The organism is Nostoc cf. commune SO-36, from assembly GCF_023734775.1.
GTDB classification, from domain to species: domain Bacteria; phylum Cyanobacteriota; class Cyanobacteriia; order Cyanobacteriales; family Nostocaceae; genus Nostoc; species Nostoc commune_A.
This window is the reverse complement of the sequence record NZ_AP025732.1, coordinates 6,594,269-6,651,939: the sequence shown is the minus strand read 5'-3', so window position 1 is coordinate 6,651,939 and position 57,671 is coordinate 6,594,269. Positions and strand designations below refer to the sequence as shown.

The window sequence follows — 57,671 nt, the reverse complement described above, 5'->3', positions numbered from 1 at the left end:
CATTAGTGCTAATGCTGATGCTAGACCCGTGGTTAAGAATGGGGGGAACTCCTTTCCTGCTATTTTTTAGCGCTGTAATGGTGAGTGGTTGGTATGGTGGCTTGAAGTCAGGGCTGTTAGCAACTTCGTTGTCTGCATTACTGAGCAATTACTTCTTTCTCCCTCCAGCTTATGAGCTAAGTTTTGATTTATCAAACTCTGCGCGAATTGGGTTATTTGCATTACAGGGATTGCTCGTCAGTATCTTATGTGAGGCATTAAAGACTGCTAAAAAGCGGGCTGATGAAAATCTACAGAAGCTAAGAGTTGGTGAGGAGCGATTTCGATTAGCGTTAAGTAATTCAGATATCGTGATCTTTCAGCAGGATCGTGATTTGCGATATCAGTGGATTCATAATCTTCAAGGTCTAAATATTGCTGAGGAATTGTTAGGTAAGTCTGATGAATGAATTATTTCCAGCCTTAGTAGCAGAGCAATTGAGCGCAATTAAGCTGAAGGTAATGGAGACTGGTATTGCAACCCGTGAAGAGGTTTATCTAACAATTCGTGGAGAAGACCGTTACTATGATTTGCTAGTTGAACCACTAAGGGATGTAAATAATAGCATTCATGGTATCACCTGTGTAGGTGTAAATATTACAGAGCGCAAGCAAGCAGAAGAAAGATTCCGTTATGTTGCTCAAGTTAGTAGTTTACTCTCTACTTCCCTAGATTATGAACAAACCTTAGAACAGATCGCCAAAATCTCAGTTCCCCAGCTGGCTGATTGGTGTTGCGTTGATATTTTAAATGCAGATGGTTCCATTCGTCGCTTACCTATTGCCCATGCAGACTCATCGAAAGCGGAGTTAGCGCGTAAACTTCAGCAATATGGAATAGATTGCAAGGGTGCAAATGCAATTAATAAAGTATTGCAAACGGGGCAAAGCGAATTAATCTCAGAGGTATCTGACTCGCTATTAGTAACAAGTACTCAAAATCAGGAACACTTAGAGCTTTTTCGGCAATTGGGGATGAAGTCTTTGATGATTGTGCCCTTAATCGCCCAAGGACAAGTTCTCGGCTGCATTAGCTTTGTTATCGCCGAATCAGACCGTCGCTACGATCGCACTGACTTAACTTTAGCAACAGATATTACCCATCGTGCTGCTTTAGCGGTGGAAAATGCCCGACTTTATCGAGATATCCACCAAGCTTTAATCCATTATGCCGAATCTCTATCTCTTTTAGATTCCCTACTCGCAGCTGCTCCTGTTGCCGTATGCTTTTTAGATCGGGAACGGCGATATATCCGAATTAATCAAGTTTTCGCTGATATTAACGGTTTGACCATCGAAGAACATCTAGGACGCAAATTTAGCGAAGTTTTGCCAGCGATGGCTACTGAGTTTGAGATCCACTTACAGCGCGTGTTAGATACTGGAGAACCCCAGCTGAATGTAGAAATTAGCGGTGAGACAAAGGGAAAACTCAAAAGTTACGGCTACTGGCTAGGCAACTATTACCCAGTCAAAAACGCAATGGGTGAAACCGTAGGAATTGGGATTATTTTGGCAGATGTGACAGTAGCAAAGCAAACAGAAGTAGCCTTGCGGGAAAGTGAAGAAAAGTTTCGAGCAATGTTCAATCAGGCAGCTGTGGGCATTGCTCTAGTAGGCTTGGATGGACAATTTCTGCAAATTAATTCGGCTCTGTGCGAAACTACTGGCTATAGCCATGAAGAACTAATTGAAATGAACTTTCAGGAAATTACCCACCCTGACGACTTAGAAGTTGATTGGGAAAATGCTCGGCGAGTTTTGGCACGAGAAATTAGTGGTTATTCCCTAGAGAAACGCTACATCCGCAAAGATGGTTCTATAGTTTGGGTAAATTTAACTTCATCAGCCGTTTGGGATGCTAACGGACAACCAAAGTATGCATTGGGCATTATTGAGGATATTAGTGAACGCAAACGAGTTGAAGCAACCCAAAACTTTTTAGTCGAAGCCAGCACCTTACTAGCTGCGTCTTTAGATTATGAAATTGCCTTAGAAAATGTGGTAAATTTGGCAGTTCCCACCTTGGCTGACTGGTGTATTGTAGATGTTTTCCAGCAAGATTGGTCAAGTAAACAAATTGCGATCGCAATTGCCGACCCCACAAAACTAAATACTTTAGACGAAATCCGACGGCGTTATCGACCCAAAACCAGAGCTAAACAGCTTGTACGCCAGCTAAGGCTAGGAATATCTATCTTTTACTTTGAATTATCTGATTCTCATCTGGTAGAGATGGCTGAAGATAACGAACATCTAAAATTGCTGCAAAGTCTGGGTATTCGTTCTCTAATGGTGATTCCAGTACGTTCTCGTGGGCAATTATTTGGAGCAATCTCCTTTTTTACAGCCGAGTCGGGACGGTACTACCAACAAACAGATTTGGCTTTAGCAGAAGATATTGCTCGTCGGGCGGCCACAGCCATCGACAACGCCAGACTCTATCAAGAACTCAACGGGCAAAACAGGCGGCTGAAAGGTCTGTCAATCGCACGATACTTTTACAAAAAATAACTGCTGCCTTCTCGGAAGCACTAACTCCCCAACAAGTGGCTGATGTAGTTGTAAATCAAGGGATTACCGCCTTGGAAGCTACTGGTGGTTCCGTTGTCTTACTTACTGAAGGAAATACTACCCTAAAAGTTGTGCAAGCAATTGGCTATCCGCAAACGCTCATAAATACTTCGACAAGTTTTCCGATCGCAGCACCTAACCAAATAGCAGAGACAGTCAGAACTGGGCAGCCGATTTTTTAGAAAATTTAGCAGCCATGATTGCTAGATATCCCGACTTAGCAGATATTGTGACTGTTATAGCGAATAATGCCTGGGCTTCCATTCCCTTGATAGTAGAAGGTAAAGTAATTGGGGCTTTGGGATTAAGTTTTACTACTGCCCAAATATTTAACGAAGAAGACCGGGGATTTATGTTGACACTGGGACAGCAGTGTGGTCAAGCGATCGCTCGCGCTCAACTTTACGAAGCGGAAAAAACTGCCAGGGCACAAGCCGAAACAGCCAACCGGATTAAAGATGAATTTCTCGCTGTCCTTTCCCATGAACTGCGAACTCCCTTGAATCCGATTTTAGGGTGGGCAAAGTTACTCAGAACCCGCAAGTTCGACGAAGCCACTAGAATCCGGGCATTGGAAACAATCGAGCGCAATGCCAAGTTACAAACCCAATTGATTGGCGATTTACTTGATGTTTCGCGGATTTTACAAGGTAAGGTCAGGTTAAATCTCTATGCAGTGGATTTGAAAGTAGCGATCGCATCTGCATTAGAAACGGTGCGTTTAGCAGCAGAAGCCAAATCAATTAAAATTCAGACGGTGTTAAGTAATGATATCGGCAAAGTTCTCGGCGATAGCGATCGCTTGCAACAAGTGATGTGGAATCTCCTTTCCAATGCCGTTAAATTTACACCCACAGAAGGACTTGTAGAAGTGCGTTTAGAGCAAGTTGGCTTAAATGCCCAAATCCAGGTAATTGATACAGGTAAAGGAATCAACCCGGAATTTTTGCCCTACGTCTTTGATTACTTCCGGCAAGCAGATGGTAAAACAACCAGAGTATTTGGCGGACTGGGATTAGGACTGGCAATTGTGCGCCATCTAGTAGAACTTCACGGTGGTACAGTTCAGGCAGATAGTCCAGGAGAAGGACAAGGGGCTACCTTTACAGTCAGCATACCTTTGCTGAAAAATTCTGAGCGAATAAGTAGTGGTGAAGTTTCTCAAGCAGAAATCAGTACTGACGACACACTACTTGCGGGAGTGCAAATACTACTTGTAGACGATCAAGCTGATGTGCGAGAGTTTTTTAGCTTTGCGCTAGAACAATATGGCGCAACCGTGACAGCAGTTGAATCAGCAAATGAAGCGCTGAAAACATTAGTGCAATTAAAGCCAGATATTCTCTTAAGCGATATTGGAATGCCCGTGATGGATGGCTATATGTTACTGCGCGAGATCAGAAAATTACCGCCAGACAAAGGCGGGCAAATTCCGGCGATCGCGTTGACAGCTTATGCCGGAGAAATTAATTATAACCAAGCAATGGCAGCCGGATTTCAAAAACACCTACCTAAACCCGTCGATCCGGTGGATTTAGCTACAGCGATCGTTAATCTCATTGGTAACGATTAATCAAACTAGAAATTACATTAAAAATGTTTATCAAAGCAGAATTCAGGAGTCAGGAGCCAGAATGGGCTAAACGCCCCGCTATCGCTAACAGAATTGAATTCTGTGCGAGTGGCGAATGAATAAAGGGCATTTTTGCACCCCCGCTAAATTAAAAATTTAGTGGTCTACAATTAGTGGCGGGTCTGAATCCCCCACTTTCTTGTTCTGACTCCTGAATTCTCACTTCTGGATTCTTCTTCAATCTCTGGCATAAGTTGTGAAAAAAGAAGGGAAATTCCATCTCTGCGCTGTGAGAATTAAATTCCCCTTAAATCTTTATAATACCCCCTAACATCAGATAGTTATCCACAGATGAAATTTAGTTAATTTCCACCAGATGTAACAGATTTATTATGTATAGCAGTGTCTTCGGGCTTTCTCTGCCATTTGCCATCATTGCCTGGTTCGTATTCATTTTTTACACTATTCCAAGCTATTTCACGCGCACCTTCTTCACTCAAAGCATCCTTTTGAGCAGCATTCAATGCTGCAAGGAAAATCTGTTGTGCGTGTTCAGGCAGTTGTTGTTTGATATCTTCAGATAATTCTTCTATTTTGTTATCAGGCATAAACTTACTCCGATTATTTCAACTTAAGCTTATGCTAAAAAATTGGCAATCTAATTTCCTCTTTCTCTAAGTAGAGAAATAAATAATCATACTTTTGGCTGAGTCAAGCAATTTTTAGATTAGCGATGCAATGATATTAATACTCATAGCTAAAATTGTGGTATTGAAAAAGAAGGATAATATACTATGTAACAGAGTCAAGCGCCTCATCTCCCGCGATCTCGTTTCCACATCTGAAACTTGGCTAGTCATGCCAATTACAAAAGAATAATATAAAAATTCCCAATAATCTGGATAGTCATTATTAGGAAAATCTAAACCTCCGGTGATTTCTTCACCATGATTACGACTAATATATTTGTAATAGCTGTGTGCATATTGCACTGCAAACATCGTATGCACTAGTAACCAAGAACCAACAATGGTCATAATTGAAAGTATGAGATGTAAGATAAGCAGAATTTTTGACAACTCTTTTTTATCAGTTAGTAAAAAACCCAATGGCTAAAACACTGGCACAAGCCGCAGCAATCACCAGCATGAATATAGCCAAATGTCCTTCAAATTCATTCTCAGCATAACGACGAATTTTTTCTGGGGTAGCTTTGATCATTTTCCACCACGTTATGGCTAAGAAAAAGTCAGCGCCGGAGTTCCAAGCACAGAGAATGCGAGTAGGTAAGTGCAGCCAAGATGGAAGGATTACTGAAACTAATCCAGCAACTCCGATAGCAATTATCAGCCTGGGTCGGGAGTCAAAGTTTTTAAATAAATTAAGTTGCACAAATATTGCGATCGCAAATTTTAACTAATTCGTAATTCGTAATTTATCGATATAATTTATTGTCTAGTCTAGTTATTAGTCTACGCACGATTAGGAGAACCAAAATATGGCAATCTTAGAACTTGTCAATAAATAGTTTTCACAAGTTTCCATCATAGATATTAGCACATTAGTTTCTCAAACTAGCAACTATTCTGATGTAGTTGCAGACCAAATCAGACAAGCATGCCAAGACTACTTACTAACTCAATTACGAACTACGAATTACGAATTACGAATTACGAATTATTTTAATTTGGTTCTAATCGTCTCTACTCGTTGACGATTAACACCTAAATCGCTCTGACCTAAGCGGGAAGCTGAACGCACTTGGATGACATTAGCATTGCGATCTAGATAGAATTCTACATCATCTACAAATCCCATTAAAGCACTTTAAAATTCTGCATATAAATAATCTTGGCTTTCAGTAATGATTTTGGTTCTTGGTAATGACTGAATGATATTTTTAAGATTAGCGATCGCTGCTTCAGGAGAAGACGTAAAAGTCAGTGGTGCAATTTTGGGGGTTGCATCTGTACTCTGACTAGAAACGCAGTTAGGGGAATTAGGGCAGGGTGCTAATTTACCGTTGCTAATACCTAAATTATTCGGTCGTTTGCCAGCAAAAACCATAATTATGTCTCCCGGTAAGTCAATAAGTATACTCTCACACATTTGTCTTAATCACAGTAATACTTTCCAGCAATCCCATCTTCTGGCAAATGAGAGATTTGTTAAAACATCGGTGATGCGATCGCTCTATGATTCGGTAAGTACCGTCTAGGCGAAAATAAACTATGACGCAAACAATTTCAATCAACGACTCTGGGCGCTTGCAACTCACACCGCTAGAAATCCCATCTCGTCTGCTGTTGGGGCCAGGGCCATCCAACGCCCATCCTACAGTTCTCCAGGCGATGAATACCTCACCTGTTGGGCATCTTGACCCAGCTTTTCTCGCACTCATGGATGAAATTCAGTCGTTGCTGCGCTACGTATGGCAAACAGAAAACCCACTCACGATTGCAGTCAGTGGTACAGGAACAGCCGCAATGGAAGCAACCATCGCCAATGCTGTTGAACCCGGTGATGTAGTTTTGATTGGTGTAGCGGGTTACTTTGGTAATCGTCTTGTAGATATGGCTGGACGTTATGGCGCTGATGTGCGAACTATCACCAAGCCTTGGGGACAAGTCTTTAACCTCGATGAACTGCAAACTGCTTTAAAAACTCATCGTCCAGCTATTTTAGCTTTAGTTCATGCTGAAACCTCCACTGGCGCACGTCAACCATTGGAAGGAGTCGCTGATTTGTGTCGTGAATTTGGCACTTTGCTGCTAGTGGATACAGTCACAAGTTTGGGTGGTGTCCCCTTGTTTTTAGATGCTTGGGGAGTTGACTTAGCTTATAGTTGTAGCCAAAAAGGATTGGGTTGCCCGCCTGGTGCTTCTCCTTTTACCATGAGTGCGCGTGCAGTTGAGAAATTGCAACATCGGCAAACAAAGGTTGCGAACTGGTATTTAGATATGTTGTTACTAGGCAAGTATTGGGGCGCTGAACGCACCTATCACCACACAGCACCTATCAATTTATACTATGCACTGCGAGAAGCACTACGTTTGCTTGCAGAAGAGGGGTTAGCAAATTCCTGGCAACGGCATCAAAAGAACGTAGAATATCTCTGGGAAGGGTTGGAAAATTTAGGATTGAGTATGCACGTTGAGCAAGAGTATAGATTGCCAACGCTTACTACTGTCCGCATTCCAGCAGGGGTAGATGGGAAAGCGATCGCTCGGCAGTTACTCAATGAATATAATATTGAAATTGGCGGTGGACTTGGCGAACTCGCGGGTAAAGTCTGGCGCGTTGGATTGATGGGCTTTAATAGTCGTAAAGAAAGTGTTGACCAACTTTTAGCAGCACTGCGGCAGGTTTTACCGAAGTAACTTTTGCGTAGTTAGGTGCGTTAACAGTCGCGTAACACACCAGAAAAAATTAAATATCTGGTGGAAAAGAATGTAGAGACGCAAAATTCCGCGTCTCTACAAAGATAGGACTTACGCAAAATATCTCTCAAACTCTGATTTCTCCGTGTACTCTGCGCCTCTGTGGTTCGTTATTCCGTAACTCTTGCGTAAGTCCTAAAAGATTTTAGTTATTGTCAGTCGATGCAATGGCATTGCCAGCCCATGCATTAACAATTCAGGAACTTGGGTTAAGATGGCACGACAATACAAAGTGCGGCTCGTTTGCATCTTGTGAAAAACGTCAGAATAATATATGTGTTGAGTATTCCCGCCTGGTTTCACTGCGATAAAAAACCAACAAACAGCAGAGGCAAGAGTATTAGGAGAGACACAATCAAAACGAGGGTTGCCGGCTCGATTTTAATGTGGTTTTTTTGTGGATCGCGCATTTGGCACACTCTTCAACAATAAGTATATTAACTCAGCCTAAAGGATGTTTGTTCCTTTTTCCAAGCCCAATTAGGTTGAAAAATGTAAATTTTTAGCAACTTTATCGCCCTACCAGCTTATTTCTTCCAAGGTAATTTAGTCCCCATTTCAGTCAATGCAGAAAAAATGAGATACAGGACGAGTAACCCAGCACCTACAAAGAAAGCCAGTAAATCGTTATCCATAAATCCTATTTGCTAAAACTTTGCTAATCATAGCGGAATCACCTAATCTTTAGGGTTTTTCTCAGCAATTCTCATTATGAAAATAGTTATCAACATTTTAAGCTTAGGGACGAAAATCTGTGCGCCTCTACTAGTTTGCCAAGTTAATTTTGGAGGTTTGTAGTAAGGACTTTAGTCCTTTAGTTAATACATTTTCTACAAATTTCATAGGTAACTGCTGGTGATGTGACACATCGTCCGTAGACTGATAGTCCGTCAACGATAACAATCGGGACTATGAATGAATCGAAACCAAAGATTCTTAGTGCTTTAGGTTATCTTGTAAGACAACATAGAACAGAACTGGGAATTTCTCAAGAAGAACTAGGATTACGCTCTAACTTAGACCGTACTTATATATCTGGTGTGGAACGCGGAGTCAGAAATCCTTCCCTCACAGCTCTTGTAAGCCTTGCAGGTGGTTTGGGCATAAGTGTTTCCCTTCTTCTTGAAAATCTGGAAATCGAAGCGGATAAGATACAGTGAGCAACAACAAAAATTTAGTAGAGACAATTCAGTCTCAGTTTAGAAAAGACTCAACTCAACTACAAGTCTTTAAACTTTTATCAGATCAAAAATGGCATTGTAGGGAGTGTGAAGGAAAAAATATAGGTTCAAATCAGTATGCTGGTGGTGGAGGTATACAGGGGTTAGAACGCGGAACCAGAAGCCGTCCTGGTTTGGTAATTGAAACAAAAAGAGATTACTGTCCTACTTGCCAGCAGATGCGACTAGGAGATCGATGGATAGGAGAGATAAAATCAGCTAATTCTGCATCTAATATACCAGCGTCTTTAGCCCTAAGAATTCTCCAAGTTTATTCATATACAGATGCAATAGAACAGAGACAAAGAGAGAAGCATGAGTTAGTTATTGATCATAGATTCCCAATGGAACGCTGGGGTGAAAGTGAGCCACCACATCTTGCGTCTATGAGTGAAACAGAAATTAAGAAAAAGTTTCAATTACTTAAGAAAGATTCATTTGGCAATCACAATCTTTTAAAATCCAGAAGTTGCGAACGCTGTATCAAAAATGGCAACCGAGGTACACCTTTTGGAATTCAGTTTTGGTATCAAGGAGGTAAAGATTGGCCTTCTATACATCAACGGGGTGCTGAAGCTGAGGAAGGCTGCATAGGATGTGGCTGGTATAATTTTGATCTTTGGCGCAATGCTCTTAATCAAAAACTAGCCCAGCTTGTTCAGGATGACTAGGATTAACTTTATTTTTAGTATTAAGAGCAATATCACTTAGATAAGGAATAAGTGCGTAGCCAATGCACTCCGCTAAACTTGGCGGTACAGCATTTCCAATTTGCCACATAGCTTTTTTCATAGAACCTTCAAAAATAAATGAATCTGGAAATGTTTGTAATCTTGCCATTTCACGCGCTGAAATAACACGATTTAGATACGGATGAATATGAGTACCACCGTGATTCTCTTTAACGGTCATACTTGGTTTACCAGGATATTGCCGTTTGAAAGCATCAACGTATTTTGTATATAAAGAACCACCTGGAGGAACTTTAGCAATTCGCTCCATATACTCAGGTGAATGCTTAGTCCATTGATGGTTTATCTCTGGTATTGGGGTATATGCTGGTAAATTCGGAAATAGCTGATTCAATAGGTTTATATTCTTCAGGTAACAACTTAGCTTTGGGATAGGGATTTGGCATACCAAATCTGTTAGCTATAAAGATCGCTCTTGGTCGAATTTGTGGCACTCCATAGGCAGCAGATTCAAGAATTGCAACAGATATATTAGGATAACCAATAGATTGAAACGCTTCAATGATTGCTTTTTTTACATCTCCGTTTTGTATAGTCAGAATGCCTGGAACATTTTCCATAACAACGTACCAAGGACGTATTTCTGAGACAACACGCACAAATTCATAAAATAAACGATTGCGGGGATCTTTATGGTCACGTTTTCCTGCTACCGAGAAACCCTGACATGGTGGGCCGCCTATAATAAGATTTACTTCAGGTAAACCGATTTCTTGTAGCCAATTACGGGAATCAAATTGTTCGATATCTCCACAAAAGTGATGACATTGTGGAAAGTTCTTTTTATGGGTAGCAGAAGCAATTGGGTTGATTTCAACGCTAGCTAAGGGTTTAAATCCAGCTTGAACTAGTCCTTGTGTTATGCCTCCTGCTCCACAAAACAGATCCATAAAGGTGTAATTAAATGGTGATTTTGGCACAGAATCAACATCAATGAATATTTTATATGGATCGGAGTTATTTTGATCTAGTTCTCGTTTGATACGTTCATAACGTCCTAATTTTGGTTTTTTTTGCTTTGTTGTAGAGTAGTTTTCCTCGTTAGGAAAAAAAGAAAGTTGGGTTCCTTGCATTTTTTGTTTGAGATTGATATCGGCTTGAGTGTGACATATAGTCCACAATAATATATCAAACATGGCCCAGTTTTTTCCAGAAACCCACACGGTTCTTTGGTACGTGGTTTTGGAAAGCTTGTTTTTGCAGGTAGATACTGGATGCTTAACCTTCGGTTAATTGAATTTGGCAATATCAGTATTTATACTAATTTAGAATATATCAACTTTTTTAAGTTTCATGAGCAAAGTTTATTTGATAACCGGAACGTCAACCGGATTCGGTCGCTCGCTAGCGTCAGCAGTTTTAGAGCGCGGTGACAAAGTTGTGCTGACAGCGCGGAAACCTGAACAAGTAGCAGAATTGGTACAAGCAAATCAAGAAAACGCAATTGCCATTCGGCTGGACGTAACAAATGCCGAAGAGCGGCGTGCTGCTGTCAAAGCTGCTGTCGAACGCTTCGGGCGTATTGATGTTCTCGTTAACAATGCAGGAATTGGTTCTCTTGGTGCATTGGAAGGATTTTCATCTGAGCAAATAAGAAAACAGTTTGAAGTTAACTGCTTTGGCGTAATAGAAATGACGCGCGAAGTCTTGCCCGTAATGCGTGAACAGAAATCGGGTCACATTTTGAATATTACCTCAATTGGCGGTTTGGTTTCAATTGGCGGATTTGCACTTTACTGCGCGACGAAATTTGCGGTTGAAGGTTTTGCTGAAGGCTTGCGCGATGAAGTAAAACCTCTGGGCATTAATGTGACGATTGTCGAGCCGGGCGCGTTTCGCACGAACTTCGCAGGAGATGCCAATATGCAACCCGAAACGGAAATTGATGATTACAAAGGGGTGATTGAGCCACTGAGAGAATATCTTTACGGCGGCAACGGCAAACAGCCAGGCGACCCAAAAAAGGCGGCACTTGCAATCATTCAAGTTGTCGAATCGGAGAATCCACCACTACGGTTGATGCTTGGCTTGGATGCTTACAGCCTGTGGGAGCAAAGACGGACGGTTGAACGCGAAGAATTTCAGCATTGGCGAGAAATCGGAATTAATACTGCTTTTGAAGGCGCAGATGTTACACCAATCGGCGGCTAAAAATCCGAATTCGTTTGTCTTTTAACAAGAGCATGGCCAGATTGAACATCAAACCAGTGAATATCTTCAGGGGGTAATGCTAATGTAATATCCTCGCCATTCCAATTTTGGTCTGTTGGCAACAAAGCACGTACCGTAATCGCTCCGGTTTGTGAACCCTCAATTTTGACACTGACCAAATGGTGCATACCCAAGTTTTCTACTAAAAACACTCGCCCTTGAATAGTTTGGATATCACCTGGTTGAGCAATGCGGACATCTTCTGGGCGGATTCCCAAAACAATCTGCGGTGGTACTGTTGGTATATCTGGGAGAAGTACTTGGAAGTTACCCGCGATCGCATATTGTCCCTTACAAGGTAAAGTTAGTAAATTCATTTGCGGACTACCAACAAATCCAGCCACAAATAGATTAGCTGGATGGTTATAAATGCGATCAGGTGGATCAAGTTGCTGAACATAACCATCGTTGAGCAATGCAACTTTCGTAGAGAGCGTCATCGCTTCGGTTTGGTCGTGGGTGACGTAGACAACTGGCACTTTTTGGGCTGCAAAAATTTGCTTGATATCGGCTCGGACTCTTTCCCGCAATAATGCATCCAGGTTACTTAAAGGTTCATCCAACAGGTAGACATCGGCATTACGCACCAAAGCACGACCAACAGCAACCCGTTGCCGTTGACCTCCAGACATTTGGCCAGGCTTACGGTTCATTAACTCTGCTAATCCTAAAACTTCTGCCACTTCTGCCACTCGCTGTTTAATTTCTGTCGGTGGTACTTTTTTCAGCTTCAGTCCAGAAGCGAGGTTTTCGTACACCGTCATGTGAGGATAGAGTGCATAGCTTTGAAATACCATTGCAATGTTGCGATCGCTTGCTCGTTTATAGGTAACATCCACTTCCCCAATTTTGATTTGACCGCGAGTAGGTTCTTCAAGACCCGCAATCATTCGCAGTACGGTAGATTTGCCACAGCCAGAAGGGCCAAGTAAAGTGAGAAACTCATGGTTATCTACAGTTAAACTAACGTCTTTGACGGGGACGACTTTAGGATTGTAGGTTTTGTTTAAGTTTGTGAGTTCAAGTTTAGCCATTTTTCATTTGTCATTTGTCATTGGTCATTGGTCATTTGTCAGAAATTATTATTCTCCCCTCTGCTTCCCCTTATCCCTTGACAGCACCAGCCGTAAGACCTTGGACAATCCGGCGTTGGAAAAACAAAACTAGTAAAATCAAGGGTAACGTGCCCACGACAGTAGCAGCAGCGATCGGGCCGTAGGGAATTTCATATATTGTCGCACCACCCAATTGAGCCGCAGCAACGGGAATTGTCTTCAACTCTTCACGCGTCATAAACGTGAGAGCGAAAATAAACTCGTTCCAAGCAAAAATAAAGGTGAGGATTCCAGTAGTCACCAAGGCGGGAAGGGTCATAGGTAGCACGATTTGCCACAGTAGTTGAAAAGTGTTGTAGCCATCGACTCTAGCAGAATCTTCCAAATCTTTTGGCAATTGTTGAAAAAAGCTTCTAAGTACTAAAATTGTTAGCGGCAAATTGATCGCAGTATAGGGTATAATCAGCGCCAGATAATTGTTGCCGAGTTTAAGCGCTTGGATAATTTCTAACAATCCTAAGAACAAGAGAATTCCAGGAAATAAGGTAACAATTAGAACGCTAGCGAGGATAGCTTTTTCACCCCAAGGGCGTAACCGTGCGAGGGCATAAGCCGCAGGTGCGCCGATCGCTAAAGATACAGCTGTGGAAGTAATCGACACAAAGGCACTGTTGAAGATGTAGCGCCAAAATGGACGACGAGTAAATAACTCAATGTAGTGATTGAAAGTGAATCGTGTGGGGAAATAGACAGTAGGAACGGCGGCAATATCCTCATTCACCTTAAACGAGGTCAGCAATTGCCATAAAGCTGGGGATAAGCTGAATAGCACTATTAATACAACTATTATGGGCAGCAAGATTTTTTTAAAAGAAAACTTGCTTTCCCCTTTTGGTTTTGGAGTCGTTGGAACTGCTTGTCGAGAACTCATGAGTTATATCATGTCCGATTGATTATGTAATGGTCTATGTATGCACAAATGTAAAAACTCTTTCTTCCCCTGCCCCTGCTAAGGTGTTGACTTTGTGGGAAAATCGCCCAAAAAAGTTCATGCAAATTCTGTGTCCTCATTCGATGTGGAAAATACGATTTTTCTTTTTGAAAGCAGTTAAAAATCTTCTTTGTAGTGCTGTTAGCTTTGGTTAACTGGCAATGCTGTCTGTTTTTCGAGATAGCTGCTAATCTTCGATCTACCTATCGCTACGCTTTCCAAAAATCAGTCGTCGTAAAGGACTTCATCCAGATCCCTCACGTTGTTTGCTGCAATGTCCTCTTCTGCTTGAGCAATGAGACGATCTAATTTTCCTGATGCTAAGTCCATTTCAATCTGCCTATCCCACATCTCATCAAGATATTCTTGAAGCCACTTTGCCAGATTACGAACTTCATTCTCTGGTAATTGTTTGATAGCCAATTCAACTTCTATCCGAGTAGTCATACGACATCTCACTTCTCAAGAGTATCCCTATATTACCTCTGATTATAGTTTGAAGGGTAGGAGCCTACTTTAACTAGCACACTGGGATAGACTGCGAAGCCTTTTGAGTTTTTCTCCTATTCTTACTAATGTGCTGTTGCTAGCAGAAAGAAGACCGTTATTGAAGAAGAATTCAGAAGCCAGAATGGGCTAAACGCCCCGCTACCGCTAACAGGAGTCAGAATCAATGAGTGGGGGATTCAGACCCGCCACTCATTGTAGACCACCAAATTTTCAATTTGGTGGGGGTCTTAAACCCATTTATTCAGACGCGACTCGAAAATACTCGCTAACGCTGCGCTATCGAGTACTCGCTCTAAGCGAAGCCATGCCGCAGGCTTTACGCTGCGCTATCCGCCAGTCGCGCAGAATTCATTCTGTTAGCGGTAGCGGGGCGTTTAGCCCATTCTGGCTCCTGACTCCTGAATTCTGTTTGATAACTTGTTATTGCAATTTTGTCTGAAATATCAAGGTACAAAGTTAACACCCTAGCTCCCTGCCTCCTGCCCCCTACTTCTTAAATGGTTCCTGATGTTTTGGCACGGTATTTGTTCAGTAAGAAACTAGCGATCGCTACCGCAGCAATTAATATTAAAAATGTCACCACTACCAGGGCTGCTCCATAACCAAAATCTAAGTAGCGCATCACCGTAGAATAAATATACAATGACACCACTTCTGTAGCGCCACCAGGGCCACCCCCAGTCATCACAGCAATCAAGTCGAAGATCCCGAAAGCTTGAGCAAACCGAAATAGCACCGCAATTAAGATTTGCGGCAGCAGCAATGGCAGGGTAATATTGCGGAAGCTTTGCCAAGCAGTTGCCCCATCGACTGAGTAAGCCTCATAAAGGTCTTGTGATATCGACTGCAACCCAGCTAGCAACAAGATGCTGATAAATGGCGTTGTTTTCCAAACATCAGCAAAAAACCACTGCTATCATCGCCAGCGTTGGATCTCCTAACCAATTAATGCCAGTCTCAATCAGCCCCAACCGCCGCAGAATATCATTCACAACCCCAAACTGGTCGTTAAAAATCCAAGCCCACGCCAGACCAATCAAAGATGTAGGCAAAGCCCAAGGGATAATGGCGGTTGTACGCACTATGCCCCGCCCAAAAAACGCCTGATTGAGAACTAGGGCAACTCCCAGTCCTAGGAATAGTTCTGAGATTACGGATGCTGTTGTGAACACGGTCGTCGCCCACAAACTCTGCCAGAAACGGCCATCTCCCGCCATCCGCACATAATTGTCCAAACCAGAGAATACAGGTTGTAATTCTGTTCCCAGATTTCTAGTAAATACGCTTAACCAAAATGCTCGTAAAATCGGGTAGGCAAATACAAACAACAGCAGCAGCAATGCTGGTGTTAATAAAATCCATGCTGTCTGTTGTTCTCGACTTCTGAGTGTATTTAAATTTGTCATTTGTCATTTGTCATTTGTTATTTGTCATTTGTCATTTGTCATTTGTCATTTGTCATTGATTATTGGGCATTGAGAATTGGGCATTGGGGATTTTTAACCCTGTTAATGAGCCTTTGAACTCCGTTAATGAGTCTTTGAACTCCGTTAATGAGTCTTTGAACTCCGTTAATGAGCCTTTGAACTCCGTTAATGAGTCTTTGAACTCCGTTAATGAGCCTTTGAACTCCGTTAATGAGCCTTTGAACTCCGTTAATGAGCCTTTGAACTCCGTTAATGAGCCTTTGAACTCCGTTAATGAGCCTTTGAACTCCGTTAATGAGTCTTTGAACTCCGTTAATGAGTATTCGAGGTGGATGAACAAGTCTTTAAGCCAATGCTTTAACTTCTAACTCCCCCTGCCCCCCGCTCCCAGCAGTCGCCGCGTTTCCGCCGCAGCAGCTTGCATTGCTGGTTCCGAATTCATCCGACCAGATAACGCGGCGCTAAGATAACGCTGTAAAATATCTGATGTCTGAGCATATTGGGCGATGGGCGGACGTAAAACTGCATTGTCCACGACTTCCAATAATTGCGGATAGTGGGGGTATTTAGCAACAATCTCTGGGTCTGTAAACAAATCCCGGCGACTTGGTACATAGCCTGCGGTCAAAATAAATCGGCGTTGTGCTTCCCGGCTGGTAAAATACTGAATTGCTTTCCAAGCTTCTTCGGGATGTTTAGAAGATTTAGCAATCCCTAAACCCCAGCCCCCTAAACAAGCCGCTCCCGTCTGCCCAGGAGCGTGAACCATTGGTTTAATCGCTATTTTGCCCCGGATTGGCGAATTTTCTGCCTGGGCTAAAGGCCACGCATAAGGCCAACTGCGTAAAAACGCTACTTGACCATTTTGAAACAAGCGCCGGGTATCTTCTTCCTGGTACGTCGTGACTCCAGGAGGAGAAACGCCTTCCTTAACCGTACTACGCAGAAATTCAATGGCTCGTAATGTTTCTGGTCGATCTAGTCCAACTTCGAGGGTGTCAGGATTAACCCAGAAACCACCAAAGCCTTTGAGGACTTCCGCAAACATCGCCACAAGTCCTTCATATTGGCGACCCTGCCAAACATAGCCCCAATTCACCTGCTTTTTCTTTTGCAAAACTTGGGAAATTCGCATCAAATCATCAAAGGTTTCTGGCGGTTGCAATCCTGCTTGTTTGATTAAATCTTCTCGGTAGTAGAGCATTCCTACATCGGAACGCACTGGAATGCGGTACAGTTTGTCTTGGTAACGTCCCCCTTCTACATCCTGGGATGAAAATGCTGCCAACTCCTGTTTAGAAATGCGATCGCCTAAAGGTAGCAACCATCCAGCAGCAGCAAACTTGGATGTCCAGATCACATCCATATTAATCAGGTCATAAGGGGATTCACCCAAGATAAAAGATGAGGTGTATAGGTCTTCGAGCAAATTTGTGGCATTCGGCCCTTCAACTAGGTTAATGCGAATACCTGGGTTCTCAGCCTCGAAGTCTCTAATTAAACCCTGCCTCCAAGGTTCGGCATCAGGGGCAGTCATTAACAGATTTAGGGTAACTGGTTGTTGTGAGAGTGCTACCCAACTGAACAATATGATGCTCAACAGAGTTGCTAGGAAAACCCCTATATGTAAATAACTCTGTTTTTGGATGAATTTTTGCAACTTGTTTATTGGCTTTCGGTACAACATTATAAATGTAGCGATCGCTAATGGTAATTATTACGAAATAAAAACATTATTTTGCATCAGAATGCTTGAATAATGAACCAAAAAGTCAAGAAACTTAAAATCAAGCTGACTTAAAAATAAGCAAGGTAATTGTAAATCAACGTAACATTTTGCTGACTAAACCCTGAATATACAGTAACCTTTTTCAGAAAAAACTGTTTAATTAGACAGTTAAAGACTACCGCTATAGACGTAAACTAATTTCTTTTTAATCGATTAAGCAACCATCTAAAGGTAGAGTTATTTAGAATTGGGAGCAATGCCTACGCTAAACACTATCTCAGGAAAATAGATAGTTTTATACTAATTATCTAGTATAAATACATAAATATAGCAAAAAGTCCAAAAATGAATGTAGAGACGTAGCATTGCTACGTCTCTACAAGGGTTCTGGATAATGTATATTTAATTTCTAGAGATGTCTAATTAGGCAAATACGCTTGCAAAAGCATTATATGACAATATATATGCTATTTGGTAACTCTAAAAATGCCATAGGTTTGAACCTATGGCGGGCTGACTTATAGCTTATGGCATAGGATGGAAGAGAAGGTCTGGGATAAAGTAATTAAAAACCGCCCAGGTAGAAAAGGCAACTGATACCGAAAGAACAGCAAGAACGGGCGCTAGGGAAAGATACTTAAGGAAATATTCTTTTTGGTTGTTTGATTTCTGCATACAATACTCCTAAAACATTTTAAGACTGCAACTATTTGTTGTTGCATTTTTCGAGACATTAAAGATTTTGTGATACGTTAACACCTATCACTTTAGGAGCATCCCAAATGTGCAAAAACTTTGATCGCCCTCATCCCCTAACCCCTTCTCCCATCTTTGGGAGAAGGGGAACTAGAATTATGTCTCCCCTCTCCCATCTTTGGGAGAGGGGCTGGGGGTGAGGGAAAAGATTTAAGCAAAATTGGGATGCTCCCATCACTTTGGAGGGAATGACAATGCCATCATAAGCAGCTAAGAGACATTCTTATCTGAAGTATCGCTTTTCATTCCTTTTTCAAGTATTGGCAAGATACTTAAACAATAATTCCACTATCCCAATCTACTTGCTTTTAATTTTAATAAAGCTCTCAAAAAAATATTTTTAAGAGCTTTGAAAGTTTAAGCATGAGGTAGTGCGTAATTAAAATTTAACTTTGCTAATTAGTTTTATCGTCTATCTAAAGAAACAACAGGATATTAAGCTAATTTGTTATTTAGAACACGTAAATTGCGTGTGAACAACATGAATTGGGTGCAAATTGCCAATTGTGGCGATCGCATTAAAATATATCCTCGAATAAGTTTGCCATAAAGCAAAAACCAGTGGGTGTAACTTGCAATTGACGCATACACCCGTGAGATTGTAGAAGTTTATATTAGCGATCGCAGTGCAGCATCAACACAAGCACCAGCTTTTAAGAACGAATTAACATCGGGTCATAAATTTGGCACTCTTGAACACCATACTTGCTCAGAATCAAGCTAGCCTGCTCAAGATCATTGTCTGTGCCACTAACGATAAGTATGTAATTGCCTTGCTCAATTTGCTCGTTGTAAAAGCGTACCCAATCATCTGCTATTCCTAGCCTCATAGCGTCAAAGCGGTCACTTAAAGTAACATCTGTTGAGCCAAATAGTTGAGGAAAGTCTTTACTAATTAAGGAAATCTGGCTTACTGGAAAATCTGCGGCACGCATATCGTTAATTGCCGCTTCAGCATTATCTATGTGATTAAAATAATTAATAGCATACTTGGTCATCATCCCGCTTTTATTAGGAATGGTAGTAGCAGAAGCCGTCGTGGTCAAATAATTTGTAGTTTCATGTTCACTGCTGAAATGTTCGTAAATGCCAAACTCTTCAATACCCCAACGCTGTAGAATTGCTTGTACTTTATCAATTTCTAAAGATGTACAATCCACGATTATTAAATAGTGTCCATTCTCTACTCGCTCGTTATATGTTTTAGCTTGCTCTGATGACATTCCCCAACCAACTAATGCACCAGCAAAAGTCCCAGTAGCAGCACCAATACTTGCTCCGACAAGGGTTGTAACCAAAGCAGTTGCTGCTGCCCCAGCCAGCATTATTGGCCCGACTCCAGGGATTGCTAAAGTTCCAAGACCTACTAATAAACCAGTCAAACCGCCAACAGCACCCCCTGAAAGTCCTCCTACTGTTGCACCTTCGTCAGCTTTATCATCAGTAGGCTCTTTAATTTCATCATCAGCAATCTCATGATTGCGGTCTACATTCTGTACAACTACAGATACTTTCTCCATCGCCAAACCAGAATCTCTCAATTCATGTAGTGCCTGTTCTGCATCTCGACGATGAGTAAATACGCCTACAACGCGTTGACTTTGATTTAAAACCATGATTACTCCTTGGTGGCAGAAAAAATAATCACCGACAAATTTAGTATTTAAGCACTGTAATCTTAAATACAAGTTTGTTTAACTGAAAAATATCTTAAGTAATAAAATACATTTACAAACGCTGTAATCGCTACCTCCTTAAGGCTCAACCGTTCCCCATCCACAGATGCGATCACCACAGCAATGATTCGCTAAGTTACGCGGTAGTTGTTGCATCACCCGCTCCGATTTTGGCTCTCTCCTAGAGTTCTTCATAAGATACGGGCGATCGCTAACCTTGAAATGTCGTAGCGATCGCGCCAGAGCTATAAGTATTCTTTTTCTGCTCAAAATTATTATCCATAACAAAATTTTTAATTTAGGACTTACGCCAAATATCTCTCAAACTTTGATTTCTCCGTGTACTCTGCGCCTCTGTGGTTCGTTATTCCGTAACTCTTGCGTAAGTCCTATAATTCAAAAAAGGTTAATTATTTACCACCTTGAAAACGCTCATGTCCAATGTGAACTTGCCACTCCACAACTCTAGCAGAGTCTGCTAACATACCATCCCGCACACGCGGACTACTGTTAACAATGGCTTGAGCCGCTTGCTCATTCTCCGCCTGAATCACCCACAGCCCCGTTCCATCATGGGGAAAAAACGGGCCGCAGCACAACAGTATTCCCTTCTCTTGTTGCTCATGAAACCAAGCCAGTTGATCTTGGTCGTGTTCTGGGTGAGCCTTTTTATACTCATAATACGCGGGAACGGTTGCTACGACAACGGCAAAGAGTTTAGACATATAATTATTTTTTGAGATGAACAAAAATGATGGTAATAGATATCCATAAAAGTAATATAAAATGGCCTAACTACCACGGTAGGATTAAAATGTGAGTGTTAAATCGCAGATATTAGAAATGGCGATCGCTTTGCAGCTTCTACAGAACATCGCCCTGGCTTTGGTTTTTTTTGTGAAGATGTAGCATTTTGAGTAAGCCTCTGCTTCAAAAGCCCCCAAACCTGGAAGTTTTGTTAGTTGCTAGGGTTAATCAATTTCTGTCACTAGCCATTGCCACTCGGTGACTACAGAGTTGGGAATATTGAGAACCAATGGCTTCCCACTATACGTAGGCACATGAAGTTTGAGCGCATCGGTGGTTGGCAATTTGGGTAAAATATCAGTTAAGTTATATTCACCTACATTTGGGGCGGGTGCAGTTAAAGCGTAGACATCTGATGCCAAAAGCAATTTAGCAAGTTTTGTCTCAATCAACAATGGTTGGGGATGAGCAATTTCAACGACACCAGGAAACCCCACCACGCGTAACCTTAATTCTTTGACAGGATTGTTGTAATTTTGTTTAAACAATAGCACCTGCCAAGCATACCCAAATTCATCTTTGATAGATACTTGCGAGTGGTAGCGCAATGTACCAGGGGACTCATGATGTTGACGTAGCAGTGCGTGTGCTTCTTCTACACCCCATCCATATATGTTTGCAGTTCCCAACACATATATAGTCAATGCTAGAAAGACTACCAGGGTGCAACGCCAGATAAATTGTCTAAATCGATACATATTAATTTTATATGAGTTCACATATCAGTCTGCGATCGCTGCAATTAGCACCGCCATGTTGGGTAATCACTTGTGCAGCATTACTGACTGATGATTAATTTACCCTAGTTTGTGCCTATTCCTCTTGCCATTATTGCTGCCAATAACGGAATTAGGGTAAAGCCAACCAGTTCAATTCTAATTAGCCAGATTAGACGATTTAGTTTTAGTAATTCCAGCTTGGGTGCTTGCTCTTGTTGGAGACTTTTCAACCAACCAATGAAAGAAAAAGTGGGATAGAGAGATAGCAAACCTACCACAATAAAAACCACAACTTTGGCGTAGAAAACTGGGTTGCTTAAATAATAATCTGTGCCTTTACCAAAGTAGATAACACGTAAAACACCTGTGGTAAGAATAATAGTTGCTGATATGCCATACACTGCATCAGCTATGACAATTTTCCAAGCTTCATTTAAACTCAATTCTTTTTTTAAACTGAATGCTTCTAACACCAGAGCGCCAAAGCACAACATAAAGCTTAAATAATGTAAATACGCGACTATGGCACTTCCCCACATATTATTTTTAGTTTTTGCTAATTTACTATTTTGATATTGGTTTTGAGGCAAAGATTTTCACCATCAAACCCAAACTAGCATTAAGACAGCTAGCCAAAAAGTGACCAATAATTCAGATTTTCATTGACTAGGAACCCACAATCATTAACAGGGGATGCAGTAGCAACCCCTGTTAATGATTCTAGCTTCGACTCGCAAGAACTAGCTGGTATCGGCTTTGTTGTAGTCTTTATTTTAAAGTTTGATGGTTGTAGATGAACATAGGAATAATCCAGCCTTACAGTAACGGGTTTTTAGAAGTTGTACCAGAGAGCGATTATTGGCAGATTGTAGCTATACACATCAATGGCCAAGCCTATTGCCCTACACCTCGGCTTTATCATTCAGAAAAAGTGGCATTGGCAAAAGCTACACAAATTTATGATTGGCTAGCTGACAACGAACACCAAATTAGTGATGGGGCTTGCTACTACTCTGAATTGAAACTCATCTTATGGCAGCAATCAAAAGTTCCTTAACTAAACTTGTATTAATAGCTGCTTAGAGTAATCCTGTAGTCCCTACCTCCAGTGTGGGGATTTTATTTTGTTGATAGGATGCCAGGCATCACCCCTTTAGCCCGATCAATTCCCTTCAAGAATTTTATGGAGGCGGTTGATTTGAAACCTGTCCAAATCCCTGCGGGATGCTGCGCGTTCGCGTCAGCGTCCAACATGATACGTAGGGGTGCAAGGCTTTGCACCCCTACAAATATACAAAATTTGGGATAATTTATTTTTTACAACTCTCTAAGGATAATCTTCTTGATCATGTCGAAAGCCCCTGTTAATGAGTTTGAGGTTGTCTGCCGTTGCTCATTGCGATGTTTAAGACAGACTACCCCTACGCACCAAGGTTGACACAACAAGTAGCGAACTTGCTACATCTACAATACTTCCTATATTTGCTTGTACGCTTTAACCCAAGGTTGGGTCGGAATCAAGTTCCCACTGATGTTTGAGCAATTCTTGGTAAGTCGTTTCCCGAATTATCATCTGCTTATAAAGCATGAGCAAAAACTCTTGAGCTTGTTCACGAGACATCTGCTGCACTTGGTCAGCAAAAGTTCTAAGGCTAAATTCTTGTTCTAAAGATAATGTAATAGGTTGATTCATCACAGGTTAATCGCCCAACTAGGCGAAAACTAAAAGGTCAAGGTTGGCAATATCGAGAAGAAGCGTTCATACCTAGCTGCTGTAGTAACTTATCGAGGTATTAGGCCCCTACTTGGCGGTGCTACAGCAAAATGTGAGCTTCTGTTAATTATTATAACAAAATATTTACAAAGCTGAGAAGATGGTCAATTAATGATTTATGATGTTTAGCCCATTGACACTTCAGATATAGTGGTGACGTTCATAAGTTCGCCCCAGCCAAATGTGAGATCGCTAATTGACTACCCCCAGGAATCCGCTTGCGGTAAACCGTACTGAAAACCTGAGTTAAAAAACATCGCTGGGGACGCTCCGCGTTACACGTAAGCGTCCTACAGGGTACGTATGGGCACAAGGTCTTGCGCCCCTACAAATCTACAAATAATTTGGGATAACTTATTTTTTGCAAGCCCCTAAAGTTTCTTAGTTTGGGGTTTTTAAAAGCATTTTTGGCATCTGCTTGCCGTAGGCGATCGCCTGATTTGGCGTCTCACCTGATAAATTCCTTAGTAAAGTACTCGTATTTTCCACAAAATTGCTGTATCCTGTTTATCCTGTCCAATTTTTCAGCACCAACTGCATCACAATTTTTCACTATCAGCCCCATACTTTCTCTTTTTTACCCAATCCCTTTTGACAGCTTTTATGGATATGAAACTCATTAAAAAATCTCAAAACCTTACCCTGAGACAGATGAAAGAAATTGAAGCAGCAGAAGATGAACTTCTTCAAGCTGAGAGTGCTGAGAGTGTTGATTTTTCACCTACTGTCGTTGAGGAACTACCAATAATCATTTCAGATTCAAGAGAACCTGACTATATTCCATTCGTTGATAATCCTCAAGTACACTCTGTTGGCAACTCTGGCTGGCAGATTTCTGATATTTGGAGAGATATTAGGGTAGATGATTTTTGTGGGTGATAGGGGCTTGGCTTTGTAAATTTGAATTTGGGAACCAATGGTATGGTTCCCATTTGATCTTTTATAAGTCGAAGCTGCGCGAATGGCACTGCGAAGAAAAGCGATCGCCCAACTTAAGGCTGCTGCTTAAAACCAGAAATTGTTTACGATCCCCAAATTTAGCATTAGCCTTTGAAAATGATGTCGTACAGTGACAGCAGAACTTCTACCACAATCAAAATCACCACATACCACTCTACTCGCTGACTACTGCTATGCTGCATGAACTCCAGCACGGTTTGTGCGGTTTGGGAAATTAGCTCTAGTTTACGTTCTAGGGCATGGTGACGCTCACGGATTTCGTATTCATCCTCTAAGCGCAGATATAAGTTTTCTAGCTGTGGGGATTCCCAAAGTAACTCCGGCTTATCGATAATTTCTACTCGGCCCACAATCTTGTGTTGAACTAATAGGGTAGTCCCAAGTTGGCGTAGTAATTCCCGGCTCTGGGGTCTACTTCTATTTTCACGCTGGAGACTAGCTGCAAACGGTTCAATTTGATCGAATACAGTTGCTAGGCTGGTTTCATAATGCGACAGTACAACACTCTTGGCGAGAATATCAGCCACTATCTGCAAGCGTTCTACACTAAATTCATGTAGTAAAATTTTTCCTTCTTTAACTCGCTCACTCTCGACAAAATTGAGATGAATTTCCACCTCTTCTGTTTCCGGGTCGGTAAAAGAGTCATTAACCTGAGAGGATAGTTTGGTCAAGAAGTCTACTTTTTCTACAGGCTCAACGTTAAACAGGACAACTGCACCATACGCCAGCAGCACTGCACAGCCGTTTTCACCTACTGTAACGATTACTGGCATAGTTGCCAAGCAAACGTAATTCTCCAATGTCTGTAACTTAATATTCTTACCAATGAATAGGGCTTGCGCTCTAAATCTATCTATGTGATTGAAAAGGAGTTTTTGCATTGTCGCTTTAGAGCTATGTTCTGCCTACTGAACTGCGGAAGTAGCGATCGCAACTTATGCCTGTTCTCGGAACTCACTACAATCTCAGCTTACCAATAATATCTATCCAGCACTACTACCAGGGACTTCCAAATCAAAAATATCCAATTGCTGTGGTGGCAGTTCTTGAGCGGGGTAGCAGGGAAAGAACAATCTGCAATCTGATATTTTGCCTTGCCTCCCCAGTCCCCAGTTTTATTACCTCAGAGGCTCAACTACGACAATATTAACCTTGCAACCATATCAACAAGTAGAAACGCCATATATCCTTGGATACTATATAAATAGCCCTCTATGGTATAGAAATGTATAGAATCTTGTAAAGATATAAAATATAGTTGTTAAATGCACACATTTCTAGCTTCTTCCTCAATGCAGCTGTCTGTACCACCAAATCACTTTCAGCCTATGAAGATTGTCGCACTGGGGGACAGCTTAATTTATGGATTCGGCGATCCTGAAAAAGGAGGCTGGATCGAGCAACTACGGCGATGGTGGATGTTGCCGGATAGTGCCGGTCATATTCTTTATAATTTAGGGGTAAGAGGCGATCGCACGCAACAAGTAGCGCAAAGGCTAGAAGTTGAATTTCGCCACCGGGGTGAACTCCGAAATCGTGTTCCCGACTTGATTATTTTATCCGTAGGCGTGAATGACTCAGCCCGGTTAGCGCGTCCTGATGGTCGAAGTTACACAGATTTTAGCTTATTTGAAAAAGAAATTGCTTCTCTGCTAGATTTGGCACAGCAACTCTGTCCTGTGTTATTTGTAGGCATGGTGCCAGTAGATGAAGCCAAGATGCCATTTTTAGATTGTTTTTACTATAATCATGCCGACCAATACCGCTACAAAGAAGCAACTCGAATTGCTTGCACCAAAAGGCAGATTCCCTATTTAGATATTTTTGAGCAATGGATGGAACGCGGCGAAAATTGGCGGCTAAAACGCTTAAGTGAAGATGGTCTTCATCCCAATACACTAGGTTATCAAGCTTTATTAGACGATGTAATCAATTGGGATGCTATACCTTTAGTGGGCTTTGCCAACGCAGCTTACCATTCTTAATTACTCCTAACTCAGCACTGTTATGACACCAACTTTATTTGGTCGCTGGCAAACTCGATTATTATTACTTGCAACTGTCGGTATACTCGTATCTTTGCCTTTTGCAATGGGTTGGATTAGCCCTGGTGCAAGCTCGGTTTATTTCTGGATACTTAGTTATATTGCCATCTTTGGCTTAGGCTGGGATGTGCTTTATGACTATCTCCAGAAATACCGTTGGGATAGAGATTGGCCAGCAATTTATCAACTCTTAGCTGGTATATGGGAATTGGTGTTTGTGTTTTGTGGAGTCAAACTATTTGGCTTTTTACCAATACCTTTACCAAAAGAGGAACTTTCCCCAGGAGCTTTTTTGTTGCACTATAGCATTGTGTGGCTAGCAGTTTTTATTACTTCCCAAAGCCTGATGCGAATTATCTTCCTCCGTTGGCGTTTCCGGGGTGGAGAATGGTTATGAAAAGGAGTCAGAAGTCAGAATTCAGGAGTCAGAATACCCCATGTCTGTTCGCTTTTAGCGTCTCCAAGAGTTGTCAGGGGTTTCAAGCAAGGAATACTTTTTTCTCCTCCACGACTGAAGTCGGGGACTGTCTTACCATGATTCCTCCACCAGTCGCACAGAATTCAATTCTGTTAGCGAATAGCTAAGGTTTAGCCCATTCTGGCTCCTGACTCCTGAATTCTTCTTCGGTAAGGGACTTCCAACTAAAAAAATATCCAGAGTAGCGATCGCTAATTCTCGTATACACACTATATTGATTATGTCAAGCAAACCTGCGCTTTTATTAATCAGCAAATAGGCGAACTTGAGCCAAAAACCCATACACAATCGCGGAATTTTCGACAACCCTGATGAACACCACGGAAAATATGGAATAACATTTGGGTGTGCTTCAACAAATTGTGTACAAAAGTTGAAAATGACGATATGGCAACATCTAATATCCTCAAAGAACCTCTGCTTTTGCGTCTAAGTCGCTTGTTTGGTGGGCTGCGTGGCGATTTTACCGGAGGGCTAACAGCAGCAGTGGTAGCATTGCCTTTGGCTTTAGCCTTTGCGGTAGCCAGTGGTGTAGAACCAAAAGCGGGACTTTACACCGCGATTGTGGCGGGAATTGTTGCGGCAATTTTTGGTGGTTCATCAGTACAGATTACAGGGCCAACAGGAGCAATGGCTGTAGTTTTGGTGGGAATTGTCGCCAAATACGGCCTTGAGAAAGTTTGGATTGCTGGGGTGATGGCTGGAATTATCCAGATTGCCTTGGGGGTTGCCAAACTTGGACAGTTAGTAAAATTTATTCCCTATACCGGTAACAGCAGGGTTTACTAACGGTATTGCCGTAATTATTTTTTGTGGTCAGTTAAATAATTTCTTTGGTTTAAAATTACCACGTAGCGAACATTTTTTACCGGGACTGTGGCAAAGTCTAACTCATGTAGAAGCTTTAAACTGGGCAGCAGTTGCCTTAGCAGTGGTGGTAATTGCCACTAATCTTTTGTGGGCCAGGATTAATACGACAATACCAGGTTCTTTAGTGGGGCTGGTATTAGCAACAGCGATCGCTTCTTCTTTCCATCTAAATGTACCCACAATTGGTACTATTCCTCAATCTTTACCGATGCCTCAAGGTATTCCCCACTGGAATGATTTTAACGTGATTCGAGAACTAATTAATCCAGCTTTGGCATTAGCTGCACTGGGGAGTATTGAATCGTTGCTATCGGCGGTTGTCGCTGATGGGATGACAGTCAGCGAGAAACATAATAGCGATCGCGAATTAATTGGTCAAGGCTTGGCTAATATGATTGTGCCATTTTTTGGGGGCATACCCGCCACAGGTGCGATCGCTCGCACTGCTGTGAATGTCCGTTCTGGCGGTAAAACCCGACTATCTGGGGTAATTCATGGCGTTGCCTTAGGCATAATCGTTTTAACTTTAGCGCCCTTAGCAGCACAGATTCCTTTAGCAGCACTTGCTGGCATTTTGATGGTGGTTAGTCTGCGAATGGTTGAGTGGGAAGCCATTGGTTTATTAATGCGTGCTACCTACTCCGACTTTGCTGTAATGATTCTCACTTGGCTAGTGACAATCTTGTTTGATTTAGTTCTCGCCGTCGAAGTAGGATTGATTGCAGCTGGAGCCTTGTTCATCAAACGGATGAGCGATTTAAGCTTAGTTAAAATACCTGAAACCGAAGTATTTCCCCCTGGTATTCCTCTAGAATTAGGTAAAGAGATTGCCGTTTATCGGGTAGATGGCCCCGTATTTTTTGGCGCTGCTGAAAGGTTTGCTACCTTCCTCCGCGATGAACCGGAAGTGAAGTATTTAATTCTGCGGTTGCGGTTTGTGCCAAATATGGACACAACTGGGTTAGTAGCTTTAGAAGATATTTATCATGACTTGGAACGGCACAATTGCCGCTTAATTCTCACAGGTTTACAACCCGAAGTCAAACAATTATTAGAACGAACAGGATTGTTAAAAACAATTGGCTTATCAAATTGTTTTGAAACAACCACAGAGGCAATTTGCTCTATCTCTCCTCAGATTGCATGTTCTCAACCTGTAGCGGCTGATTTGAAAACTAAAAAGTTGATGGAATTAAATAACTGATAATATTTTGCGGCGTTGCATATTTGCGGGATGATTTTACTATTTTTGTAGGATGGGCCGAAAAGCCCGTCCCTTGTATTTCCGGGCGGGCAGGATGCCCACCCCACAAGAATCATCCCTTAATTCAGCAACGCCTATTATCTGCTAAAAGCTTTTTTAGATTGGCTTTAACTTTAAGCTGATAGCAATGTACGGTTACAGCTAGCTGTGCTAATCTACCCGTGTAGCTTATGCAATCGAGAATCGCTACAAGTGATTTTCTGTTGGTATTTGAGATATACTTGGCGGCTAGCGTTCAACATCAGTTAATATGGACTAATTGCGCTCTGGCTTCAGGTTTAAAATTTACAGTAATGTTTGATGCTTAACTTGTAATTATGCTAACCAGTGTTGACCGTTTATTATTTGTCCGGCGAGTCCCCATTTTTAAGGAATTGCGGGACGATTTCGTTGTGCGGCTCACTTCAGTAATGAACGAATTGTCATTTCCAGCTAATTACACCATCTTTCGGCAGGGAGAAGAAGGGCGATCGCTCTATATTGTAGTGTCAGGTCGAGTTAAAGTTCACATTGGGAATAAACAGCTAGCTGAGGTAGAACAGGGAAAATACTTTGGTGAGATGGCAGTATTTGATACTCAACCTCGTTCTGCTAGTGCAACGACTCTAGAACCTTGTGAATTTTTAGAACTGACGCAAGAGCAACTTTATGATGCGATCGAAGAAACTCCCGAAATTGCGGTGAATATCATTCGTGAGTTATCTCGGCTGATTCGCAGATTAAATGACGATATGAATGTAACCTCATTGCGAAGTTAAAAATCAATTCAATTTTTCACTAAATCGATATCAAAAACTCATTCACATCCAAAAATTGAAAATCAGAATGAACCCACAGAAATTCACGGCGTTTGTTCTGTACCCGCACTAAACCACCAAAAACTAGGATCTTTTGCTTTCAGAAAGGCGTGTAATTCTCGCAAAATCGAGCCTTGAGCGCGGATTGCATCGCCTTCAAGAAAGAGGTGTCGCTCTTGGACTTTCCAGTCAAAACCATATCGCTGCCTTTCAAAGTAGACTCGATGCTTTTTTGTCCCAAATCGAGTTGTTCTTCAAAAACTTTGTAGGTAGTGTCATCCAGTATAAATTTAGTTGCCGAACCTGCCACAGGTAAGACTAGGCTAAGGATTCCGGTAACAGTTTGAGATAGGGGGCTGCTTTGATGAACCACTCACGAGACAAGTCTAATTCATAGACTCCCTTTTTATTGTCACCGTGATTTAAAGCTGGAAGTGGCTTACGAGAGTGTTCGCACCAGAGAGTAAGTTGAAACTTGGCACTCGTCCATTGGGGGAGATCAAAAAATTTCCGATCAATGGGCTTAAAGCTGAACAGGCGTGGCCCGTCTTTTGCTTCATCGGTGAGCATCTGCATCATTTCTGCAAACTGCTGATCGACTTGGCTTAAAATGGAGCGTTGCTGATGAGATAATACCTCAAAGCGTGCTTGATCTAGGCGATCGTACTTATTCAAATCTTGGCGGATAACGTTTAACTCGTCTTTCACAATGTATCGGAATTGCTCAATGCCAATTTCTTGGGATGGGGGTTGAGCAATCGACGCGTTATTCAGCAATTGATCGATGTTTTGAAATTCATCACACCCGGAAATGTGACACTGAACCTCATGATTATTCCTCTTTTTGTTCTTAATTAGTTTTTGTACATCAAATAGTGCGTTTCCAGGGGCATTCATACCGCAAGGTGCAATGCAGGGAACCATGACGTTACAGCGCAACCCTTCCCAGAAATTCTCTACTAGCCATTTAATCTCTTCTGTGAGATAAGACAGGAAGCGTTCTGGATAAGCTGCTCGCACTGTGATTTTTACATCAGTGCCAACATACTCCAGCAATGCCCGACCGTTGTAATCGTTGTCAAGCATTAAGCCCCGTTGCCAGTGGATGCTGTCATTGTAATTCGCCCGTCCCAGTGAGTATTTGTGCAACCGGACAATCAACTGGTAAAATAATCCTTCTGCTACTGCAAACTGTCCGCGACCATCCACAATGCGGCAGATTTGCACCTGTTGTCTGTCTCCCGCTTCCGGTTGTTCTCCCCAATTAGTAGCGAATTTCTCTGGGCGTGTGTCGGGAACAAGTTGAGCGATGAGGCTGGTATTGCTAGTTTCTGACCGCTCGAATACCACTTTGTAGGATAGATCAAAGCGTTCCATCAGCCGCAGAAAGATTGGATGCAATTCTGAGGGGTAGCCTTCTTCGCCTGCAAATGGCGGATGGCTCCACAACTGACTGAGATGCTCAAATTCCACCAAACCGTTGCGTTTGCGTGTCGTTTCATCATCTAGCACAAAGCTGATCGCTTTTGCCAGCCAGTCGGGTTTGAGGATGACGATATTGCGTAGTGTTGAGTCGTTATGATAATGGATGAAATGCCCTAGTATATGGGAGATGCGAAGGAAAAGTTCTGCTTGCTCCTCATCGATTCCCTCTTTAGCGCAGATGGCAATGACATTATTGTAGGGGAGATAGGCTTCTTTACTTGTCTGTAAGGTTTCTCGCACCCGTTGCCACTTTGCGGGAACTGATCGCCCCATTTCGGGAAGAGATGCAGCGATACCAGCAATAGCATTTTTTAATTCTACAATCCCGGTGCAATGCGTCGTATCTTGGTTGGGTTTGCTGTCTACATGGAAGAAGTCGATTACCGTATCTTTGCCGAATTGAGTTGAGAATTTCTTGTCTGTCAATGTCTGGTTGTCGCTGTCCGGGGCCGCCGTGGGTTGCAACTACTAACACCTTTGCATCTGGTTCTCGATTTTTGATCAGCGTAATCCACTCTTTGACAAAGCCCTGCTGGGGGCCTTCCCGTGGTTTCCAGATAACGAGATACACGGCTGGCGCACTGAAAAATAACTGGTGCGTCGGTCGATAAACCCTTTGTCCGCCAAAATCCCAACCATTGAGTGATATCTCTGTGCCACTATTGGGATCGGTGACGATTACAGGTTTAATTTCAATTCCGTGAGTTGTGGGGCGACCATCTACCCATTCATCCCCCCGCAATGCACCCAACAGACAACTTTTCCCCACCTCACCCTCGCCAACTAGAATCAGTTTGGCTTCATTCAGAGTTATCTGTTCTTCTGCCTGTGCCCGCAGGTATTGCAAAACAGCTTTTGTGCCTTGTTCGTAAGCGGCCGCAAGGTCAGGGTTAAGAGGGTTGTTGCGGAGGGAAAGCAGTTCCAACCGAGTCAGGGATGCGATCGCTTCTGGCAGTTCGGTCAGTTGGTTGTTGTTGAGGTAAAGTCCTTGCAAGCGAGTCAGGGATGCGATTGCTTCTGGCAGTTCGGTCAGTTGGTTGTCGGAGAGGTAAAGCCCTTGCAACCGAGTCAGAGATGCGATCGCTTTTAGCAGTTCGGTCAGTTGGTTGCTGCGGAGGTCAAGCTGTTGCAACCCAGTTAGGGATGCGACAGCTTCTGGCAGTTCGGTCAGTTGGTTGCTGCGGAGGTCAAGCTGTTGCAACCCAGTTAGGGATGCGATCGCTTCTGGCAGTTGGCTCAGTTGGTTGTTGTCGAGGTTGAGCCGTTGCAACCCAGTCAGGGATGCGATCGCTTCTGGCAGTTGGCTCAGTTGGTTGTTCGAGAGGTTAAGCCGTTGCAACCCAGTCAGAGATGCGATTGCTTCTGGCAGTTGGCTCAGTTGGTTGTTGTCAAGGTAAAGCCGTTGCAACCCAGTCAGGGATGCGATCGCTTCTGGCAGTTGGCTCAGTTGGTTGTTCGAGAGGTAAAGCAGTTGCAACCCAGTCAGGGATGCGATCGCTTTTGGAATTTGGGTCAGTTGGTTGTTGCGGAGGTCAAGCACTTCCAATTGAGTCAAGGATGCGATCGCATCTGGCAGTTCGGTCAGTTGGTTGTTGTAGAGGTTAAGCTGTTGCAACCCAGTCAGGGATGCGATCGCTTCTGGTATCTCAGTGAGTTGGTTGTTGTAGAGGTTAAGCTGTTGCAACCCAGTCAGGGATGCGATCGCTTCTGGTATCTCAGTGAGTTCTATATTGCTGAGATCAAGTTTTATTGCTCCCTCTTGCCGTGCCTTTTCAATACGCTGCTCTGCTTGCCGATAACCCTCATCTCTTGCCATGAGCAAATCCTTTCTCTCACTACCAAAATCGGAGTAATAGCCAGACTTTTTCTGAGTAACAGCCTATACAGGTGGTTTAGCCAGAAAACCTCAGCCTAACACTCTAATTAAACAGCAAGCAACGCCAAGGGTGAAAATAGAGCAAGCAAATCTCATACAGGGGTTTCCATGTTTCTACTCTATGAAACCTGCGAGCTGCACTGCAACAACAATGGCGTTAAGGAATCGAGCTACTGCGATCGCTCCTGCAAGTACACCCGTAGGGGCACGGCATGCCGTGCCCCTACTCATACTGCGATCGCTCCTGCAAGTTAGTCGAGATGAGCAACTAAAATACTCAGCGTAGATCCCCCTAAATCCCCCTTAAAAAGCTACGGTGTACACACAAGTCTCTTGACTTGCATCTTAGTTGTATCAACCTGCACCTTTGTTGTATCGACTTGCATCTTAGTTGTATCAACCTGCATCTTAGTTGTATCAACCTGCACCTTTGTTGTATCGACTTGCATCTTAGTTGTATCAACCTGCATCTTAGTTGTATCAACCTGCACCTTTATTGCATCAACCTGCAAAAATTAACCCACCCTACGTTACACAGCAACTTTAAAAGACTTGTGTGTACACGGTAGCCTTTTTAAGGGGGGATAGGGGGGATCAAAAGGTACTGAAAATCACAGCTAACCACTTTTCAAACAACCTCTAAGACTTGTGTATACACCGTAGCCTAAAAGGAGAGAGGTCAGAGTGTATTGCATAAACGAGAAACGCTATATTTATTTTATTTTGGTTAAAATTTTAACCACATCAGATGATGTTGACAATTAAATAGCTTGCTGGTTTAGCGGAATTATAATTACAAATTCTGTCCCCTGTCCAGGAGCAGAAATACATTGTAATGTTCCCTGATGTTTTTGAGTGATAATCTGATAACTAATAGATAAACCTAAGCCAGTACCTTTACCAACTGGCTTAGTAGTAAAGAATGGTTCAAATAATTGTTTTTGTAACTTTTCTGGAATGCCTATTCCATTATCACCAATGCAAATAACTACCTGATTTTCGCTAGTAAGTTTAGTATGAATCCGTATCTGAGGAGTAAGAAGCGCTTTTTCCTTTGCTCCCCATGCACCATTTTCCACTGCCTCTTCTAAAGCATCGATCGCGTTTGCCAGAAGATTCATAAATACTTGATTCAGTTGTCCAGCATAACATTCTACTAATGGCAGATCGCCGTACTCTTTAATAATTTCAATTGTTTGATAGTTAGATTTAGGTTTGAGGCGATGTTCTAGAATCATCAACGTATTATTTATACCCTCATGGATATTCACAGCTTTCATTTCTGCTTCGTCTAACCGAGAAAAGTTTCGCAGAGATAAGACAATTTCTGTGATTCGTTCTGCACCAACTTTCATAGAAGTTAGCAAGTTGGGCAAATCTGCAATCAGAAAATCTAAGTCGATCGCTTCTGTTTCTTTTTGAATTTCCGTTACTGGATTAGGATAGTTTTGCTGGTACAATTGCAGCAATCTGAGTAAATCTTGAATATATTGATTGGCATAAGTGATATTGCCAGAAATAAAATTGACTGGGTTGTTGATTTCGTGCGCTACACCTGCTACCAACTGCCCCAAACTAGACATTTTTTCACTATGCACTAGTTGAGATGCTAACTGCTTTGCTTCTTGGCGCAATTGTGCTTCTGAATATCGCAATATCTGCTCTGCTTGTTTGCGCTGGGTAATATCGTGGAGAATGACGACATACTCTTGAAAATCTTGATGGGGTCGGTCTGAAATCGAAACTTCTAAGATTTTGTTTTTCCCATTGCCGAGTATAGTTTGTTCGCTACGCTTTTTCCACTGCTGTGAATACTCATAAACTAATGCAGGTAGCCATTTTTTCAGGTGATTTCCCCGCAACTCAGATGGGGTGACACCAAAGAATGATTCAGTGGCTGGGTTAGCTTGTCGAATAATGCCTTGCTCATCTACGACTAAAATGCCATCTTGAGCGACAGTAAACAAGTGTTCGGCAGCTTCTCTTGCTTCTGCGATCGCAACTACTTGGGGTAAACTTGTCCAACAAGCGATCGCTACTCCCACAAATGCGACACTCATCAACAGCACTACAAATATATTTTCACCCCCCGCAGTTGCCACTTTATTCAGTTTGACACCAAATAACCAGCCAACTCCCACGGCGCTGCACAGTAAAAAAATCAGAATGCTCACCTGAATAATTACTGAGTCTTTGATGATTATTACAGGGCGCTTGCGATGTCGCCGCATCCACCAACTGAGATGAAACGGGGGGAAATTTACACGGCGAATTACTGCATCAATTGCCATAACACCAATGGGAAATAATAACCCAATTAGCAAGTTGAGCCAACCCCAGGCTAGTCCACCCACTACCAGCACTACAACTTCTAACAGCAGAATGCCCAGAGATAAGCGAGGGAACAAAACTTCTGAGCGATCGCGCCCAAGCCAAAGCCCCAAATGCAGTAACATAAAGGAGACAAACCAACCGATGTTACCAACAGCCACGATTCGCGCTACATCTCCCCAAATTAAATAGATTAAGCAAAACACCAGTGTCAACATCAATGCTGGAGTAAACACACCCCGACGGGATACAACAGAAAATACTGGTGAGATGTGGTTATCTAAAGCTAGTTGATACAAAATTCGCGGGCAATTAGAAACGACTGTTGCCGAACCAAGTAGACAAGCAGCTACTAGTAAAAAGAAACACTTACACTAGCGAATCTTCCCCAAAATGGCTGGGAAGCTGCCACAAGATTTAAGAAAGCATTATCTTTAAGGTCTGGATTTGTTGCTAACCGCATTACTACCCAAGATCCCCCGATAAAGATGGGTGGCATCATCCAAGCTGCAACGTCTAGAAAGCGTAGCGTCTTGGTGGGGTGGCAACTATCGGCGACGAAAGAAGAAGCCGTTTCACAGCTATAGGTTGCATAAGTGACGAAAAAGAACCACTTTGCCCAATCCACAAAGCTCAAAGATGACCAACTGCTCGGAAAAAACCCAGGACTAACGGGAGAAAAAGCTAACCAACTAAGACCTTGGACACAAAAGGTAATTAGCAGTCCCAAGGCTGGAATTACAAAAAACAAATGTAAAATACTTAGGGCGCGAGTACCGCTAAACGCCACGATAAAAGGCAACAGTGTAAAGCCGATATCCAGAAAGATGTCTGGACAGGTAACACCCAGCGCCTGCAAATTCACTTTAATCAAATCTCTGAGTACGATTGTATTAACTGACAGGTAGGAAACCCAGGTGAGGAGGTAGCCAATGGCTGCATAGCGAGCTAGTCCTGGGTAGTTTTGCAGTAACTTGGTAGCATAGTTAGGTGTTCCTCCGGCCACATTTATGAAATGCATACCCAAGCGTTTTACCTGATAGTTAAGCAGCATTCCAAAAATCACCGCAGGTATCCAAACAAAAATAGCTTGGACACCGAGAGCAGCATGAATTGCTGGAACCAATGCTGTCCAAGAAATATGAGCTGTTAAACCAAAGCCCCAACTTTCAACAGCACTCAGGCTTCTAGTCAAGCGAGGGTAAGAAGATTGGCCCAAAGTGGAATGATTAGGATGGAGCATGATTAGCCGGTTTGGATGGGATATTGTAATTAAGCTTATTAGTTAGAGTTCCCATCTTTTAAATGTTGTGAACAAAGACTTTTTGCTCGGTATCATATTTAGATATTTGGTATACGAACTGAAAGATTCTCTTCAAGTAAGTAGGTCTGATTAAACATGAAATTTGATAATATTTCACCTGTCAAAATCGACAAGTTCAGTTAATTAACGTTTTGTTCTTTTGCCAGAAGTGGTATATTGGCACTTGACCCGACCGAGTACAAACTATGCATCAGCCCACAATACAGCGAAGTCGAGGTGTTGTACTCAGTACTACAAGATAGGAAGGGGTAGCATGGAAAGTGGGCAAATGAACAAAAATTTTGGACAAGGTGGTGCTTTTTCACTGTTTAAAGGCGTACCTCTAAAGCTGATTTTAGTAGCGTTGTTTCTGCTACAAATCTCGCTAGCTGTGGGATTGACTGGATACTTGTCAATTGACAATGGACAAAAAGCAGTCAATGAAGTAACCAGCAAGTTGCGTCGTGAAATTGGTAATCGAGTAGAGCAAAATTTACAAACTTATTTATCAACTCCGCGTCAAGTACTAGGCAGTAACCAAAATATTATTGATCTGGGGTTGCTGAAGATAGAAAATCTGGCAACCTGGGAGTCATACTTAATAGAGCAGTTAAAGATTTTTCCCGATGCGTTGATTTTAACGGCAAGTAATGAACAGCAAGAACACTTAGCGGCAGAGAAGCTTAACGATCGCGAATTCTTACTCAGAAAAGCCGGAAAGTCAACTGGTTACGACCTCTACACGTACAAAATTGACTCTCAAGGTCAACGTACTCAACTACCAGAGGTGATTAAAAACTATGATGCGCGATCGCGTCCTGATTATCAAACAGCAGTTACCGCCAAAAAGTTCAGCTTTAGTCAGATATTTACACCCCTCACTGAACCAACGCTGCTCATTGGTGCATCTCAACCCATTTATAACTCACAAGGTCAGTTACTCGGAGTCAACAGCACTTTAACTCATTTATCACAAATTGGAGATTTGCTGCAAAACATCAAAGTTGGCAAGTCTGGACAGATATTTATTATCGAGCGATCGGGGCTATTAGTTGCAAGTTCCACAACCGAAGAACCATTCCGCTTACAAAATGGTAAACCCATTCGGTTAGCAGCTACCCAAAGCAGGAATTATTTTACTCAAGCAACCGCTAAATATTTAACGACTAAATTTAATAACTTTGACCAGATTAAAAGTTTACAGCAACTAGATTTCTCAGTTGATGGCAAACGACAATTTTTAGAAATTAGACCGTTACAAAGCGAATCAAATGTCAACTGGTTGATTGTGGTAGCTGTTCCCGAAGCAGATTTGATTGGACAGATTAACCGCAACGCTCAAACTACAATTTTTCTCTGTCTGGGAGTATTAGGTTTAGCTATTTTATTGGGGATTATTACTGCTAATTGGTTAACTCAGCCAATTTTGTATATCAGCAATGTGATAAAAGATTTAGCCAATTTTAATTGCAAAGACTCAATAGTGAAAGTACAAGGCATTAAAGAACTAGAAGTGCTGGGTGAATCTTTTAATGAGATGGCGCAAGAGTTACAGAAAAACTTTACTGCACTAACTAACAAAAATGAAGAATTAGAACTACAAGTTAAGCAGCGAACTCAAGAACGCATGAACAGTGAGCAAAAACTACAAAAGCATCATCAAGTACTAGTAAAACTGGCAAATCATAAAGCAATTTCAGAAGGAAGTTTAGAAACAGCATTCAAAGTTATCACCGAAAAAGCAGCAAATGCTTTAGAAGTAGAGCGAGTAAGTGTCTGGTTATTCAATAGCGACCGCACCAAACTACAATGTATAAATCTCTATGAACGTAGTAACCAGATACATTCGGCAGGTTTAGAACGCAACCTTGCAGATTATTTAATCTACTTCAAAACCCTGGCAGCTTCGAGTACTATTATCGTCACCGACACTCGTACCGATCTCCGAGTACAAGAATTATGGGATGAATTACTAGCACCAAAGAATATTGTATCTCTAATTGATACTTCTATTTGGGTTGGGGATAAAGTCGTGGGAACGGTATTGTATGAGCAAATTGATGCTCCCCGAACATGGGAACTGAGTGAGCAAAACTTTGTTAGCTCAATTGCAGAATTCGTCGCCTTGACTTTAGAAATCTGCGAGTGCAAACGTGCAGAATCTGCTCTGCGTGAGGCTAAAGAAGCTGTTGAAGTGGCCAATCGTGCCAAAAGTACCTTTTTAGAAAACATCAGCCACGATCTGAGAAATCCTTTAAGCTCTATTCTAGAAATGACACAAGGACTTCAAAGTGAAGTGTATGGCCCTGTGAATGAAGAACAGCGCCAGTCCTCTAAATACGCTCGAAATCTAGCGGTAAGAACTTACTAGAATTAATTAACCAGATTCTTGACTTTACCGATACCGAATCTAGCAAGATAAAACTGCAACTAGCTACTACTTCAATTCAGGAATTATGTGATTCCAGCCTAAGTTTTGTCAAACATCTAGCGTTCGAGAAAAATATCCGGTTGAGGGCACAAATACCAGAAAAACTCGAACCTATCCAAATTGATGAAGTCCGCATTCGCCAAGTATTCATTAACTTGTTGACTAACGCTATCAAGTTTACTAAAGAAGGAGGCGAAGTCTGGATTGAAGTCCAACCAAGTTCCACAAATGAATATATCTTTTTCAGCGTAGTAGATACGGGTATTGGTATGCTTTCCGATGACCTTTTCAAATTATTTCAACCTTTTGTGCAGGTTGAAAATTCTTCTACCCATCGTTCTCCAGGCACTGGTTTGGGATTAGTAATGGTGCAAAAAATTGTCGAGTTGCATGGTGGTACTGTCCATGCCGAAAGTCAGTTAGGCAAAGGCAGTCGATTTACAGTCAAACTTCCTTGGAAAAAAGTGAGGGAATGAGTAATGAGTAATGAGTAATGAGTAATGAGTAATCCCGGATTTCTCACTTGTGATAAATCCGGGTTTTGCTCACCATTGGAAATATCGTCTTTCATAGTCAAACATATTTGTCTAATACAAATGTAGTTGCATTGTACTGCTATAAAGGACAATTATTTTGTCAAGTTTGGTAAAAGCTTGGAGAACAGCGATTTTTGATAGAGGACAGATAATTTGTCGAACACCTGAAAGTGGACAACTAATTTGGCAATCATTCTCTGCTAGACTGAGCCTCAAACGACAAAACCCTTATTATGCAAGGGTTTTAAGATAAGTATTTAAAAAAAAATTATTTTGTCAAGTGGTCAAATAATTTGGCAATCGACATCTGTTGTCGATTTACGACTCCTCCAGTATTTCCAAAAGCGATCGCTCCATAACTTCATTGACAAATTTATTGCCTTGCAAGTTGAGGTGAATGTGGTCGTGAAATAAACCTTGTGGGTTAATGGTTGAATTGAATATCGGCAAAAAAGTCTACATAAGTAATTTGCTGTGCTTTCGTAAAATCGCTCAAGCGCTGACGTGCTTTAATTTCGTAATCGCGGGGGCCTGGTTCGCCAATTTCTCGGAGCAAGGGAGTCATGACTAACAAAAGTTGGCTGTTGGTTTGACGAGTCAGGGCTTGAATTTTAGCGATCGCCTCCAGATTAATCCCCACGCGATCGCCTGGTTCATTTTGCACTGCTTGTATTTCGGGTATTGGCTTTTGCTTAAGGATATAACGCTGCCACACTTCCACTAACGCCAGAGGAGGTTTACGATCTGGGTAATTGCGATCGCGTCCTACTGGTAAAGAAGTGGGAGCAGTAGCAAACAAATCATCAGTATTAATTATTAACACCACTGCTTGCGCGTTGAAATCGCCAAACTTCTTTAAATAAGCTAATTCGTTCCTTGGCCCCCAAGAGTTAGCGGAAGCATTCAGCACTTCCACCTCCTGATAATTACTATTACTTGATGATGCCAGAGAACGCCTCATCAAACTAGATATTGTATTTGTTTGATCTGTCCACCAGCCACCATTAGCGATAGAATCACCTAACAATAAAACTCGCAGTCCTGAAGGTGCAGGCATCTTTTCTGGCGAACTACCTCGCATAGAATATTCATTAATTTCAATGCGATTACCAAAACGACGGGTACGCTGGTTAGGAGCCAATAAATAACCAATTTCCTCATCGCCAATATAAATCAGAGGATTACCAAAACCAAACAGCGATCGCAGTCCAATTTCAACTACCAAAAACAATCCCACAACCACCGCCGAAATTACGATCAGTACCATCTTCACCTACTCACACCCTTTTATACTGAGTTACTGTTCAACGATAGTAACTGATACATTGGGCTTTGGGCATGGGGCATTGGGCATTGGGAGTTAAAGGGACTTCCAGAAAATAAACTATTCCATTAACAATTAGGTTACAAGCTCAGAAGGGTCAAGAAAGTTCAACCTCAAAAAAAATTCCACAGACTGATGCAATTTTTGAGCAATTAGACATAGTAAACAAAGCCGCAGATGAAGATAAGAGTGTTTTACGTCTAATTTTATTCTTGACGTGGATCTGACTGGGGTGGATGCCAACCCGCTTCTACCCAAAAGCGACGAGCAACTTGAATCGAAGGCTCATCCCGACGTTCATCATTGAAGTCAAAGCGATAGCTAGTAGCTCTCCCTGTAGAAGTTGTACCTACAATTTTTGTCCCGTCTTTTGTCCAGATAAAATGCTCAGACCATTGTTGCTGACGGGGATGAAATAGAGGGACTTGTTTTTGAGTGTTGGGATCAGTACCTACTGTAAAATTATAGTGACGCTCATTACAGCGATGACAAGAAGACAGCCAAATTATCCAATTCATCAGAGCCACCCAAAGACTGCGGCATGATATGGTCAATGGTAAAACGGTCTGAACTCAAGTATTCTGGAGAGTGACAGTATTCGCAGAGATATTCAGCTCGTTTTCTTACAAGTCTTCGAGTTTGTTCGGACACCATTTACTTTTGGCTGCTAGTTGAGCGTTAATCAAGGTAAATATTCGCTCAAGTTCGGAAATGCCTACATATTCAGCTTCTTCTTCAGGAGTGAGCGCATCAGCTTTTTTCTTCTGCAACAGTTCTTCAAAGCGAGACTGTAGCTCATCGGTAAATTTAAAAAGATAAATATCACCGAATTCGCTCATCCTGATACCAGAAGATATTAAGGATGAGGGTTGAACCATCAATTGAGTAGTCATTGTGTGTTCACAGTGCCTTTGGTTCTATTGTGCCTCAATTAATCAATGATTATAACGGTGTGGAGGAGTGCAATCGAGTAATTTTCAGATAATTCTACGTATAATAACTTTTACCTATGTTATCGATAACGAGCATACTAGATATTCAGGGAAAAACGAGCCACACGCACTGACTACGGTTGCTGAGTTAAGCGGCGAAGATTGTTTAGAGTAAGTTGGAGATTTGGCAAAAGTTTAGCTTAGGCTGTAGTGGATGTAGAGGACATTCTGAGTGGCTAGGAGATGTCATAATTAAATTATCAGGTGCTTTAAAATCCACTGCAAGTCCCAACAATATCGCTTATATCAGTCAGCAAAAGGAGTAAAGATAAATGGATATTGAAGTACAAGATAGTGATGTAATTGAAAAAGATGAAGATACTGTTGAAGAAGATAGAAGTGATAATGGGGGGTTGTATCCTTATGACCCAACCACAGCAGATATTGACATTAGAGAAGACCCCCAAACAGTTTTCGAGTTAATGAGAAAATATAATAATAATAAGCTGATAATTGATCCTGATTTTCAACGTAATCTAGTTTGGACACCACAAAAGAAAAGTAAATTTATTGAATCAGTAATCCTTAACTTTCCATTACCCCCTTTGTATGTTAATCAAACTGTAGAAGGTAAGTATATTATTGTAGACGGGTTACAAAGAACATCGACCTTACACGAATTTGTTAATGATGGATTTAACTTAACAGGCTTAGAAGCTTTAACAGATTTAAATGGATATAATTTTTCAGAACTTAAAGAGTTGCCAGGTGACTATCAAACAAGAATAGAAGATAAAAAACTTTATATATACATTATTAGACCTTCTGTACCAGCCAAAGTTGTTTACGATATTTTTAATAGAATTAATACGGGTGGAACAAATCTTGAGCGTCAAGAAGTCCGAAATTGCATTTTTTCGGGAAAATCGACTAGACTCCTCAAAGAGTTATCAGAAAAAGACTATTTCAAAAGAGCTATTGATTATGGAATATCCCCTAGAAGGATGAAAGATAGAGAAGTTATTTTGCGCTACTTAGCATTTAAAATTTTTGATTATGAAACAGAATATCCAGGTGAATTAAGCGATTTCGTGGAAAAGGCGATGAAAGAAATTAATCTGATGAAAGATGATAAGATAGAACTTTTAAAAAATGATTTTTTGAGAGTTATGAATTTAAGTTTTGAATTTTTTGGACGAAGAAACTTCCGTTTACCAGCAGCAGAAAGGAGAGGAAGAATAAATATTGCTATTTTTGAATCTGTTTCTTATTTTTTCTCAATTAACAGTAATAATTTTTTACAAAACCATAAAATGAATATTCAGCACAACTTTGATAAGTTACTACAAAATCCAGAATATATTGATGCTATAAGATATGCTACGAGTAGTAAAGCTAAAGTAATTACTAGATTTAAACTTGCACAAGAAGTTTTAGGGAATATTTAATGATTACACAAATAGAATTAAAAAATTTTAAAGTTTTTAAAGAAAAAACATCTTTCCTATTAGGTCAAATAACACTGTTAACAGGAATAAATGGATGTGGTAAGTCTACGCTTCTTCAGTCTTTGCTATTAATGAGGCAATCTATTGAGCATAATGATAGTGCGTCTCAAGTTGTATTAAATGGTAGTTGTGTAAACTTAGGTAGCTTTACAGATATTAAAAACACTAGTATTTCCAGAAATGAATCAATCAAATTTATCTACCATTATGAAGATAAACATATTCTGAATCCTAATCAAGAAGATAATCTCAAACTTCACGGGTATGCAGAATATGATTTTGAGGAAAATTTTGAAGATGATATGGTAGCTCAGATAAGCAATATTACTTTTTCTGATCAAGGGATCATAAATTTTAATAGAAAAAAATCTGATTATGGATTTGAAGGAGTATACAAAAAGATTAAAGATTCAAATATTTTGAATCTAAATAGATTTGATTTTGATGAAGGAAACCAAGGTGAATTACCAGGGCTAGTACCGGAACGAACAGGATCTTGTCGTCTTCTTAATTTATTACCTTTCTATGGTGAGGGATATGATTTTAAAACCCCAGAAAAATACAGCCTCAGATTGGATGTATATTCGTTGCATAAATCTCTGTACTTTTACAAGATACATTACATTTCAGCAGACCGTTTAGGCCCGCAAGAATTTTATCCTAAAGCTACTTTGAACAAATTTCCAAATGTAGGAGCAAAAGGAGAATTTACAGTTAACTTACTCTATAAAAAGAGAGATGATTTAATCAATGAAAAGTTATGTCTAGGTCAAGATGCCAAGACTTTATATACTCAAACAGAAGAATGGCTTAATGAAATTTTCAATGGAGCAAAGGTCGAAATTCCTAGTTCTGACAGTAATATACTCGAACTTTTATTTAATACGAGTAATTCAAAAGAGCGTTTTAAACCAGCTAATGTTGGGTTTGGATACCATTGTATTTTGCCAATTGTTGTTTCAGGATTGATTGCTCAACCAGGTGAAATATTAATCGTAGAAAATCCAGAAGCACATTTGCATCCAAGAGCGCAATCCCGATTAGCTCAATTTTTAGCTAGAGTTAGCAGTTGTGGTGTACAAGTTTTTATTGAATCACACAGCGACCACATCTTGAATGCTCTGCGGATAGCTGTTCTTGATACAATTGTCACTCCAGACGATTTAAGGATATTATATTTTCAGCAAAATCCAGAGCAGCCAGTAGTGCAAATCCCCGTCCAGCCAAACGGAGGAATTGAAGAATGGCCAGAAGGATTTTTTGACCAAATGGATAAAGATTTCTCTCGGCTTTTTGGAATGTAAGTAATGGAAATATTTATTAACGAAGTATCCCTAGAAGGACAGTTTATAACAGAGGCAGAATTCCGGGATGCTATAAAAATTTTTAATTCGATTTTTGAATTAATTAATCAAAAAATTAAAGATAAAGAACTTTATAAAGAAGATAGCAAGATATATGCTAATTATGAAGCAATCAAAGGATTTAGTTTCAATGCTAGTCTTAACCAGCTGAAAGATAAATCCTTAAGAACTGCTTTTATTAATGTCGTATTCAATAAGTCAAATCCCAAAGAATGGCGTAGAGAGAAGTTGCATTCTTCAGAAGACTTATTTGATTGCTTAACTATTGACAATGATTATAAAAATGTTTGTGATACTTCTTTGGCAGAAGTAGCTGAACGAAAAAGTCAAAATAGTAATAAAGAATATCTGTTAGTTAATTTTATTAATTCTAGTTTTCAAATCACTCACCCAGATATTGTTAACTGTTGTTTAATTACAGTCATTAAAAATAATATTGAAGACAATGAGATATGTATAGATGGTGTTGATAGTAAACCAGCACTGGAATATTGGTTAGAAAATAAATTAAATCTAAGCTTACTAGAATATTCTTTAGATGTTACTGAACCTCCAAGAGATGAACAAACAATTTTACGAGATACGATAAGATTTAGAAAAACCTCATTTAGGTATGATGGAAGATTTGTTTACTGTGAATTAACGACATCACGGTATTGGTATCTAGACAATTTACATGAGGGTAAAGCTGCTCACTTAGAAGTTTTTGATAAAAGAGGATTTCATATTGGAGAAGCTGACTTGCAAGGTAATATTGATACTGCTAAAAAAGATAAAGACAAAACTATTGATTTATGCTGATAAATACTTGCTCCTCAGCTATTCACTTTAATATCACTACATAGCTTCTAAGTACCTATGCAAAATTAATTGTATATTCTTTTCCAAATTCTCGAATGACTTTTTCAACATAGTTAACTAAATTCTGCAAACTAGAGTAAGCATCTATTTCTATCCATTCATATTTCATAAATCGCCAGAGAATTTCTATTAAGTTCAGTTGTGGAGAATAGGATGGTAACAAAAATATTTCTAAATTTTTCTGCTTCCATTTGCTGATTTTATCCTGGATTTTTTTGCTTCTATGAACTGATGCCTTATCCATAACCACCACCGTTTTTATGTAGATATTTTCTGCAAATTTATCAAGACAGGATATAACTACTTCACTTGTAATTCTGCCTTCAAATATATAGGCATCTAATTCTTGATGAATATTCATTAAACCAAGTACATTTAGTCTACGGCTTCGACTACTGTTGATGGTAATATTTTCTCCTTTTTCTTGCCATCCATAAGGTACGTAAGGCGTTAAACAAAACCCGCTTTCATCTAAATATATTAAATCAATTTCACCACGTTTTTCTTGTTCTTTTAGTTTGGTAAGTACTAACTATTTTTCCTTGTATTATAAGGGGTCTAGTTCTCCGGCTAATCCCCTTTTAAATCTTCTCCAGGTCATGGTCAAACTTTTTAATATCCGTTTTACTGTATCTTTACTAACTATTATTCCCCATTCTTCCCTAATTTTTGCCAATACTTTTTTTAAATCTTTTGGGAAGAGTTTTACCCATTCTTTTATTTTTTGCTTTTGTTCTTCATTAAAAGTTGGTTTCCTCCCCCTTCCTTTTTGATTATATAATCCTAATAATCTTTTATCTTCCCAATCGTTCATCCAGTTATATACAGTAACTCTGTTTACTTGAAAAAGTTCTATCAATTCAGGAATTGTTTTGCCTTGATAGCTTAATAAAATACAATGCGCTCTTTGCCGCCTGATCTAACTTGTCATCGTTGCTGGCGACATAGGCAAACACCCGCGCATCAATTTCAATACCTAAACGCGCTTCTTCCTGATGCCACAAACGAATCAAATCCAGCAGTAGTTTATCGGTTTCCGGGGTACTTCCAGGACGCAAAACTCGTGCGTTAATTGCAGTCATCACCGGATGCGTTACCAAAATTCCCTCAGAGGACAGGACTTTGCGGAGGCGATCGCTCGCTTGCTTGTTTTAATTCACTATGTCTTTCGGCTAACCGCACATCAGCCATTGCATCAGCAACGAATGGCACTAAGAAAAGCCGAAACTCTTGTGGATTAAGCAGTTTGCAACTGCTTTCGTAATTCGTGCCGGGGTTTGGTCATTAAGGGATAAGCTTTCGGGCGACGTTTACGGACTCGTGGTTCACTTCTGCCGGGGCGATCGCTCACAGCTTTGTGAGCAATAACTTTTAGCAAAGTGCGATAAATTTGGTGGCGTTTTTGAGAAGTTGCTGCTAATAATTTGGGAATAAAGTTACTCGTAAATTAACGGGGAAAACTATATGTTGGCAACGACGTTCTGATGACAACAGCCGTTTTACTGAGGAGCGGAATGATGGGAAACTATCACGTTCCGTTTTGGAGAGCAGTGGAGGGGGTAACTCCTTCACTGACTTTAATTATTGCTACTATTGGGGCGAATCTTGTAAACTCGCCCAGAGGCTCGAACTGTTTGTGCTGTAAACTCAGTGTAGATAGTTCAGGGCTACTAAAAGCCTACACTGTACGCGAAGCGTCAGTATAGGTAGTTTACTTACTCTGCTGAAGAGAGATAGTGAAAAGAAATGTAGAGACGTAGCACAACTACGTCTCTCTACTAGAGTTCTGGATAACGCATATTTAATTTCATCAGATATCTAAAGTCTGACAGTTTATGTTTAAGCTTACGTCTAGGGAGTTTGTTAAGGCTTTACCTACTCAGCTAGAGTTAAGTTGATATATAAAAGAGCAATTTTCAAATGACCATTTACTTTTATAAGGTTTGGCAGCCTTATGGCTGTTTTTCTAACTTTTCTCTCCACGGAATCCACATCGAGGGTACTTACTGGCCAACGGTTGAGCATTATTATCAAGCACAAAAGTTTGTAGACAGTGCAGATGCGGCAATTATACCCCTTATTCATGCCGCTCCTACCCCAGAAGAGGCTGCAAGTTTGGGAAGATGTAGCACTCGCCAACTCCGTCGAGACTGGAATTTAGTCAAAACTCAAATTATGCGAGAAGCTGTACTCAAAAAGTTTCTCACTCATGCTGATATTAGAGAAGTTCTCCTGATGACGGGTGATGAGATTTTAGTTGAAAACTCCCCAACCGATTCTTTTTGGGGCTGTGGTGCTAATAAAGCAGGTCTTAACCATCTCGGTAAAACCCTCATGAGTGTGCGTGAAGAAATCCGTAATTTACTATCTTTAGCGGTAATTTACGAATAATTTAATCAAAATAGTTACATTCAACATAAAGTTAACAATTAAACGGGGAATAGTAAAATTCCCCAGTCAAAAATATTTAAAAAAATTACTAATAATTTAGTTATTGATTTGCAGAAATCTTAATTTATTAAATTAATGAGCAAAAATAGGAAAAAATATTATTAATTTAACGAAATTATTAAAGCCCTAATTTAAGTAAAATTACTGGAATAGTTTAATGATTGAGAATATAAAATTAAAACTAGATGTCAATGATTAAAATTTCTTTAACTTTAGACTTGAGATGAGACTTGAAAAGCCTTTAATAATATAGCAGTTTGATATCTGCTTAAATCCACTTTAGAAGAACTACGGGGATGAAGCATAATATCTGACACTTTTCAAATATCCTCTAATCCATTTCCAAAAATATTTGCAATAGATGTACGGCCCTGGCAACGCATTTTTAGCAAGAATTCCTTGAAATTGGATGAAAATCAAGGCATTGTAAATTGAAAATTATGATCGTGGGCAATTTTATATAAAAAATTATACTTCAGTCATGGTGTATATAGGCAATGGCACTTACCGAAAACCAAATGGGTTGCAGCAAAACTTAGACCGAAAAAGTTTACTGCACCGGATGATTAAAAAAGATTAGGCGACTCGCTCGACCTTCAAGAGATATTAACGACTACCGTTAGCGAAGTGCGTGTATTTTTGGGTGCAGATCGGGTAAAGTGTGTATCGCTTTGATGCTGATGGTAATGGTGAAGTCATTTGCTGAATCTATTGATGAACAACGTCTGCCATCCTTATTAGGGCTGCGCTTCCCAGTTCATGATATTCCAGAAGCCGCCAGAGATATGTTTTTGTTAGCTGGGCAACGTTCGATTGTGGATGTGGCAAACGAGAAGATCGGGCTATCGCCTCTACATTCAAAAGAAACTGGCAAGCGTCTAAAAACTAATATCTATTATCGACAAGTAGACCCATGCCATATTCAATACCTAAAGGCAATGGGTGTGCAGTCTTCATTGGTAGTGCCAATTTTACATTACGACCCACATGAACAATCAGCAAAGCCTAAATTGTGGGGATTGTTGGTATCTCACCAAACTGAACCGCGAGAGATTTTGAAGCGAGAAGTGAATGTATTACAGCAAGTTGCTGACCAGGTAGCGATCGCGACTCGCTCAAAGTAATCTACTCACTACAGTCCGCGCCAAGCAAGAGCGAGAAGCGACTATTAACCGAGTCACCACACTATTGCATAAACTGCCGACAATCCAATTGCAGGGAGCGCTAGAAGAAGTTATTACTGCCTTTGCTGGCGTGGGTGGCAGACTTTACGTTGAACAGACTGGGGAACTATACACTGGGGCAACCAACCGACACTCCCTTATGAATTAGATAACAGTATTATTGAACAGCATCCCTTATGGAAAAGCTGGATGACTGAGTGTCAACAAGGTAATATTGGACAACCTCTGACCTCTATAAAGAACCACATTTGCGAGTTTTGGCTGTAGCGTTCCGTTCTACTCAAATTCGTGGACTCATGGTAATTCCCCTACATTACCGCGAAGAATTTATCGGTGTATTAACTATTTTTCGCTCTGAATTTGAAACAAAAATCTTGTGGGCGGGACGATGCGAACAAAATCGGCGACAATTGTTACCCCAGCTTTCCTTTGATGTATGGCAAGAGCAAAAAAAAGGGCAAGCACCTGAGTGGAAACCGGAAGATATCTTATTGGCGCAAGCCTTGTACGAGCATTTCTCAATGGCAATTCAGCAGCAGCAAATGTATAGACAGGTACAAGCCATGAATGCCAACCTAGAACTGCGGGTGCAAGAGCAAACTGCTGAACTCGAAAAATCATTACTATTTACCAAAGTACTCAAGCAAGTTACAGAGCATATCCGCCGCACATTAGACTTGCAGACAACCCTGCAATCTATTGTTCGGGAAGTCCGCCCCCTGCTAAATTCAGACCGAGTGCTGATTTTTGAGTTGAAGAGTAAATCGGTGATTGTAGAAGAGATGAATGGCAATTGGCAGTCAGTTTTGGGAGTGAATGCACCACCAGAATGCTTTCCGGATGAGTATACGCGTCCATATTTTCAGGGCAGAGTCAGGGCAATTAATAACATTGCAACGGCTTCTTTAAGCGATTGTCATCGAGAGTTTTTGCAGAGCCTGCAAGTGCAAGCAAACTTAATAGTTCCGATTAATATAGGTTTGGAACTATGGGGCTTAATAATTGCTCATGAGTGTGAAGCTCCTAGAAATTGGCAGGATGCAGAGATTAATTTATTGCAACAGTTAGGAGTTCAGGCGGCGATCGCTATTCAACAAGCACAACTCTACGAACAAACCTGTAATGCCGAAATCGAAGCCAGAAATCAAGCTGCTCAGTTAGAGCATGCCCTACATCAACTCCAAGAAACACAGACAAGATTGATTCAGACCGAAAAAATGTCTGGCTTAGGACAGTTAGTAGCAGGTGTTGCCCACGAAATCAATAACCCCATTAACTTTATCTACGGTAATCTGTGCCATGCCAGCGACTACACCGAACAACTCCTAGAAATTTTACGTCTCTATCAATTACACTATCCCCATCCTCATAGTGAAATTAGCGCCGCCATCGAAGCGATCGATTTTGAATTTTTGGTAGAAGACCTCCCAAAAATCATGATATCAATGCAAGTAGGAAGCGATCGCATCCGCTCAATAGTCTTGTCGTTACGCAATTTTTCTCGCTTGGATGAGGCTGAAAACAAGCGTGTTGATGTACATGAAGGCATTGACAATACTTTACTAATTTTGCAACATCGCCTCAAAGGAAATGCTGAATTTCCCCGCATTGAGGTAATCAAAGACTATGGCAACATCCCACGGGTAGAATGTTATGCCGGTCAAATGAATCAGGTATTTATGAATATTTTCAGCAATGCCATAGATGCTCTGGAAATGGGGATTGAAGAAGAAGCAAGGGAGCAGGCTTGGCGTGAGCGTAGCCGAATGGGAGCAGAGTTTTCCCCTCTGCCCCATGCACCCCGCCCCTCTGCCTCTTTTCAATGCCCAATCCCCACTATTCACATTTCCACTAAAGTCTCAGCAGACAACTCTTATCTGTTGATTCGTATTAGTGACAATGGGCCTGGAATGACTGAAGAGGTTAGAAAGCGAATTTTTGACCCGTTTTACACTACCAAACCTGTGGGCAAAGGTACAGGATTAGGGCTAGCAATCAGCTATCAAATTATTGTTGAAAAACATGGGGGAATAATGGAGTGCATTTCCGAACCTGGGAAAGGTACAGAGTTCTGGATTGAGATTCCCATCAAGCCTCCAGAAAAAATAGTTCAATAAAAGTAAGTTTGCACAACTGTGCTACTTGGGTTAAAAATCATCAAAAAGTAAAGTTTGGTTGCAAAAAAAATCCCTTGCATCCACAAGTGATAATTTAATAATTGAAGCTATAAAAGCAAGCTTCCCTGGCAGATATAACAACTGCGTTTGGAATGTAGTAAGAGGTAAAAGACGCTGTTTAACTTACATCTGTCTCGTGAAAACACAGCAACACCCAACGCGAAAACTGCTATTTCCTCAAATATGGAAGGTTAGAGGGCGCTGTAACTGATTTTCATACTTGTTTACAGAAGTGATGAAAGTTACTACATCCCTAATTAGGATGAAGAAGGAGAGGAGATAGTTCAGCGAGTAGAGGTTTGGGTGTTGTTGTGTTTAGAGATAAGTCTTCAAAAAAGACTGCTCTTGGTCTTAAATTATACTAAGCTAAATATTGAAAAACAATTAAAATAGCGCCTTATGTCAATTATTGCGCTGAGAGCGTGGTATCTACAGGATTACGAGCCGATTCCAGAACTGGAAAAACGTCCGCCAGACATTCGCTTAAGCAAAAAAAGCCTGCTGAGATCGGCATTGCGAGCAGACTTTTTGGAAGAAAGCGAGGAAGTTAAGAAATCAATTTGGTTTGGGCGTTATCTAGAAGGGGAAAATATTGAATTTTATATTGAAGGCAGTGGTGGCTATTGTGTCGCTAACATTGACTTAATCAGTCATGAAATTTATTTTACCAAGCAGGCGCTGTTGGCTCAGTTAGAACCAACGATTTTTTTGTCTTATCAAACTGAGTATGCCGCAGCGACTTATGTTCTCAGGGAAGAATTGCGAAAAAGTTTGGAAAATTTAAACTTGCGATCGCGTCTTCCTTTAACATTAGTAGAATCCTCTCGTCCTAGCGGCGCTACTGTACGAATTAACCGCACAATTATGCGAAAAATTCGTAGGAGTTTGTTATTTATAGCCGACACCACGCCCATTGCTAGTATTGATGGTAAAGAAACTCCGCAATTAATTCCTAGTCCGAATGTTTGCATTGAGATTGGCTATGCCATCCAAAGTAAACGGTCTGAACAAATTCTCTTAGCGCAAATGCAACGTCCAGACATTGAAGGTCAATTCCCTTTTGACTTACCTACACAGCAAATTTTGCAATTCCAAGACACCACAGAACTAAATAAAATCCTGACAGGAACCCTTGAAAACCAGCTAGCACGATTCAAATTGTTTTTTTGAACGAAATAAGATTACTTTCCAAAATATTGAACCATAACGCTTCTCAATCCTTCGCAAGAAACAAGATTCCCCGCTTATTTAAGAGGATGTTTAAAAGGTGGTAGCTGAGGTATGGAAAACTTAAGATATTGCCAAATCCTCTTCAAAAAGGAGGAATTGAAAAGGATTATACCCTCCCCTTTTGTAAGGCTTGTTCGGGAAAATCTCGATACAACGGTAGACTTGACAAACATCCTCTAGGAAGTTGGCCATCTGTGGCGTTCTCAAAGATAACCTAGTGAATATTAAAATAATATCTAAAGATTTTTGATATTAGTTCTCTAGATAGATCAGAAGTTTTATAGACAAACTTTAATATAGAAAAGTCAATGAAAAAACAAACCACGTTCTCACGAAGGAAGGAGAAATATTATGGGTAACATTATTGCTTGGTTGGTTTTAGGTTTAATTGCAGGTGCGCTAGCTAAGTTATTTTATCCAGGAACCCAAGGCGGCGGTATTCTCTCCACGATTATATTAGGAATCCTGGGAGCAGTATTCGGGGGTTATTTGGGCCAATTATTGCTTGGAAGTAGTGCCGCAGCAGGCGCATCCGTAGGAGCTTTATCCTTTGGAAGCATTTTGTTTGCTGTAATTGGCGCTATGATACTGATTTTCATTTGGGGTTTAGTCACCCGTCGAGCCGCGTAATTACCTCACACTCTTGGGAATCACTTCTAGGTGCAGTAAACTGATAAAATGACATTAGAAAAAGAGCGAAGAACTATAGGAGTTTTCGCTAAGTGTTCCGATGCACAAGTGGTACTTCAGGATCTAAAAGCTTCTAATTTTCCAATGCACAAAGTTTCTGTAATTGCACGGAATGCAGAAGAACAAAGTAATATTGCTAGTGTTGAAGTTAAAGAATACACTGGCAATATATCCTCAGAAGATGCTGTTGGAGCCGTTAAGAATGCTGATTTAGGCGCTTTTACTGGCTTATTGACCAATTTAGCCCTTTGGGTAATCCCCGGTATAGGCCAAGTCATTCTAGCCGGGGTAGAAGCAACAGCGATCGCTACCACTTTAGCAAGTAGTTTGCCTACTTTGCTGCTAAATTTGGGAATTTCTGAAAGGCAAGTACAAGGTTACAGCGATCTCGTCTGTAAAGGTTACTATCTAGTGATAGTAACTGGCATAGACACAGAAATTCGCCTTGTTAAAAAGATTATTAATGGCCGTAATATTCACCAGTGGGATGTTTATGAGCCATACTCGACTCCAAATAGTCGTTACAAACACGCACTTGGTATTTTTTATTCATGCCAAGATGCAAAAAGAGCGCTTGCTGAACTTACAACCGCGGGCTTTCCAATGAGCCAAGTATCGATGATTGCTAAAAATACAAGCAATCTAAGTGATATTTTTGAGGTCGATATTAGTGGGTTTCAAGATAACTACACTAATTTAGGAATCTCTGATGAGCTAGCCAGATATTATAAGCATCATCTAAATCTTGATCGTTACTTAGTAGTTTTAAAAGGCACTGATATCTACATAGCAGGTGCAAGAGCTATTTTAGAGAGTAACAAGATTCAACATTTTAGTATTTATAGCCCATCTGAACTTGATACCGCTATAAGCGATCGCCAGATTACTACAAGTTTTTAGTTAAACCTCAAGTTCATGTTAATTTGACCTTACATTTACCATTTGTATAATTGTGTCTTAATAAAAAATACAATCCTTGTTTTGAACAATAAATCGCTCAAAACAAGGATTTTCAGGGCTAAAATCATTACTACAAACTTTAATTGATTTACGCCAACTGATTTAATTAGATAGGCATGATTAAATATAAGATGTCATTGCGAATGTTTCAGTCGCAATGACAAAACATATATATTATATTTATTTAGAATAATGTTACATTTATAAAAATATATAAAATACAACTGGTAATATCTGGCGTGTGAAAAAACTAGACAGTTGCCAGATTGATTTTGGATAGTTAAAACATAATCATAATAATCTCACAAACAGAAATAATTTGAATACCTGCCTGGAATAATGTTGAACCGTTTGAAGATTGGAAGCAAGATTGGAATAAGTTTTGCCCTGAGTTTGGCAACTCTGGCCACTATTGGTCTAATCTCCTACCAAAGCACCAATGATTTAATTGAAACTTCCCGCAAAGAAAACCATACCTATCAGGTGTTAAGTGAGCTTGAAGAACTCAACTTGCAACTGACAAATGCTGAGACTGGACAACACGGTTACATTATTACTGGAGAACAGCGCTATTTAGAACCTTATAACGCCGCCATTCAAGTACTAAATCAAAAATTTAGGGAACTTCAGAGGTTAACAGAAGATAACCCCAATCAACAAAATCAACTTGATATTTTGCAGCCACTGCTAAGACAGAGAATGGCTGTAATGAAAGATGTCATCAAGCTACGCGAAACCCAAAACTTGGAACTTGCTCAGAAAGCTATCCTGACAGATCAGGGTAAGCAATTGATGGATAAGATCCAGAAAATTATCCAGGCGATGAAAGCTGAGGAGAATATACTTCTGCAACAGCGTTCTAAGAAAGCACAAGCAGCTGCTCGGCAAACGATCGCTACAATTGTCTATAGTATTCCCTTATTTTCTTTGATCTTAGCTTTGATCGGATTCGCTCTTACCAGACATATCTCAGTACCCCTGAAGCAAGTTTCTGATTTAGCAGAAAAAATGGCGGATGGAGATTTATCGGTGAGTTTACCAGATAGCGATCGCCAAGATGAAATTGGTGTGTTGACGCGCACTTTCAACCAGATGATCGTTAATCTGCGAAACACAACTAAAAAAAATGACGAGCAAAACTGGCTAAAGTCTAACTTGGCTGAATTTAGCCAGATGCTTCAAGGGCAGCGAAATCTAGAAAGTGTATCTAGCCTGATCTTGTCCAATTTAGCACCACTGGTTGGGGCATCGCAGGGCGTTTTTTATGTGATGGAGTCTATAGACAACCAGCCGACGCTGAAGTTGTTCAATAGTTATGCTTATAAAGAACGGAAAAACGTAGCAAATCAGTTTCGGTTGGGTGAGGGACTGGTAGGGCAATGCGCCCTAGAAAAAAAAAGAATCCTCCTTACAAAAGTTCCTAATGATTATATCCACATCAGTTCCGGCTTGGGAGAAGCGCCACCGCTCAATATTATTGTCTTGCCTGTACTGTTTGAGACAGAGGTGAATGCCGTAATTGAACTTGCCTCTTTTGCGCCTTTCAGCCCTCTGCATCTGACATTTTTAGAGCAATTGAGTGAAATTCTCGGTGTATTTTTAAATAACATCGCCTCACAATTCCAAACTCAGCAACTACTTGAAGAGTCTGTCGCTTTAACAGCAGAACTACAACAAAGTAATCAACGCCTAGAAGAACAGGCGAACGAGTTGGAGGAATCACAATTTCTTGTCAAGCAGTCTAACGAAGAATTACAACAACTCAATGAGGAGCTAGAAGAAAAGGCAGAATTGTTAGAAATCCAAAATCAGGAAGTTGCTCGCAAAAATCAAGAAGTTGAGCGGGCAAGGCAGTCTTTTGAAGAAAAAGCCGAACAACTGGCTTTGTCTTCTAAATATAAATCAGAATTTCTGGCAAATATGTCCCACGAGCTACGGACTCCGCTAAATAGCCTGTTAATTTTAGCGAGGTTGCTAGCAGATAATTCTCTAAACAATTTGACCGACAAACAAGTAGAGTACAGCCGGACTATTTACTCAGCCGGGACTGATTTGCTGGAGTTGATTAATGACATTCTAGATTTGGCTAAAATTGAGTCGGGTACGATGTTGCTTGATATCGAGCAAATTGATTTTGCAGATTTGGAGACATCTCTAGAGCAGACTTTTCGGCAACTTGCCCACAATAAAGAACTCAGTTTCGTTATTGAACGTGATGAGAAGTTGCCCCCAACAATTTATAACGACTCCAAACGTCTGCAACAAGTGCTGAAAAATCTCTTAGCTAACGCCTTTAAATTTACAGAACAGGGAGGCGTGAAGTTAAAAATTAATATAGCATCTGAAGCAGCCGAAGCTGATAATCCGATGATTGCTTTTGCCGTCAGCGATACAGGTATTGGCATTCCTGTCGAAAAACAGAAGATTATTTTCGAGGCATTTCAACAGGCAGATGGCACAACTAGCCGCAAGTACGGGGGGACTGGTTTGGGCTTGTCCATCAGCCGGGAATTGGCTCAACTGTTAGGAGGGAGAATTGAACTAGTCAGCCAACCAGGACAGGGAAGCACCTTCATCCTGTACTTGCCCAGGCGACAGGAAAAGAATAGTAAAAATATTCTCCCCAAGGCATCCCTTGAGCCAACCACCTCCATCCGCACAGCATCGACCATAAAAGAAGTGCCGATGGTGGAAAATACAAATGTGATAGATACTTCACACAGTGGGAAAATACTCACTATCTCCCCGATCGAAATTCCAGATGATCGAGAAATAATTCAACCAGGCGATCGCATTTTACTAATTATCGAGGATGACGATAAATTCGCCCGTATTTTACTAGATATGGCTCGTGAGCAAGGCTTTAAAACCATCGTCGCCTTACATAGTAAACAAGGTCTAGCACTCGCACAACAGTTTAAACCCGATGCGATTATGTTAGATATCCATATACCAGAGATGGATGGTTGGACAGTGCTGGATCGTTTGAAGCATAAGCCAGATACCAGACATATACCAGTACACATCCTTTCTGTTGATGAAAGACAGCAACGGGGATTAAACTTAGGAGCGATTACCTATCTACAAAAACCCGTTTCTCCAGAAGCACTAACTCAGGTATTAACTGAAATTAAAGGCTTTATTGAGCGTCAGGTAAAAAATCTTCTCATCGTAGAAGATGATCCCGTACAAGCCCAAAGTATTATCGAACTTATCGGTAACGGCGATGTCCAGAGTACAGCAGTGGGTACGGGAGCAGAAGCCTTGTCGATTTTGCGATCGCATCACTTTGATTGTATGGTGTTGGATCTCGGTCTACCCGATATGAGCGGATTTACACTAATTGAACAGATAAAGC

Annotated in this window: 55 protein-coding genes and 6 pseudogenes (2 of these 61 running past the window's edge); 28 read left to right on the top strand and 33 right to left on the bottom strand. The window is 41.0% G+C overall.

The window, feature by feature from the left end; genetic code table 11:
- Positions 1-4,186: pseudogene (locus ANSO36C_RS29965) on the top strand (PAS domain S-box protein); it begins 64 nt to the left of the window's first position.
- A 362-nt stretch (positions 4,187-4,548) separates the two neighbouring features.
- On the opposite strand, the gene ANSO36C_RS29960 reads toward ANSO36C_RS29965, so the two are convergent.
- From ANSO36C_RS29960 to ANSO36C_RS29945, 4 genes and pseudogenes are all read right to left on the bottom strand, one after another.
- The gene (locus tag ANSO36C_RS29960; RefSeq protein WP_251957721.1) at positions 4,549-4,794 is read right to left on the bottom strand and encodes a ChaB family protein; all 246 of its coding nucleotides are present in this window, start codon (positions 4,792-4,794) and stop codon (positions 4,549-4,551) included.
- A 114-nt stretch (positions 4,795-4,908) separates the two neighbouring features.
- Positions 4,909-5,265: a DUF1345 domain-containing protein gene (locus ANSO36C_RS29955; RefSeq protein WP_251957720.1), complete on the bottom strand. Its 357-nt coding sequence runs from the start codon at positions 5,263-5,265 to the stop codon at positions 4,909-4,911.
- A 10-nt stretch (positions 5,266-5,275) separates the two neighbouring features.
- A complete protein-coding gene (locus ANSO36C_RS29950; protein WP_251957719.1) occupies positions 5,276-5,578 on the bottom strand; it encodes a DUF1345 domain-containing protein in 303 nt (100 codons plus the stop codon).
- Between the two features lie 285 nt (positions 5,579-5,863).
- Positions 5,864-6,253: pseudogene (locus ANSO36C_RS29945) on the bottom strand (DUF1499 domain-containing protein).
- 164 nt (positions 6,254-6,417) lie between these two features.
- Between ANSO36C_RS29945 and ANSO36C_RS29940 the strand changes: the two are divergent.
- From ANSO36C_RS29940 to ANSO36C_RS29930, 3 genes are all read left to right on the top strand, one after another.
- Complete coding sequence (locus tag ANSO36C_RS29940; RefSeq protein ID WP_251957718.1) at positions 6,418-7,566, top strand: alanine--glyoxylate aminotransferase family protein; 1,149 nt, start codon at positions 6,418-6,420, stop codon at positions 7,564-7,566.
- Positions 7,567-8,537: 971 nt separating this feature from the next.
- Positions 8,538-8,786, top strand: a complete 249-nt coding sequence (locus ANSO36C_RS29935; protein ID WP_251957717.1) for a helix-turn-helix domain-containing protein — start codon at positions 8,538-8,540, stop codon at positions 8,784-8,786.
- Positions 8,783-9,517 carry a restriction endonuclease gene (locus ANSO36C_RS29930; protein ID WP_251957716.1) on the top strand — a complete coding sequence of 245 codons (735 nt, stop codon included), beginning with the start codon at positions 8,783-8,785 and terminating at the stop codon, positions 9,515-9,517. The genes ANSO36C_RS29935 and ANSO36C_RS29930 overlap by 4 nt, the downstream gene beginning before the upstream one ends.
- Here the strand turns inward: ANSO36C_RS29930 and ANSO36C_RS29925 are convergent.
- Together ANSO36C_RS29925 and ANSO36C_RS29920 are read right to left on the bottom strand one after the other, a co-directional pair.
- A complete protein-coding gene (locus tag ANSO36C_RS29925; RefSeq protein ID WP_251957715.1) occupies positions 9,480-9,848 on the bottom strand; it encodes a DNA cytosine methyltransferase in 369 nt (122 codons plus the stop codon). The genes ANSO36C_RS29930 and ANSO36C_RS29925 overlap by 38 nt on opposite strands.
- A 16-nt stretch (positions 9,849-9,864) precedes the next feature.
- A complete protein-coding gene (locus ANSO36C_RS29920; protein ID WP_251957714.1) occupies positions 9,865-10,761 on the bottom strand; it encodes a DNA cytosine methyltransferase in 897 nt (298 codons plus the stop codon).
- A gap of 130 nt (positions 10,762-10,891) precedes the next feature.
- Here ANSO36C_RS29920 and ANSO36C_RS29915 point away from each other — a divergent pair, with 130 nt between their 5' ends.
- Positions 10,892-11,749: an oxidoreductase gene (locus ANSO36C_RS29915; RefSeq protein WP_251957713.1), complete on the top strand. Its 858-nt coding sequence runs from the start codon at positions 10,892-10,894 to the stop codon at positions 11,747-11,749.
- On the opposite strand, the gene ANSO36C_RS29910 is transcribed toward ANSO36C_RS29915, so the two are convergent.
- The 11 genes and pseudogenes from ANSO36C_RS29910 to ANSO36C_RS29860 form a co-directional block, all read right to left on the bottom strand.
- Positions 11,746-12,843, bottom strand: a complete 1,098-nt coding sequence (locus tag ANSO36C_RS29910; RefSeq protein WP_251957712.1) for an ABC transporter ATP-binding protein — start codon at positions 12,841-12,843, stop codon at positions 11,746-11,748. The two genes, ANSO36C_RS29915 and ANSO36C_RS29910, sit on opposite strands and share 4 nt — an antisense overlap.
- 70 nt (positions 12,844-12,913) lie before the next feature.
- A complete protein-coding gene (locus ANSO36C_RS29905; protein WP_251957711.1) occupies positions 12,914-13,795 on the bottom strand; it encodes a carbohydrate ABC transporter permease in 882 nt (293 codons plus the stop codon).
- A gap of 285 nt (positions 13,796-14,080) precedes the next feature.
- The gene (locus ANSO36C_RS29900; protein ID WP_251957710.1) at positions 14,081-14,302 is read right to left on the bottom strand and encodes a hypothetical protein; all 222 of its coding nucleotides are present in this window, start codon (positions 14,300-14,302) and stop codon (positions 14,081-14,083) included.
- A 556-nt stretch (positions 14,303-14,858) separates the two neighbouring features.
- Positions 14,859-15,771, bottom strand: a pseudogene (locus ANSO36C_RS29895) (carbohydrate ABC transporter permease).
- Positions 15,772-16,156: 385 nt separating this feature from the next.
- Positions 16,157-17,479, bottom strand: coding sequence for an ABC transporter substrate-binding protein (locus ANSO36C_RS29890; RefSeq protein WP_251957709.1), 1,323 nt, complete (start codon positions 17,477-17,479; stop codon positions 16,157-16,159).
- Between the two features lie 567 nt (positions 17,480-18,046).
- A complete protein-coding gene (locus tag ANSO36C_RS29885) occupies positions 18,047-18,196 on the bottom strand; it encodes a PsaJ protein (RefSeq protein WP_251957708.1) in 150 nt (49 codons plus the stop codon).
- A gap of 734 nt (positions 18,197-18,930) precedes the next feature.
- Positions 18,931-19,893 (bottom strand): general stress protein, encoded by a 963-nt coding sequence (locus ANSO36C_RS29880; RefSeq protein WP_251957707.1) that lies wholly within the window; start codon positions 19,891-19,893, stop codon positions 18,931-18,933.
- Between the two features lie 138 nt (positions 19,894-20,031).
- On the bottom strand, positions 20,032-20,223 hold the full coding sequence (locus ANSO36C_RS29875) for a hypothetical protein (protein ID WP_251957706.1): 192 nt from the start codon (positions 20,221-20,223) through the stop codon (positions 20,032-20,034).
- A 140-nt stretch (positions 20,224-20,363) separates the two neighbouring features.
- The gene (locus tag ANSO36C_RS29870; RefSeq protein ID WP_251957705.1) at positions 20,364-20,678 is read right to left on the bottom strand and encodes a YciI family protein; all 315 of its coding nucleotides are present in this window, start codon (positions 20,676-20,678) and stop codon (positions 20,364-20,366) included.
- Between the two features lie 246 nt (positions 20,679-20,924).
- Positions 20,925-21,458: a DUF3122 domain-containing protein gene (locus ANSO36C_RS29865; protein ID WP_251957704.1), complete on the bottom strand. Its 534-nt coding sequence runs from the start codon at positions 21,456-21,458 to the stop codon at positions 20,925-20,927.
- 104 nt (positions 21,459-21,562) lie between these two features.
- Positions 21,563-22,069, bottom strand: coding sequence for a DUF2214 family protein (locus ANSO36C_RS29860; protein ID WP_251957703.1), 507 nt, complete (start codon positions 22,067-22,069; stop codon positions 21,563-21,565).
- Between the two features lie 72 nt (positions 22,070-22,141).
- Here ANSO36C_RS29860 and ANSO36C_RS34030 point away from each other — a divergent pair, with 72 nt between their 5' ends.
- Both ANSO36C_RS34030 and ANSO36C_RS29855 read left to right on the top strand, forming a co-directional pair.
- Positions 22,142-22,276: a hypothetical protein gene (locus ANSO36C_RS34030; protein ID WP_267145346.1), complete on the top strand. Its 135-nt coding sequence runs from the start codon at positions 22,142-22,144 to the stop codon at positions 22,274-22,276.
- Positions 22,273-22,536 (top strand): hypothetical protein, encoded by a 264-nt coding sequence (locus ANSO36C_RS29855; protein WP_251957702.1) that lies wholly within the window; start codon positions 22,273-22,275, stop codon positions 22,534-22,536. The genes ANSO36C_RS34030 and ANSO36C_RS29855 overlap by 4 nt, the downstream gene beginning before the upstream one ends.
- 438 nt (positions 22,537-22,974) lie before the next feature.
- On the opposite strand, the gene ANSO36C_RS29850 is transcribed toward ANSO36C_RS29855, so the two are convergent.
- A complete protein-coding gene (locus tag ANSO36C_RS29850) occupies positions 22,975-23,172 on the bottom strand; it encodes an NblA/ycf18 family protein (RefSeq protein WP_251957701.1) in 198 nt (65 codons plus the stop codon).
- A 690-nt stretch (positions 23,173-23,862) separates the two neighbouring features.
- On the opposite strand from ANSO36C_RS29850, the gene ANSO36C_RS29845 reads away from it, so the two are divergent.
- Positions 23,863-24,132 carry a hypothetical protein gene (locus ANSO36C_RS29845; protein WP_251957700.1) on the top strand — a complete coding sequence of 90 codons (270 nt, stop codon included), beginning with the start codon at positions 23,863-23,865 and terminating at the stop codon, positions 24,130-24,132.
- 164 nt (positions 24,133-24,296) lie between these two features.
- Here ANSO36C_RS29845 and ANSO36C_RS29840 read toward each other — a convergent pair whose 3' ends face one another.
- Positions 24,297-25,097: an RMD1 family protein gene (locus ANSO36C_RS29840; protein WP_251957699.1), complete on the bottom strand. Its 801-nt coding sequence runs from the start codon at positions 25,095-25,097 to the stop codon at positions 24,297-24,299.
- Between the two features lie 384 nt (positions 25,098-25,481).
- Here ANSO36C_RS29840 and ANSO36C_RS29835 point away from each other — a divergent pair, with 384 nt between their 5' ends.
- The 4 genes and pseudogenes from ANSO36C_RS29835 (at position 25,482) to ANSO36C_RS29815 (ending at position 29,631) form a co-directional block, all read left to right on the top strand.
- The gene (locus tag ANSO36C_RS29835) at positions 25,482-26,201 is read left to right on the top strand and encodes a GDSL-type esterase/lipase family protein (RefSeq protein WP_251957698.1); all 720 of its coding nucleotides are present in this window, start codon (positions 25,482-25,484) and stop codon (positions 26,199-26,201) included.
- Positions 26,202-26,223: 22 nt separating this feature from the next.
- Positions 26,224-26,658: a hypothetical protein gene (locus tag ANSO36C_RS29830; RefSeq protein ID WP_251957697.1), complete on the top strand. Its 435-nt coding sequence runs from the start codon at positions 26,224-26,226 to the stop codon at positions 26,656-26,658.
- 468 nt (positions 26,659-27,126) lie between these two features.
- Positions 27,127-28,813: pseudogene (locus tag ANSO36C_RS29820) on the top strand (SulP family inorganic anion transporter).
- A 377-nt stretch (positions 28,814-29,190) separates the two neighbouring features.
- Positions 29,191-29,631 (top strand): Crp/Fnr family transcriptional regulator, encoded by a 441-nt coding sequence (locus ANSO36C_RS29815; protein WP_190942959.1) that lies wholly within the window; start codon positions 29,191-29,193, stop codon positions 29,629-29,631.
- 139 nt (positions 29,632-29,770) lie between these two features.
- On the opposite strand, the gene ANSO36C_RS29810 is transcribed toward ANSO36C_RS29815, so the two are convergent.
- From ANSO36C_RS29810 to ANSO36C_RS29800, 3 genes are read right to left on the bottom strand one after another with little or no spacing between them, the layout of a single operon-like run.
- Positions 29,771-29,980: a hypothetical protein gene (locus ANSO36C_RS29810; RefSeq protein ID WP_251957695.1), complete on the bottom strand. Its 210-nt coding sequence runs from the start codon at positions 29,978-29,980 to the stop codon at positions 29,771-29,773.
- An 8-nt stretch (positions 29,981-29,988) separates the two neighbouring features.
- On the bottom strand, positions 29,989-31,428 hold the full coding sequence (locus tag ANSO36C_RS29805) for a COR domain-containing protein (protein ID WP_251957694.1): 1,440 nt from the start codon (positions 31,426-31,428) through the stop codon (positions 29,989-29,991).
- Positions 31,370-32,971: a leucine-rich repeat domain-containing protein gene (locus tag ANSO36C_RS29800; protein WP_251957693.1), complete on the bottom strand. Its 1,602-nt coding sequence runs from the start codon at positions 32,969-32,971 to the stop codon at positions 31,370-31,372. The genes ANSO36C_RS29805 and ANSO36C_RS29800 overlap by 59 nt, the downstream gene beginning before the upstream one ends.
- Positions 32,972-33,152: 181 nt before the next feature.
- Here ANSO36C_RS29800 and ANSO36C_RS29795 point away from each other — a divergent pair, with 181 nt between their 5' ends.
- Positions 33,153-33,317 carry a hypothetical protein gene (locus ANSO36C_RS29795; protein WP_251957692.1) on the top strand — a complete coding sequence of 55 codons (165 nt, stop codon included), beginning with the start codon at positions 33,153-33,155 and terminating at the stop codon, positions 33,315-33,317.
- 25 nt (positions 33,318-33,342) lie between these two features.
- Here the strand turns inward: ANSO36C_RS29795 and ANSO36C_RS29790 are convergent, their stop codons facing one another.
- From ANSO36C_RS29790 to ANSO36C_RS34595, 3 genes are all read right to left on the bottom strand, one after another.
- Complete coding sequence (locus tag ANSO36C_RS29790) at positions 33,343-33,543, bottom strand: hypothetical protein (protein ID WP_251957691.1); 201 nt, start codon at positions 33,541-33,543, stop codon at positions 33,343-33,345.
- 249 nt (positions 33,544-33,792) lie between these two features.
- Positions 33,793-35,661, bottom strand: a complete 1,869-nt coding sequence (locus ANSO36C_RS29785; RefSeq protein ID WP_323374539.1) for a sensor histidine kinase — start codon at positions 35,659-35,661, stop codon at positions 33,793-33,795.
- 53 nt (positions 35,662-35,714) lie between these two features.
- The gene (locus ANSO36C_RS34595; RefSeq protein WP_323374538.1) at positions 35,715-36,605 is read right to left on the bottom strand and encodes a hypothetical protein; all 891 of its coding nucleotides are present in this window, start codon (positions 36,603-36,605) and stop codon (positions 35,715-35,717) included.
- 349 nt (positions 36,606-36,954) lie between these two features.
- On the opposite strand from ANSO36C_RS34595, the gene ANSO36C_RS29780 reads away from it, so the two are divergent.
- Entirely contained in the window at positions 36,955-39,036 is a 2,082-nt protein-coding gene (locus tag ANSO36C_RS29780; protein ID WP_251957690.1) for a cache domain-containing protein, read from the top strand.
- Positions 39,037-39,176: 140 nt separating this feature from the next.
- Positions 39,177-39,572 (top strand): sensor histidine kinase, encoded by a 396-nt coding sequence (locus ANSO36C_RS29775; protein WP_251957689.1) that lies wholly within the window; start codon positions 39,177-39,179, stop codon positions 39,570-39,572.
- Between the two features lie 378 nt (positions 39,573-39,950).
- On the opposite strand, the pseudogene ANSO36C_RS29770 reads toward ANSO36C_RS29775, so the two are convergent.
- Positions 39,951-40,899: pseudogene (locus ANSO36C_RS29770) on the bottom strand (SGNH/GDSL hydrolase family protein).
- A 132-nt stretch (positions 40,900-41,031) separates the two neighbouring features.
- Between ANSO36C_RS29770 and ANSO36C_RS29765 the strand changes: the two are divergent.
- Positions 41,032-41,165, top strand: a pseudogene (locus ANSO36C_RS29765) (ISAzo13 family transposase); the annotation flags it as partial.
- On the opposite strand, the gene ANSO36C_RS29760 reads toward ANSO36C_RS29765, so the two are convergent.
- Genes ANSO36C_RS29760 through ANSO36C_RS29755 form a run of 3 tightly spaced genes read right to left on the bottom strand, consistent with a single transcriptional unit; the run spans position 41,163 to position 41,849 of the window.
- Positions 41,163-41,474, bottom strand: coding sequence for a hypothetical protein (locus ANSO36C_RS29760; RefSeq protein WP_323374537.1), 312 nt, complete (start codon positions 41,472-41,474; stop codon positions 41,163-41,165). The pseudogene ANSO36C_RS29765 and the gene ANSO36C_RS29760 overlap by 3 nt on opposite strands.
- Positions 41,434-41,610 carry an HNH endonuclease gene (locus ANSO36C_RS34590; protein WP_323374536.1) on the bottom strand — a complete coding sequence of 59 codons (177 nt, stop codon included), beginning with the start codon at positions 41,608-41,610 and terminating at the stop codon, positions 41,434-41,436. The genes ANSO36C_RS29760 and ANSO36C_RS34590 overlap by 41 nt, the downstream gene beginning before the upstream one ends.
- Positions 41,580-41,849: a hypothetical protein gene (locus ANSO36C_RS29755; RefSeq protein ID WP_251957688.1), complete on the bottom strand. Its 270-nt coding sequence runs from the start codon at positions 41,847-41,849 to the stop codon at positions 41,580-41,582. The genes ANSO36C_RS34590 and ANSO36C_RS29755 overlap by 31 nt, the downstream gene beginning before the upstream one ends.
- Positions 41,850-42,220: 371 nt before the next feature.
- Here ANSO36C_RS29755 and ANSO36C_RS29750 point away from each other — a divergent pair, with 371 nt between their 5' ends.
- The 3 genes from ANSO36C_RS29750 to ANSO36C_RS29740 are packed head-to-tail and all read left to right on the top strand — an operon-like array spanning position 42,221 to position 45,561.
- Positions 42,221-43,336 (top strand): DUF262 domain-containing protein, encoded by a 1,116-nt coding sequence (locus ANSO36C_RS29750; protein ID WP_251957687.1) that lies wholly within the window; start codon positions 42,221-42,223, stop codon positions 43,334-43,336.
- Entirely contained in the window at positions 43,336-44,700 is a 1,365-nt protein-coding gene (locus ANSO36C_RS29745; RefSeq protein ID WP_251957686.1) for a DUF3696 domain-containing protein, read from the top strand. Before ANSO36C_RS29750 ends, ANSO36C_RS29745 begins: the two co-directional genes overlap by 1 nt.
- A gap of 3 nt (positions 44,701-44,703) precedes the next feature.
- Positions 44,704-45,561: a hypothetical protein gene (locus tag ANSO36C_RS29740; protein ID WP_251957685.1), complete on the top strand. Its 858-nt coding sequence runs from the start codon at positions 44,704-44,706 to the stop codon at positions 45,559-45,561.
- A 55-nt stretch (positions 45,562-45,616) separates the two neighbouring features.
- Here ANSO36C_RS29740 and ANSO36C_RS29735 read toward each other — a convergent pair whose 3' ends face one another.
- The 3 genes from ANSO36C_RS29735 to ANSO36C_RS29725 all read right to left on the bottom strand — a co-directional run bounded on the left by ANSO36C_RS29735 (position 45,617) and on the right by ANSO36C_RS29725 (position 46,703).
- Complete coding sequence (locus ANSO36C_RS29735) at positions 45,617-46,102, bottom strand: IS630 family transposase (RefSeq protein ID WP_251960477.1); 486 nt, start codon at positions 46,100-46,102, stop codon at positions 45,617-45,619.
- A gap of 66 nt (positions 46,103-46,168) precedes the next feature.
- Positions 46,169-46,480, bottom strand: a complete 312-nt coding sequence (locus ANSO36C_RS29730; protein WP_251957684.1) for a helix-turn-helix domain-containing protein — start codon at positions 46,478-46,480, stop codon at positions 46,169-46,171.
- Position 46,481: 1 nt separating this feature from the next.
- Positions 46,482-46,703, bottom strand: a complete 222-nt coding sequence (locus ANSO36C_RS29725) for a hypothetical protein (RefSeq protein ID WP_251957683.1) — start codon at positions 46,701-46,703, stop codon at positions 46,482-46,484.
- 6 nt (positions 46,704-46,709) lie between these two features.
- Between ANSO36C_RS29725 and ANSO36C_RS29720 the strand changes: the two genes are divergently transcribed.
- The gene (locus tag ANSO36C_RS29720; protein ID WP_251957682.1) at positions 46,710-46,862 is read left to right on the top strand and encodes a hypothetical protein; all 153 of its coding nucleotides are present in this window, start codon (positions 46,710-46,712) and stop codon (positions 46,860-46,862) included.
- Here the strand turns inward: ANSO36C_RS29720 and ANSO36C_RS29715 are convergent.
- Positions 46,859-46,999, bottom strand: coding sequence for a hypothetical protein (locus ANSO36C_RS29715; RefSeq protein WP_251960497.1), 141 nt, complete (start codon positions 46,997-46,999; stop codon positions 46,859-46,861). The two genes, ANSO36C_RS29720 and ANSO36C_RS29715, sit on opposite strands and share 4 nt — an antisense overlap.
- A 542-nt stretch (positions 47,000-47,541) precedes the next feature.
- On the opposite strand from ANSO36C_RS29715, the gene ANSO36C_RS29710 reads away from it, so the two are divergent.
- The 8 genes from ANSO36C_RS29710 to ANSO36C_RS29685 form a co-directional block, all read left to right on the top strand.
- Entirely contained in the window at positions 47,542-48,012 is a 471-nt protein-coding gene (locus ANSO36C_RS29710) for an NADAR family protein (protein WP_251957681.1), read from the top strand.
- A 746-nt stretch (positions 48,013-48,758) separates the two neighbouring features.
- Positions 48,759-49,196: a GAF domain-containing protein gene (locus ANSO36C_RS35235; RefSeq protein ID WP_410174660.1), complete on the top strand. Its 438-nt coding sequence runs from the start codon at positions 48,759-48,761 to the stop codon at positions 49,194-49,196.
- 64 nt (positions 49,197-49,260) lie between these two features.
- Positions 49,261-49,404, top strand: a complete 144-nt coding sequence (locus tag ANSO36C_RS35230; RefSeq protein WP_410174659.1) for a hypothetical protein — start codon at positions 49,261-49,263, stop codon at positions 49,402-49,404.
- A gap of 109 nt (positions 49,405-49,513) precedes the next feature.
- Entirely contained in the window at positions 49,514-51,373 is a 1,860-nt protein-coding gene (locus tag ANSO36C_RS29705) for an ATP-binding protein (protein WP_410174658.1), read from the top strand.
- Between the two features lie 459 nt (positions 51,374-51,832).
- Entirely contained in the window at positions 51,833-52,603 is a 771-nt protein-coding gene (locus ANSO36C_RS29700) for a hypothetical protein (protein ID WP_251957680.1), read from the top strand.
- 411 nt (positions 52,604-53,014) lie between these two features.
- The gene (locus ANSO36C_RS29695; protein WP_251957679.1) at positions 53,015-53,293 is read left to right on the top strand and encodes a GlsB/YeaQ/YmgE family stress response membrane protein; all 279 of its coding nucleotides are present in this window, start codon (positions 53,015-53,017) and stop codon (positions 53,291-53,293) included.
- Between the two features lie 48 nt (positions 53,294-53,341).
- Complete coding sequence (locus ANSO36C_RS29690; protein WP_251957678.1) at positions 53,342-54,253, top strand: hypothetical protein; 912 nt, start codon at positions 53,342-53,344, stop codon at positions 54,251-54,253.
- A gap of 399 nt (positions 54,254-54,652) precedes the next feature.
- A protein-coding gene (locus ANSO36C_RS29685; protein ID WP_251957677.1) for a response regulator crosses the window boundary here: on the top strand, positions 54,653-57,671 show its 5' portion. 602 nt of this gene lie beyond the right edge of the window; the window shows 3,019 of its 3,621 coding nt (coding positions 1-3,019); its start codon is at positions 54,653-54,655; its stop codon lies off the right edge, out of view.

Bases quoted from the DNA above. Each gene is read 5' to 3' on its own strand.
- ANSO36C_RS29850 (WP_251957701.1), bottom strand. From the start codon at position 23,172: ATGAATCAACCTATTACATTATCTTTAGAACAAGAATTTAGCCTTAGA.
- ANSO36C_RS29780 (WP_251957690.1), top strand. From the start codon at position 36,955: ATGAACAAAAATTTTGGACAAGGTGGTGCTTTTTCACTGTTTAAAGGC.
- ANSO36C_RS29935 (WP_251957717.1), top strand. From the start codon at position 8,538: ATGAATGAATCGAAACCAAAGATTCTTAGTGCTTTAGGTTATCTTGTA.
- ANSO36C_RS29885 (WP_251957708.1), bottom strand. From the start codon at position 18,196: ATGCAGAAATCAAACAACCAAAAAGAATATTTCCTTAAGTATCTTTCC.
- ANSO36C_RS29745 (WP_251957686.1), top strand. From the start codon at position 43,336: ATGATTACACAAATAGAATTAAAAAATTTTAAAGTTTTTAAAGAAAAA.
- ANSO36C_RS29845 (WP_251957700.1), top strand. From the start codon at position 23,863: ATGAAACTCATTAAAAAATCTCAAAACCTTACCCTGAGACAGATGAAA.
- ANSO36C_RS29740 (WP_251957685.1), top strand. From the start codon at position 44,704: ATGGAAATATTTATTAACGAAGTATCCCTAGAAGGACAGTTTATAACA.
- ANSO36C_RS29890 (WP_251957709.1), bottom strand. From the start codon at position 17,479: ATGTTGTACCGAAAGCCAATAAACAAGTTGCAAAAATTCATCCAAAAA.
- ANSO36C_RS29940 (WP_251957718.1), top strand. From the start codon at position 6,418: ATGACGCAAACAATTTCAATCAACGACTCTGGGCGCTTGCAACTCACA.
- ANSO36C_RS29910 (WP_251957712.1), bottom strand. From the start codon at position 12,843: ATGGCTAAACTTGAACTCACAAACTTAAACAAAACCTACAATCCTAAA.
- ANSO36C_RS29960 (WP_251957721.1), bottom strand. From the start codon at position 4,794: ATGCCTGATAACAAAATAGAAGAATTATCTGAAGATATCAAACAACAA.
- ANSO36C_RS29915 (WP_251957713.1), top strand. From the start codon at position 10,892: ATGAGCAAAGTTTATTTGATAACCGGAACGTCAACCGGATTCGGTCGC.
- ANSO36C_RS29880 (WP_251957707.1), bottom strand. From the start codon at position 19,893: ATGGTTTTAAATCAAAGTCAACGCGTTGTAGGCGTATTTACTCATCGT.
- ANSO36C_RS29805 (WP_251957694.1), bottom strand. From the start codon at position 31,428: ATGGGGCGATCAGTTCCCGCAAAGTGGCAACGGGTGCGAGAAACCTTA.
- ANSO36C_RS29800 (WP_251957693.1), bottom strand. From the start codon at position 32,971: ATGGCAAGAGATGAGGGTTATCGGCAAGCAGAGCAGCGTATTGAAAAG.
- ANSO36C_RS35235 (WP_410174660.1), top strand. From the start codon at position 48,759: ATGGTGAAGTCATTTGCTGAATCTATTGATGAACAACGTCTGCCATCC.
- ANSO36C_RS29750 (WP_251957687.1), top strand. From the start codon at position 42,221: ATGGATATTGAAGTACAAGATAGTGATGTAATTGAAAAAGATGAAGAT.
- ANSO36C_RS29725 (WP_251957683.1), bottom strand. From the start codon at position 46,703: ATGACTGCAATTAACGCACGAGTTTTGCGTCCTGGAAGTACCCCGGAA.
- ANSO36C_RS29830 (WP_251957697.1), top strand. From the start codon at position 26,224: ATGACACCAACTTTATTTGGTCGCTGGCAAACTCGATTATTATTACTT.
- ANSO36C_RS29760 (WP_323374537.1), bottom strand. From the start codon at position 41,474: ATGAATTGGATAATTTGGCTGTCTTCTTGTCATCGCTGTAATGAGCGT.
- ANSO36C_RS29815 (WP_190942959.1), top strand. From the start codon at position 29,191: ATGCTAACCAGTGTTGACCGTTTATTATTTGTCCGGCGAGTCCCCATT.
- ANSO36C_RS29700 (WP_251957680.1), top strand. From the start codon at position 51,833: ATGTCAATTATTGCGCTGAGAGCGTGGTATCTACAGGATTACGAGCCG.
- ANSO36C_RS34595 (WP_323374538.1), bottom strand. From the start codon at position 36,605: ATGCTCCATCCTAATCATTCCACTTTGGGCCAATCTTCTTACCCTCGC.
- ANSO36C_RS29925 (WP_251957715.1), bottom strand. From the start codon at position 9,848: ATGGAGCGAATTGCTAAAGTTCCTCCAGGTGGTTCTTTATATACAAAA.
- ANSO36C_RS29695 (WP_251957679.1), top strand. From the start codon at position 53,015: ATGGGTAACATTATTGCTTGGTTGGTTTTAGGTTTAATTGCAGGTGCG.
- ANSO36C_RS29720 (WP_251957682.1), top strand. From the start codon at position 46,710: ATGCGTTACCAAAATTCCCTCAGAGGACAGGACTTTGCGGAGGCGATC.
- ANSO36C_RS29795 (WP_251957692.1), top strand. From the start codon at position 33,153: ATGAAACCTGCGAGCTGCACTGCAACAACAATGGCGTTAAGGAATCGA.
- ANSO36C_RS29710 (WP_251957681.1), top strand. From the start codon at position 47,542: ATGACCATTTACTTTTATAAGGTTTGGCAGCCTTATGGCTGTTTTTCT.
- ANSO36C_RS29865 (WP_251957704.1), bottom strand. From the start codon at position 21,458: ATGTATCGATTTAGACAATTTATCTGGCGTTGCACCCTGGTAGTCTTT.
- ANSO36C_RS29690 (WP_251957678.1), top strand. From the start codon at position 53,342: ATGACATTAGAAAAAGAGCGAAGAACTATAGGAGTTTTCGCTAAGTGT.
- ANSO36C_RS29840 (WP_251957699.1), bottom strand. From the start codon at position 25,097: ATGCAAAAACTCCTTTTCAATCACATAGATAGATTTAGAGCGCAAGCC.
- ANSO36C_RS29870 (WP_251957705.1), bottom strand. From the start codon at position 20,678: ATGTCTAAACTCTTTGCCGTTGTCGTAGCAACCGTTCCCGCGTATTAT.
- ANSO36C_RS29835 (WP_251957698.1), top strand. From the start codon at position 25,482: ATGCACACATTTCTAGCTTCTTCCTCAATGCAGCTGTCTGTACCACCA.
- ANSO36C_RS29905 (WP_251957711.1), bottom strand. From the start codon at position 13,795: ATGAGTTCTCGACAAGCAGTTCCAACGACTCCAAAACCAAAAGGGGAA.
- ANSO36C_RS29855 (WP_251957702.1), top strand. From the start codon at position 22,273: ATGAACATAGGAATAATCCAGCCTTACAGTAACGGGTTTTTAGAAGTT.
- ANSO36C_RS34590 (WP_323374536.1), bottom strand. From the start codon at position 41,610: ATGGTGTCCGAACAAACTCGAAGACTTGTAAGAAAACGAGCTGAATAT.
- ANSO36C_RS29900 (WP_251957710.1), bottom strand. From the start codon at position 14,302: ATGACTACTCGGATAGAAGTTGAATTGGCTATCAAACAATTACCAGAG.
- ANSO36C_RS29755 (WP_251957688.1), bottom strand. From the start codon at position 41,849: ATGACTACTCAATTGATGGTTCAACCCTCATCCTTAATATCTTCTGGT.